The sequence below is a fragment of the Pseudomonas sp. NPDC077451 genome, assembly GCF_044543345.1.
Classification (GTDB): domain Bacteria; phylum Pseudomonadota; class Gammaproteobacteria; order Pseudomonadales; family Pseudomonadaceae; genus Stutzerimonas.
Map to the genome: position 1 here is coordinate 1 of NZ_JBITVX010000020.1, position 54,123 is coordinate 54,123.

General features: G+C 60.5%; 58 protein-coding genes and 4 pseudogenes. 33 read left to right on the forward strand and 29 right to left on the reverse strand.

Annotated features, from left to right (window positions below):
- The 3 genes and pseudogenes from ACIGHL_RS20730 to ACIGHL_RS20740 all read right to left on the reverse strand — a co-directional run.
- Positions 1-252, reverse strand: a pseudogene (locus ACIGHL_RS20730) (hypothetical protein); the annotation flags it as partial.
- Between the two features lie 63 nt (positions 253-315).
- Entirely contained in the window at positions 316-606 is a 291-nt protein-coding gene (locus tag ACIGHL_RS20735) for a hypothetical protein (protein WP_128121598.1), read from the reverse strand.
- 26 nt (positions 607-632) lie between these two features.
- A complete protein-coding gene (locus ACIGHL_RS20740) occupies positions 633-1,040 on the reverse strand; it encodes a DUF6957 family protein (RefSeq protein WP_128121597.1) in 408 nt (135 codons plus the stop codon).
- Between the two features lie 834 nt (positions 1,041-1,874).
- Here ACIGHL_RS20740 and ACIGHL_RS20745 point away from each other — a divergent pair.
- From ACIGHL_RS20745 to ACIGHL_RS20760, 4 genes are all read left to right on the forward strand, one after another.
- On the forward strand, positions 1,875-2,135 hold the full coding sequence (locus tag ACIGHL_RS20745; protein WP_102846533.1) for a type II toxin-antitoxin system Phd/YefM family antitoxin: 261 nt from the start codon (positions 1,875-1,877) through the stop codon (positions 2,133-2,135).
- A complete protein-coding gene (locus ACIGHL_RS20750; RefSeq protein ID WP_102846534.1) occupies positions 2,132-2,521 on the forward strand; it encodes a type II toxin-antitoxin system VapC family toxin in 390 nt (129 codons plus the stop codon). Before ACIGHL_RS20745 ends, ACIGHL_RS20750 begins: the two co-directional genes overlap by 4 nt.
- A gap of 24 nt (positions 2,522-2,545) precedes the next feature.
- Complete coding sequence (locus ACIGHL_RS20755; protein ID WP_125853252.1) at positions 2,546-3,163, forward strand: HAD family hydrolase; 618 nt, start codon at positions 2,546-2,548, stop codon at positions 3,161-3,163.
- A gap of 738 nt (positions 3,164-3,901) precedes the next feature.
- Positions 3,902-4,270 (forward strand): HNH endonuclease, encoded by a 369-nt coding sequence (locus ACIGHL_RS20760; protein WP_128121596.1) that lies wholly within the window; start codon positions 3,902-3,904, stop codon positions 4,268-4,270.
- On the opposite strand, the pseudogene ACIGHL_RS20765 reads toward ACIGHL_RS20760, so the two are convergent.
- Positions 4,248-5,155 (reverse strand): annotated as a pseudogene (locus ACIGHL_RS20765) (phage integrase). The gene ACIGHL_RS20760 and the pseudogene ACIGHL_RS20765 overlap by 23 nt on opposite strands.
- Positions 5,155-5,724: pseudogene (locus ACIGHL_RS20770) on the reverse strand (hypothetical protein); the annotation flags it as partial. The pseudogenes ACIGHL_RS20765 and ACIGHL_RS20770, both read right to left, overlap by 1 nt.
- A gap of 584 nt (positions 5,725-6,308) precedes the next feature.
- Between ACIGHL_RS20770 and ACIGHL_RS20775 the strand changes: the two are divergent.
- The 4 genes from ACIGHL_RS20775 (at position 6,309) to ACIGHL_RS20790 (ending at position 11,217) form a co-directional block, all read left to right on the forward strand.
- Positions 6,309-7,769 carry an OmpA family protein gene (locus tag ACIGHL_RS20775; RefSeq protein ID WP_241509280.1) on the forward strand — a complete coding sequence of 487 codons (1,461 nt, stop codon included), beginning with the start codon at positions 6,309-6,311 and terminating at the stop codon, positions 7,767-7,769.
- Between the two features lie 21 nt (positions 7,770-7,790).
- The gene (locus ACIGHL_RS20780; protein WP_128121593.1) at positions 7,791-9,389 is read left to right on the forward strand and encodes a hypothetical protein; all 1,599 of its coding nucleotides are present in this window, start codon (positions 7,791-7,793) and stop codon (positions 9,387-9,389) included.
- Positions 9,386-10,219 (forward strand): hypothetical protein, encoded by an 834-nt coding sequence (locus ACIGHL_RS20785; protein ID WP_128121592.1) that lies wholly within the window; start codon positions 9,386-9,388, stop codon positions 10,217-10,219. Before ACIGHL_RS20780 ends, ACIGHL_RS20785 begins: the two co-directional genes overlap by 4 nt.
- A gap of 554 nt (positions 10,220-10,773) precedes the next feature.
- Positions 10,774-11,217: a TM2 domain-containing protein gene (locus ACIGHL_RS20790; protein WP_128121591.1), complete on the forward strand. Its 444-nt coding sequence runs from the start codon at positions 10,774-10,776 to the stop codon at positions 11,215-11,217.
- Between the two features lie 210 nt (positions 11,218-11,427).
- On the opposite strand, the gene ACIGHL_RS20795 is transcribed toward ACIGHL_RS20790, so the two are convergent.
- Positions 11,428-11,703, reverse strand: a complete 276-nt coding sequence (locus ACIGHL_RS20795; protein WP_128121590.1) for a site-specific integrase — start codon at positions 11,701-11,703, stop codon at positions 11,428-11,430.
- 109 nt (positions 11,704-11,812) lie between these two features.
- On the opposite strand from ACIGHL_RS20795, the pseudogene ACIGHL_RS20800 reads away from it, so the two are divergent.
- A pseudogene (locus ACIGHL_RS20800) lies at positions 11,813-12,466 on the forward strand (Fic family protein); the annotation flags it as partial.
- A 112-nt stretch (positions 12,467-12,578) separates the two neighbouring features.
- Here ACIGHL_RS20800 and ACIGHL_RS20805 read toward each other — a convergent pair.
- From ACIGHL_RS20805 to dsbD, 6 genes are all read right to left on the reverse strand, one after another.
- Entirely contained in the window at positions 12,579-13,349 is a 771-nt protein-coding gene (locus ACIGHL_RS20805) for a hypothetical protein (RefSeq protein WP_128121589.1), read from the reverse strand.
- A 364-nt stretch (positions 13,350-13,713) separates the two neighbouring features.
- Positions 13,714-14,631, reverse strand: coding sequence for a c-type cytochrome (locus ACIGHL_RS20810; RefSeq protein WP_128121588.1), 918 nt, complete (start codon positions 14,629-14,631; stop codon positions 13,714-13,716).
- On the reverse strand, positions 14,628-15,275 hold the full coding sequence (locus tag ACIGHL_RS20815) for a c-type cytochrome (protein ID WP_128121587.1): 648 nt from the start codon (positions 15,273-15,275) through the stop codon (positions 14,628-14,630). Before ACIGHL_RS20815 ends, ACIGHL_RS20810 begins: the two co-directional genes overlap by 4 nt.
- Before the next feature lie 57 nt (positions 15,276-15,332).
- Positions 15,333-16,112, reverse strand: coding sequence for a thiol:disulfide interchange protein DsbG (gene dsbG, locus ACIGHL_RS20820; RefSeq protein WP_128121586.1), 780 nt, complete (start codon positions 16,110-16,112; stop codon positions 15,333-15,335).
- Positions 16,109-16,924: a TlpA family protein disulfide reductase gene (locus ACIGHL_RS20825; RefSeq protein WP_128121585.1), complete on the reverse strand. Its 816-nt coding sequence runs from the start codon at positions 16,922-16,924 to the stop codon at positions 16,109-16,111. The genes dsbG and ACIGHL_RS20825 overlap by 4 nt, the downstream gene beginning before the upstream one ends.
- Positions 16,924-18,669, reverse strand: coding sequence for a protein-disulfide reductase DsbD (gene dsbD / locus ACIGHL_RS20830; protein WP_181690042.1), 1,746 nt, complete (start codon positions 18,667-18,669; stop codon positions 16,924-16,926). Before dsbD ends, ACIGHL_RS20825 begins: the two co-directional genes overlap by 1 nt.
- Before the next feature lie 205 nt (positions 18,670-18,874).
- Between dsbD and ACIGHL_RS20835 the strand changes: the two genes are divergently transcribed.
- The gene (locus ACIGHL_RS20835) at positions 18,875-19,570 is read left to right on the forward strand and encodes a response regulator (protein WP_216706970.1); all 696 of its coding nucleotides are present in this window, start codon (positions 18,875-18,877) and stop codon (positions 19,568-19,570) included.
- Positions 19,567-20,949 (forward strand): ATP-binding protein, encoded by a 1,383-nt coding sequence (locus ACIGHL_RS20840; protein WP_128121584.1) that lies wholly within the window; start codon positions 19,567-19,569, stop codon positions 20,947-20,949. Before ACIGHL_RS20835 ends, ACIGHL_RS20840 begins: the two co-directional genes overlap by 4 nt.
- Before the next feature lie 89 nt (positions 20,950-21,038).
- Here ACIGHL_RS20840 and ACIGHL_RS20845 read toward each other — a convergent pair whose 3' ends face one another.
- Entirely contained in the window at positions 21,039-21,377 is a 339-nt protein-coding gene (locus tag ACIGHL_RS20845) for an ArsR/SmtB family transcription factor (protein WP_128121583.1), read from the reverse strand.
- A 179-nt stretch (positions 21,378-21,556) separates the two neighbouring features.
- Between ACIGHL_RS20845 and ACIGHL_RS20850 the strand changes: the two genes are divergently transcribed.
- Positions 21,557-21,991 carry a hypothetical protein gene (locus tag ACIGHL_RS20850; RefSeq protein WP_128121582.1) on the forward strand — a complete coding sequence of 145 codons (435 nt, stop codon included), beginning with the start codon at positions 21,557-21,559 and terminating at the stop codon, positions 21,989-21,991.
- A gap of 12 nt (positions 21,992-22,003) precedes the next feature.
- Entirely contained in the window at positions 22,004-22,753 is a 750-nt protein-coding gene (locus tag ACIGHL_RS20855; RefSeq protein WP_128121581.1) for an MBL fold metallo-hydrolase, read from the forward strand.
- A gap of 26 nt (positions 22,754-22,779) precedes the next feature.
- On the opposite strand, the gene ACIGHL_RS20860 is transcribed toward ACIGHL_RS20855, so the two are convergent.
- The gene (locus ACIGHL_RS20860) at positions 22,780-23,031 is read right to left on the reverse strand and encodes a hypothetical protein (RefSeq protein WP_128121610.1); all 252 of its coding nucleotides are present in this window, start codon (positions 23,029-23,031) and stop codon (positions 22,780-22,782) included.
- A gap of 458 nt (positions 23,032-23,489) precedes the next feature.
- Here ACIGHL_RS20860 and ACIGHL_RS20865 point away from each other — a divergent pair, with 458 nt between their 5' ends.
- Positions 23,490-23,705 carry a hypothetical protein gene (locus ACIGHL_RS20865; protein ID WP_045432156.1) on the forward strand — a complete coding sequence of 72 codons (216 nt, stop codon included), beginning with the start codon at positions 23,490-23,492 and terminating at the stop codon, positions 23,703-23,705.
- Between the two features lie 11 nt (positions 23,706-23,716).
- Here ACIGHL_RS20865 and mdtD read toward each other — a convergent pair whose 3' ends face one another.
- Entirely contained in the window at positions 23,717-25,126 is a 1,410-nt protein-coding gene (mdtD, locus tag ACIGHL_RS20870; protein ID WP_128121580.1) for a multidrug transporter subunit MdtD, read from the reverse strand.
- Between the two features lie 328 nt (positions 25,127-25,454).
- Here mdtD and ACIGHL_RS20875 point away from each other — a divergent pair, with 328 nt between their 5' ends.
- The 5 genes from ACIGHL_RS20875 (at position 25,455) to ACIGHL_RS20895 (ending at position 29,398) form a co-directional block, all read left to right on the forward strand.
- Positions 25,455-25,988 (forward strand): iron transporter, encoded by a 534-nt coding sequence (locus ACIGHL_RS20875; RefSeq protein WP_046164086.1) that lies wholly within the window; start codon positions 25,455-25,457, stop codon positions 25,986-25,988.
- A gap of 13 nt (positions 25,989-26,001) precedes the next feature.
- The gene (locus ACIGHL_RS20880; RefSeq protein ID WP_045430005.1) at positions 26,002-26,334 is read left to right on the forward strand and encodes a cupredoxin domain-containing protein; all 333 of its coding nucleotides are present in this window, start codon (positions 26,002-26,004) and stop codon (positions 26,332-26,334) included.
- Between the two features lie 21 nt (positions 26,335-26,355).
- The gene (locus ACIGHL_RS20885) at positions 26,356-27,213 is read left to right on the forward strand and encodes an FTR1 family iron permease (protein WP_128121579.1); all 858 of its coding nucleotides are present in this window, start codon (positions 26,356-26,358) and stop codon (positions 27,211-27,213) included.
- The gene (locus ACIGHL_RS20890; RefSeq protein WP_128121578.1) at positions 27,210-28,586 is read left to right on the forward strand and encodes a 4Fe-4S binding protein; all 1,377 of its coding nucleotides are present in this window, start codon (positions 27,210-27,212) and stop codon (positions 28,584-28,586) included. The genes ACIGHL_RS20885 and ACIGHL_RS20890 overlap by 4 nt, the downstream gene beginning before the upstream one ends.
- Positions 28,587-28,939: 353 nt before the next feature.
- Entirely contained in the window at positions 28,940-29,398 is a 459-nt protein-coding gene (locus ACIGHL_RS20895) for a GNAT family N-acetyltransferase (RefSeq protein ID WP_128121577.1), read from the forward strand.
- A 223-nt stretch (positions 29,399-29,621) separates the two neighbouring features.
- Here ACIGHL_RS20895 and ACIGHL_RS20900 read toward each other — a convergent pair whose 3' ends face one another.
- From ACIGHL_RS20900 to ACIGHL_RS20910, 3 genes are all read right to left on the reverse strand, one after another.
- Positions 29,622-30,317 (reverse strand): anaerobic ribonucleoside-triphosphate reductase activating protein, encoded by a 696-nt coding sequence (locus ACIGHL_RS20900; RefSeq protein WP_128121576.1) that lies wholly within the window; start codon positions 30,315-30,317, stop codon positions 29,622-29,624.
- Between the two features lie 2 nt (positions 30,318-30,319).
- Positions 30,320-30,484: an anaerobic ribonucleoside-triphosphate reductase gene (gene nrdD, locus ACIGHL_RS20905; protein ID WP_045430017.1), complete on the reverse strand. Its 165-nt coding sequence runs from the start codon at positions 30,482-30,484 to the stop codon at positions 30,320-30,322.
- A gap of 91 nt (positions 30,485-30,575) precedes the next feature.
- Positions 30,576-32,582: a ribonucleoside triphosphate reductase gene (locus ACIGHL_RS20910; protein WP_446697720.1), complete on the reverse strand. Its 2,007-nt coding sequence runs from the start codon at positions 32,580-32,582 to the stop codon at positions 30,576-30,578.
- Positions 32,583-32,819: 237 nt separating this feature from the next.
- Between ACIGHL_RS20910 and ACIGHL_RS20915 the strand changes: the two genes are divergently transcribed.
- Positions 32,820-33,497, forward strand: coding sequence for a Crp/Fnr family transcriptional regulator (locus ACIGHL_RS20915; RefSeq protein WP_045430023.1), 678 nt, complete (start codon positions 32,820-32,822; stop codon positions 33,495-33,497).
- Positions 33,498-33,594: 97 nt separating this feature from the next.
- Complete coding sequence (locus ACIGHL_RS20920; protein ID WP_045430026.1) at positions 33,595-33,990, forward strand: putative zinc-binding protein; 396 nt, start codon at positions 33,595-33,597, stop codon at positions 33,988-33,990.
- A gap of 204 nt (positions 33,991-34,194) precedes the next feature.
- Here the strand turns inward: ACIGHL_RS20920 and ubiT are convergent, their stop codons facing one another.
- The 5 genes from ubiT to norR form a co-directional block, all read right to left on the reverse strand.
- Positions 34,195-34,689 carry a ubiquinone anaerobic biosynthesis accessory factor UbiT gene (ubiT, locus tag ACIGHL_RS20925; protein ID WP_128121574.1) on the reverse strand — a complete coding sequence of 165 codons (495 nt, stop codon included), beginning with the start codon at positions 34,687-34,689 and terminating at the stop codon, positions 34,195-34,197.
- Entirely contained in the window at positions 34,683-35,573 is an 891-nt protein-coding gene (locus tag ACIGHL_RS20930) for a U32 family peptidase (protein ID WP_128121573.1), read from the reverse strand. The genes ubiT and ACIGHL_RS20930 overlap by 7 nt, the downstream gene beginning before the upstream one ends.
- Before the next feature lie 22 nt (positions 35,574-35,595).
- Complete coding sequence (gene ubiU, locus ACIGHL_RS20935; protein WP_045430034.1) at positions 35,596-36,591, reverse strand: ubiquinone anaerobic biosynthesis protein UbiU; 996 nt, start codon at positions 36,589-36,591, stop codon at positions 35,596-35,598.
- A gap of 287 nt (positions 36,592-36,878) precedes the next feature.
- Positions 36,879-37,088, reverse strand: a complete 210-nt coding sequence (locus ACIGHL_RS20940; RefSeq protein ID WP_064481542.1) for a hypothetical protein — start codon at positions 37,086-37,088, stop codon at positions 36,879-36,881.
- 106 nt (positions 37,089-37,194) lie between these two features.
- Entirely contained in the window at positions 37,195-38,724 is a 1,530-nt protein-coding gene (gene norR / locus ACIGHL_RS20945; RefSeq protein WP_046164080.1) for a nitric oxide reductase transcriptional regulator NorR, read from the reverse strand.
- Positions 38,725-38,871: 147 nt separating this feature from the next.
- Between norR and ytfE the strand changes: the two genes are divergently transcribed.
- From ytfE to ACIGHL_RS20965, 4 genes are all read left to right on the forward strand, one after another.
- Positions 38,872-39,543 carry an iron-sulfur cluster repair protein YtfE gene (gene ytfE / locus ACIGHL_RS20950; RefSeq protein WP_128121572.1) on the forward strand — a complete coding sequence of 224 codons (672 nt, stop codon included), beginning with the start codon at positions 38,872-38,874 and terminating at the stop codon, positions 39,541-39,543.
- 55 nt (positions 39,544-39,598) lie between these two features.
- Positions 39,599-40,108, forward strand: a complete 510-nt coding sequence (locus ACIGHL_RS20955) for a DnrO protein (RefSeq protein ID WP_128121571.1) — start codon at positions 39,599-39,601, stop codon at positions 40,106-40,108.
- A 209-nt stretch (positions 40,109-40,317) separates the two neighbouring features.
- Positions 40,318-41,001: a Crp/Fnr family transcriptional regulator gene (locus ACIGHL_RS20960; RefSeq protein ID WP_045430043.1), complete on the forward strand. Its 684-nt coding sequence runs from the start codon at positions 40,318-40,320 to the stop codon at positions 40,999-41,001.
- Positions 41,002-41,143: 142 nt separating this feature from the next.
- Complete coding sequence (locus ACIGHL_RS20965; protein WP_045430046.1) at positions 41,144-41,335, forward strand: hypothetical protein; 192 nt, start codon at positions 41,144-41,146, stop codon at positions 41,333-41,335.
- A gap of 725 nt (positions 41,336-42,060) precedes the next feature.
- On the opposite strand, the gene ACIGHL_RS20970 is transcribed toward ACIGHL_RS20965, so the two are convergent.
- The 6 genes from ACIGHL_RS20970 to ACIGHL_RS20995 form a co-directional block, all read right to left on the reverse strand.
- Positions 42,061-43,905, reverse strand: coding sequence for a nitric oxide reductase activation protein NorD (locus ACIGHL_RS20970; protein ID WP_128121570.1), 1,845 nt, complete (start codon positions 43,903-43,905; stop codon positions 42,061-42,063).
- Between the two features lie 81 nt (positions 43,906-43,986).
- The gene (locus ACIGHL_RS20975) at positions 43,987-45,414 is read right to left on the reverse strand and encodes a cbb3-type cytochrome c oxidase subunit I (protein ID WP_128121569.1); all 1,428 of its coding nucleotides are present in this window, start codon (positions 45,412-45,414) and stop codon (positions 43,987-43,989) included.
- Between the two features lie 3 nt (positions 45,415-45,417).
- On the reverse strand, positions 45,418-45,858 hold the full coding sequence (locus ACIGHL_RS20980; RefSeq protein ID WP_045430055.1) for a c-type cytochrome: 441 nt from the start codon (positions 45,856-45,858) through the stop codon (positions 45,418-45,420).
- 550 nt (positions 45,859-46,408) lie between these two features.
- Entirely contained in the window at positions 46,409-46,660 is a 252-nt protein-coding gene (locus ACIGHL_RS20985) for a cytochrome C oxidase subunit IV family protein (RefSeq protein ID WP_045430061.1), read from the reverse strand.
- A 10-nt stretch (positions 46,661-46,670) separates the two neighbouring features.
- Positions 46,671-47,255, reverse strand: a complete 585-nt coding sequence (locus ACIGHL_RS20990) for a cytochrome c oxidase subunit 3 (protein ID WP_216706975.1) — start codon at positions 47,253-47,255, stop codon at positions 46,671-46,673.
- Positions 47,239-48,018, reverse strand: coding sequence for a CbbQ/NirQ/NorQ/GpvN family protein (locus ACIGHL_RS20995; protein ID WP_181690046.1), 780 nt, complete (start codon positions 48,016-48,018; stop codon positions 47,239-47,241). The genes ACIGHL_RS20990 and ACIGHL_RS20995 overlap by 17 nt, the downstream gene beginning before the upstream one ends.
- Positions 48,019-48,399: 381 nt before the next feature.
- On the opposite strand from ACIGHL_RS20995, the gene ACIGHL_RS21000 reads away from it, so the two are divergent.
- The 8 genes from ACIGHL_RS21000 to ahbB (ACIGHL_RS21035) are packed head-to-tail and all read left to right on the forward strand — an operon-like array spanning position 48,400 to position 53,914.
- Entirely contained in the window at positions 48,400-50,109 is a 1,710-nt protein-coding gene (locus ACIGHL_RS21000; RefSeq protein WP_045430070.1) for a nitrite reductase, read from the forward strand.
- 52 nt (positions 50,110-50,161) lie between these two features.
- Positions 50,162-50,476, forward strand: a complete 315-nt coding sequence (locus ACIGHL_RS21005; protein WP_045430072.1) for a c-type cytochrome — start codon at positions 50,162-50,164, stop codon at positions 50,474-50,476.
- A gap of 17 nt (positions 50,477-50,493) precedes the next feature.
- Positions 50,494-50,835 (forward strand): c-type cytochrome, encoded by a 342-nt coding sequence (locus ACIGHL_RS21010; protein WP_181690041.1) that lies wholly within the window; start codon positions 50,494-50,496, stop codon positions 50,833-50,835.
- On the forward strand, positions 50,832-52,010 hold the full coding sequence (locus tag ACIGHL_RS21015; protein ID WP_046164068.1) for a cytochrome D1 domain-containing protein: 1,179 nt from the start codon (positions 50,832-50,834) through the stop codon (positions 52,008-52,010). The genes ACIGHL_RS21010 and ACIGHL_RS21015 overlap by 4 nt, the downstream gene beginning before the upstream one ends.
- 1 nt (position 52,011) lies before the next feature.
- The gene (locus tag ACIGHL_RS21020; protein WP_128121567.1) at positions 52,012-52,470 is read left to right on the forward strand and encodes an Lrp/AsnC family transcriptional regulator; all 459 of its coding nucleotides are present in this window, start codon (positions 52,012-52,014) and stop codon (positions 52,468-52,470) included.
- Positions 52,467-52,982, forward strand: a complete 516-nt coding sequence (ahbB, locus tag ACIGHL_RS21025) for a siroheme decarboxylase subunit beta (protein ID WP_045430081.1) — start codon at positions 52,467-52,469, stop codon at positions 52,980-52,982. The genes ACIGHL_RS21020 and ahbB (ACIGHL_RS21025) overlap by 4 nt, the downstream gene beginning before the upstream one ends.
- Positions 52,975-53,418: an Lrp/AsnC family transcriptional regulator gene (locus ACIGHL_RS21030; RefSeq protein WP_128121566.1), complete on the forward strand. Its 444-nt coding sequence runs from the start codon at positions 52,975-52,977 to the stop codon at positions 53,416-53,418. The genes ahbB (ACIGHL_RS21025) and ACIGHL_RS21030 overlap by 8 nt, the downstream gene beginning before the upstream one ends.
- A complete protein-coding gene (gene ahbB, locus ACIGHL_RS21035) occupies positions 53,393-53,914 on the forward strand; it encodes a siroheme decarboxylase subunit beta (RefSeq protein WP_128121565.1) in 522 nt (173 codons plus the stop codon). The genes ACIGHL_RS21030 and ahbB (ACIGHL_RS21035) overlap by 26 nt, the downstream gene beginning before the upstream one ends.
- Positions 53,915-54,123: the final 209 nt, after the last annotated feature.

Consider the following 54,123-nt stretch of genomic DNA (forward strand, 5'->3'; position numbering starts at 1 on the left):
TCCAGAAAGTGGCTTGAAATGGTGTCCACCAAAAATAGGTGCACACCATGCCGCTATCTGGAAGAAGCGGGGAGATGGGTTCGGCGGACGGTTACCGTAGAGAACCGTTCCGCTAAAGCTATCTAAAGCCCATCGAACGCCACGGGCTTTAGTATGGATGTCACCCGCTAGAACTACGACATCAGCGTCCGTAGCAGCCGGCACGTAAGAGCTCACTTCAAGATGCAAATCTGAAAGGAGATGAATATGCATAACGAGACTCGGTTGTGGACGAAAGAAATATCAAAAGCTCCGCTATTCGGCTTGGATACTCGGCTAGCTGTCGGCCCAATAGTCATCGCGAGCGATACGCCCAAACTCATGGTCGTCATCTTGCGGTGCGTCATCAAACAAGTGATGTACGCGTCGCTCCTGCCTGAAATACGACAAAGCCATGAAAAAGCAGGACTCACACAGTCGGACGCGGTAACGCTCACCATCATGACGCGCGCCGTACCCCCAACTCGCTTGTAGCGCGCCGAATTGCTCGCCGTAACCAGGTACCCGAGTAGAGGTACCACAAACGTCGCAATGCACATCGTTATCACGATTAGCTAGAACTGCCATGTCCACCCTCCGCCATACCGAGCCGCCTACCATAAGATACTGAAGACAGTAGAGAGCTCAGCGCTCTTGCGAACGCCCGGCCCAACAAGCACATATCGCGTATTGCGCGTTCTAAAAACGCACTCGTCAGCGAACTCAACAAGTTGCGTCGTCCGCACCCAGTCACCCGCTTCGAAACGGCGAGCGCTGTCATACAACACGTGGCCTGCATACACCATCACGGGCTGTTGACCGGATGCTTGTAACGTTTCTCGTATTGATTCAGGAACGATCAGATCAATCCAAACCCAATCACGCACAGCACAAAATGGCATGGCATCAAACAAAGCAGCCGCAGCACCCCGCGCGCACGCCTCCTCCAACGACATTTCGATGCCAGGCATTACATCACCCGGAGCATACAATAAATTGGATATCTTCTTTAAATCGTCCATACCCTCTTCCTTAATTTAACCGCCAACATCTCAATAGGTATAATTCAGGCGATACTTCTCTGCCCCGGCGAACCTGCTCCAAGGATGAACAATATGCGTCCAATTACTTTCGGTTCCGACTATCGTCTATTTATAGTTTGACGGTCGAATAGACGGCTTACAGCTATTAACTTAAATCGAGCTTGCGACGATCAGCATAGAATCCACATCAGTCATAACTATTATAACCACGGCACTTCCTGATCTGTTCAATGCAGGGGGTAACGACCTACTACGCTCAGCTATAGAACAATTTAACATCTCAAGACGAGAAGATAATCCAACCCTCAACACTGTACGTCAAGCACTTTTAGAAAACTAAAAGGCAACCATCGACCATCGGTATATCTGATACGTATATATTGACAAGATCTCGTTACTTACCCACCCGAACAGTACAAAACCAACTTTCAATCGGACGTAGGTCTTGGGCACGATGAATAACCTATTGGGATCGAGCCCTCTCGTCGCGGTCGATGCGATGCGATGCTGACCCAGCTGGCCCTGAGCCGCCCTTTCGGATTTTAAAATTGCTCACACGCACGGGTTGTTTCGAAAAGCGAGGCGCGCCTGTGACGCGGAAGGGAACAGGCGCGATTCCCTCGTTATCTACGGCGGCGCCACGAATTAATTTGAATTATGGCTCAGCAATAATTATGGCTTGTTCATAATTTCTGATAACCGCAACGTTACGGACAAACTGCGAGCCATAACAGCTCACAGCTGACGACGACAGTTGCCACCTCGCCCCAGCGGGAATAGACTAAGCAGCTTAGCTAACCTGAGGTGCAGTCGATGAAATCTGAAAGCGATCTCGGCACATCGCCTAAAACGGTCAACATCCACGATGCCAAAACTCACCTGTCCCAGCTCATCCTCGAGGCGAGCCAAGGCAACCCGTTCATAATCGCCAAGGCTGGCAAGCCTATGGTCCGTGTAGTCGCAGTCGATCATGAAGCCAAACCGCGATTGGGCATGCTTAGCGGTGCCTTTGCGGTACCAGACGATATCGATGCGCCTTTTCGAGACGAAATCGAAGCGATGTTTGGCGTATGAAGCTGCTGCTGGACACTCATATCCTACTCTGGGCCTGCGCGGCCCCATCATCTCTCCCACGAGAGGCTGTGGAGATGATCGAGGATCGCGCCAATGAGCTGTTCTTCAGCGCCGCTAGCATCTGGGAAATCGGCATTAAAAACGCAATGGGCAAAGCCAGCTTTCAGTTCGATCCAGGAGTGCTAAGAAGGGCTCTTCTGGACGGCGACTACACGGAACTGACCATGACCAGCCAACACGCCATTGCGGCCGCGGCCTTGCCTCTTCTTCACAGCGACCCATTTGACCGGATGCTCATCGGACAAGCAGCTACGGAAGGCTTCATCCTCGTAACCAGTGATCACGCTATAGCGAAGTACTCAGGGCCAATCAAACACGTCGGTTGATACCCTGTCGTAACGGGATGAGTAATGACCATACAGGCCGTTATTTTTGATGCTTTCGGGACACTGATGAAGATCCAAGATGGGTCGCATCCCTACCGGCAATTGATGAAGATCGGAAAGGCGCATGGTCGGCGCTCCCGTCCGGACGACGCGTCTGTCCTGATGAAATCCCCGATTACCTTGACGCAAGCCGCAGCGCATTTAGGGATTACTGCAAGCCCTGAACAATTGAGCGCTCTGGAAACTGTCCTGGCGGATGAGATTGCAGCCGTTGAGGCATATCCCGACGGACTCGAAGCAGTAAAACTGCTCCAAGAACAAGGCATTCGAATCGGTGTTTGCTCGAACCTGGCTTTCCCGTACCGGCAAGCTGTCCTGCGTTGTTACCCCACGCTAGACGCGTATGCATTTAGCTGTGACTTAGGCGTAATGAAGCCGGAACCCGCTATCTACAGTTGGGTTTGCGATCAGCTTGGGGCATCCCCAACCGCATCATGGATGGTCGGCGACTCCCAACGTTGCGACCGAGATGGGCCAACGGCAGTAGGCATCCGAGGCTTTTTTGTCGACCGAACCAGCAACAACGGTGACTGCCCTGAGCTGGTTACCTTCGCCCATAAGGTACTGGCAACCACACCTTGAGCGAACGCTGTCAGCCCCATCCTTTTTCGCGCCGCTTCGCAGCTCGCGATTGAAACCCAGAATCAGGCTCGCCCGCGATACAAGCTGACCGACGCTTTCAGTCCCTTCAAGCAAGCCCACTCCATGAACCTCGAACCGCAGTCGAGATAAGACCGAGAGTTGAGTTGATCATGATCGGGTGCCCATGGGAACACCTTCGAAACCCAAGACGCCTCGCTAGATCATTGGTAACTTCAAACCCAGGGAACGTTTGGCTTCAACGCAGCCTAAACCCAACCGACGTCGGATTGCTCTACTCGCCAATGCATGCAAAACCGCTCTCACAGATAGGTGAATGCCATGCTTGACAAGACTCGAAAGGTTCATATACTCGCGCTCACTGTGAGCAATCCAACAAATCAAGGTTTCTTGCACAATGCGCTGAAGCCTTGATTTGGCCGGGACATTGACGTTTGGGATTCAAATCCCCCCGGCCCAATTCGAAACACCTAAACCCCTGATTTTCCTAGTGAATTTCAGGGGTTTTTGCTTTCTGGAGTAACGGGTGTCGAAGAAGTGTCGACGCCACGCACAACATTGCACCGAATCCACACTTTACCGACCTGACGTCTTTGGCTATCTTCGACTCGCTGCATCCTCTACTGGAGCAGTGTTAGGCCAGTTATGCCCTTAGGCACTGGTACCGTGGTGTTTCTCTATTGATCACGCGGACTTCCTTTTTTCATATAGGAGGCCGTCGTGGCCAGTAAACCTCTCAAAAAGCACCGCAACTCTGCCTTTGATCGCCAAGATGGCAAATGCTGCTATTGCGGCTTTCAGATGTGGCGCGACTCCCCCGAAGCGTTCGCGAAAGCACACGGCATAAAAGTCGCACAGGCCCGCCATTTCCAATGCACAGCCGAACACCTCGTTGCCCGCCAAGACGGTGGAAAAGACGGGTCGCTAAACATCGCCGCAGCATGCATCCGCTGTAATCAATTGCGTCATCAGCGTAAAAAACCTCCCGAACCGATCCAGTATCAGGCACATGTACAAAAGCGTCTGGCTAAGGGTGGATGGCACAACCTGCCAGCTAAAGCAAAAATCAAACGGGGCAAGCCTCCTTAGTTACAGCTGTAACGACCAAGAGCACCGGCCCGAAGCGAATCGCATCCTGCAGATGATCCGGTGCCAAATGGGCATAGCGCATCGTCATGGCCAAGCTCGAATGGCCCAGGATCTTCTGTAGCGTGAGGATGTTCCCGCCGTTCTGGATGAAGTGACTGGCGAAGGTATGCCGGAGTGCATGAGCGGCTTGCCCTTTCGGTAGCCTGATGGTCGTCCGGGCCAGAGCACGGCGGAACGAAGTGATCGTGTGCATGAACGAACCGTGCTGCTTCCAGTGTTTCGCAAGTCGCTTCTCCAACTCTGCCGAGATCGGCACCGACCGCACCTTTCCGCTTTTCGTCCCGCTGAACGTGATGACGCCATTCCGAACACTGGTTGGCTTCAGCTTTTCCGCCTCAGACCATCGAGCACCGGTAGCCAAGCAGATCAACACGACCGGTTCGACGTGAGGGTTATCGCAGCCTGTACGGATGGAATCCAGCAGCTCCGCAATCTGGGGGGTCGTCCGCCAGGAAAGCTCACGCTCCTGGATCTTCAATGGCCTCACCAGGGCGAGCGGATTCTCATATTTGAGGCTTGCGGATCGATCCGCGAGGCGATGGGATCTCGTAACCGCTTAGCCAAAGCATCGAGTTTCTTACGCCGCCGCAAGCCGTCTCTGAGCGAATGGCCGTGCAGGTCATACCAAGACTCGATAAGCCCGGTTAGCCGTCGCGTATCAGCCGTGCTGGGCGACCACTCCCGGTTCTCGATTACCTTTGCTCGACACGTCGCCTCGAATCGTTGGGCTTCGCCCTTGGTCTTGAACGTCTTGCGGAAGCGTTTGCCCTTGATGGGTTCGACATCTACTTTCCAGCGACCGTCAGGCAGTTGTTCAATTGCCATCAGACCGCCCTACCCCACCTCACATGTCGCTCTTGAAGCAAGTTCTTGATGTGCTTGTACAGATCCCGCTCGCTCATCTCCTTGGCGGCGTAGTGATCACGAATGACCGGCCAGCAATCCCATTGCTTTAGGGTCTCGAATGCCTTCTTAGCGCCCACTCGCTCCCTTGCCAGCAGGCTTACGAAGTTTCCCAGGAACAACTCCACGTTCTTGCCCGAGAAGCCCCTAGAGGTTTTGTAGTAGCGCTTGTATTCCGTCTCATCGACTAGGGAGTCCACTGGCAGGTCGACCCGTGCGTCTTCACGCAGCAGCGTCCAAATGGGTTCGAAATAGCCAGGGCGGGCAAGTAGCTTGAATTGGCTCATGCCGTATCGCCACGGCCCTTCCAGATGGGCCGAGAAGGTGTCAAAGGAGTCCGTGTCGATGGCTTGGCCGGTCTTCACGTCCACAGAGCCGCTGGCGAATTGCTGGATAACCGAGTGGTGGTAACGCAGCTCTACGCGCCATACGTCCTGGGCTGGGTTGTAGTTCTCCGGATCGTTCGCATCGAAGGAATCACGGCGACGCCACTGTTTCTGGATCACCGTCCAAGGCCAGGGAGGCCAAGGACGGTGAAGATTTCCAAAACCCGGTATCCGGTGGATCGTAAGGCTGCTCCGCTTAAGTGAACAGCATTACAGGCGTTGCCTGGCTTTTTTTATATTGACCTTCAATGATCAACTGTCTCCAACCGAAGCTGCCCTCTAGCACAGGCAGCAACCAGCCAGAAGCGGAATAGCATCGTCCGCCGCACGCGATCAGCGCTACTCCTGCAGAGTAATAAATACTGAACTCGCATTACAGCCGCTTCGCTGTAAGCGTCGAGCAAAGCCACTTTCCAAACTCAAGCCTTTAACACTACGGCTGATTTGGTGTAAGAGCGGTCTGGCGGTGATGGCCTACGAATGCCGCCACCTTCTGGTCCACCCGTAAAAAGATGCTTAGTGGGCTGGTTCACACTAGCGGCGTGATCAATCTCTCTGTAAATTCCGCGCTCGGCATGTGCCTATAGGCCGCCAAAAAATACCGACAGGGAGCCGTCATGCACCATTCGTTTCGCCTAACCGCGCTCAGTTGCGCGTTTCTTACGATAGCCGGCTGCAGCAATCAACAAATGCAGGGGCTAAAAGATTCTGTCACCACCATCGGCAAGGACTACGGTATGCCGGTCCTGTGCGGGGTTGGGATCATTGCAGGTGGTGCGGCTGGCTACGCGTTAAAGGGCAACGATGGAGCGCTTATCGGTGCAGCAGCCGGCGGCGCAATTGGCTGCGCCCTGGGCCATGCCTGGCAGTCCCGCCTCCAAGAGCTGGACCGCATCGCCAAGGAAGAAAACCTGAAAATCACCACCGAACAGCTAACGGTGGCGTCCGGCGCGATCGTCACTGCTGTGCCAAAGGACGCGGGTCTCGTTACCCAAATCGAAGACAGCGGCATGTTTTCCAGCGACTCTGATCGACTGACCGACAGCGGCACGCGCGCCGTCACCAAGCTGGCACAGATGTACGCAAAGCCCACCGAAACTGACCCTCAAGCGGCCACCGAACAGCTGCAAACGCGTCGCCTGCTCGTGGTAGGCCATAGCGATGCTACCGGCGGCGCGGCGTACAACCAAAAGTTGTCCGAGCGCCGTGCACGCACCGTGGGCAAGGCGCTGGTTCGGGCGGGAATTCCCTCCACATCAATCTTCTATCAGGGCGCGGGGTCTTCGCGCCCGATCGCAGACAACAGCGACCCGCTTGTGCGGGGGCAAAACCGTCGCGTGGAGATCGTGGAACTGGCCAACGAGCAAGCCTTGGCAATGCGAGCGCAGGCTGAGGCAGGCAATACAAAGTACCTGCAGTACGGCACCTCCACGACTGCCAAGCCGAAAGCAAACAGCGGACAGACAGCAGAGGCATCCCAATCGAAAAGCGCACCGACGCCTGTTCAGACTACGGCCTCTAAGACGCCTGCATCTCCCGCCCTCAGCGCTGCAAAGCAGGTCGCCAAGGCTGAGCCGGCTGTCGACTTTGCAGGCAAACCAGCACAAGCCTACAACTGGACCATGGCTCAAAACATCAGGCCTAAGAGCAGTGGGTTCGAGCTGATCAGCTCAGCACGCGCCAGCGAAATGCCGATGGTTAGCTGCGAAGCCGACATGCCGCGTAACGCAGGTGCGATTCTGAGCATGGCGGATGACAAACCTTTGCAACGTCGTGCCACCCGTGACTATCTGCCGGGCTACAACAACCGCGTGTGGGCCAACACCGTTAACGGTCACCTGGTCACGGTGTCCCCCGTCTCGATTCTGAGGGAAAACGCGCAGGTAGACCGTCAGCCGATTGTGCAGGTGGTCAAGGACTATGACCAAAACAGCAGAAAGGCCCAGACGATCAAGGCCGTCGCCAATACCTACGAAGGTGAGAGCCAGGTGCTGTATCGCGTTTTCGCCAGTGATGCCAAGACACCAGTGTCCTGCATGGATCTCGTATTTAGTAAGGGCAATGCCAAGGTTACCGAAGGCGCTCTGTACTATCCCGCCGGTTCTGAAGCCTACATGGCTTCGTTCATGCCAATCCCTGCTACCAAATAATCCCAGTCACGGAAATCCTAAATGGAAGACTTTTCTCTAGCGGCACTCAAATCCCTGATCCTTGCCAATCAGTTGCTTACTACGGGCGTGCTTTCATTGTTGGTAAGCGCCGTATTTGTCTGGAAATATTGGGAGCAAGTTTCCTACTTTTTGATTCGCGTATGGCACAGCTTTCCGCTAGTCGGCACGGTGGCACGCCTGGCTCGCAAGCCGTCGTCGGTCGATAGCGACGGCTGGATCAACCATGAAGTGACACTGGCCGGCGTCTACTACCGCGAATATAAGAAGTATGTGAGGGGTCCTGAGGCTTACAACGCTTCGCTCGACTATCTTGCCAAGGCCGGTGAAGCCGGCCGCCCGCCTCGTCCGGCATGGGTATTGTTTCTGGTCATCGGTCTGGTCCTCATCGAGGCGATGGGTTTTGCCTATGTGCTCGCGGGCTGGATGAACATGGATGCCTCGACCAATGATCGTCATTTGCTGACGGCCGGCACCGCAATCCTACTAGCCGTGGCTTCGGCAATCTGTGCCGAAATCGCCGGCCATACTGTGCACCACAACACTTTGGTTGCCCGTGCGCGTCATTCGTGGCAGGTCGATGAGCCGAGCAAGCGTCCTAGCTCTCTCAAGGCTATTAACAAGCAGATCAACCTCGAAGACTCGTTCTCCGACGATAACAGCCCTGACTATCAGCAACTGCTGGCCCGCATGAAGGACGTCAATACCGACGTGTCGCGCAAGTTTCTGTCGCTGATCGTCTGCGGTGCTTTTGTTGCCAGCATGGCTGTTGGCGCCTTCGTGGTTCGCTCCGCTAGCCTGGACAGCATCGAAACCGAAATGGTCAACGGCATGCGTGCCGAGGCTTCTGCACAAAGCGCCAGCAGTTTCGGTTCACCGTTCGACCTGCCGGAAGAATCCCAGGTCATTAATGACGAAGCTGAGGACGCTACCATCACCGACAAGATGGAGGCGATCCGCCAGGCCAGCCTGACCACCTACGTCATGCTGTCACTGATCTATATCGCCATTCAGGGCATCAGCATCTGGCTGGCAAGCAAATATTATTTCGCAGGTACGCACTCGCACACGGCTTGGCGACTGACCCACAAGTACGCGACGGCCGAAGAAATGATGGACGCTATGGATCAGCACCGTACGGCCATTGCGAGTCACGCTGACGACAAGTTACGCCGCCTGCAGACGAAGCTTTCGACCCGCGACCACACCAACTCCGGAGTGCTTGGCGCTCTGGATGGCGAAAATTCGGCGCACCGGAACTTTTTGGCCTATGTCCAGTACAAGGCCGGCAAGGTCACTCAGAGAGCTGCGATACAGCCCGCTCTTGCTGCTCAGCCTGCCGCGGTCGCCATAGTGCCACCGGTTGAGACCGCAACGGCTCATGCTGTCGCCGAAACTGCGCCTGCCGCTGCGACTGAGCCTACCGCCGCGATCAAGGCCTCCGAGTTTCATGATGTCACCGGCCTGGCCGAGGAGAGCCTTGCTGTTGCCAGCCGCGCACTGAATGTCACCGAAGCTCAACTGCGTGACATACGCGAACAGCAGCAGACTCTCAAAACGCTGGGCCTGTTCCCGACTAAGACAGAGGGAACGTTGTCGTGAACGCTGCAAAGGCCCTGATCTTTTTACTGACCCTGCCTTTTACGGTGCTGGCGTCTGAGCGAAACGACCTGCAGAGCTGCTATGACCGTGGCGGGCTGACTGCGATCAAGCCGGCGGGAACCGGGCGGGAGTTGGTCGTTATCATCGACCAGACCATTCCGATGCCTGAGGATCTGCAGCGTGGCAGCTGGGCCCACGTTGACCGATTTGTTCAAGCCGGCGACCGGGTGAAGCTGTACACCTTCTCGGCCTTTCTCCCTGGAGAATATCTGCGCCTGGCCTACGCAGGCGAGCTGGACATGCCGCTCGAAGGTGAAGTGCGTGACGACGTCAACATGCGCAAACTACGCTCGCTCGACCAGTGCCTGGCGACTCAGAAAAAAGCATTTCAAGCGGGCTTCGGCAAGCAGTTCGTGAAAGGCTTGCGCGATGCCCGCCAAGACATTCCTAAAAGCGAAATCATGAACTCCCTGCGCAAGGTGGGTGAGGACATGCACCGCGAACAGGGAGTGAATGATCGAGTTGTCTACCTGATTTCGGACATGCTTGAGCATTCGGACTACACCAGCTTCTACGCCTCAAACCAGATCAAGCAGCTCAATATAACCAACGAGCTCAAACTCGCAGAGAGCAAGGGGCTGTTCGCAGATCTGCAGGGTTCGCGCGTATACGTTTCTGGTGCCGGATTGGTCACCGACTCGGTCAAGCATGCCTACCGCTCCGGCAAGACAATGGATGCGCTCGGCCAGTTCTGGTCTCAGTATCTGAATGCATCAAACGCGACGCTAGAAGGTTTCGGCACGCCAAGCCTGAGCACCGATCTTCGCTGAGGCAGCCATAGCTGTTAGGCAAGCCCGCCATCAGCGGGCTGTTTTCGGCCTACGCACTGCAGCAAGCTGCAGCTCAAAAGCGGTCGTTGGGCTTTTAATGCTGAGAACTATCAGTAAGTCACACAGCCCGAGCCATTGGCCCGCGAGCAGAAGTGCACTTGGGCACGAGCAGAATTGATCCATCGACCGTTCAATCATGCCGAATTCAATCTCGCAGATAGGGTTCTGCCGCAGTCATGCAGTGTGTTGAGCCAATATTTCGATGCGCTGTTGCAGCGAGTCGACATCCCCTGCGAGGACATAGGCCAAATGATGCGGCGGACTTGAAAAGCGAAAGCCACGGCGTACCCTGAGACGTCACCATACTCAGAAAATAGTTTTTGCCATGAACCCCTCAACAGCAATATCATATTGATATCTATGCCTACGCTTTGGGGGATTGTTCATGTGGTGTTACCCGCGAACGCTGTCTCAGTTCGTAGCTGGAGATATGCGGCTAACGCAATTATGCATTAATCATTATATTGGCTATAAATAGCAAGGAAGGAACTTCAATGAAGGGCAAGGTACTGGACTACAAAACTGAGAGTCGTAGTGGCATTATTTCCGGCGCAGACGGCTCAAGGTATGCATTCAATATCAATAACTGGAAAAGCGCTACATTGCCAAGCGCCGGAAGTGAAGTAGACTTTTCTGTTAGCGGCGATGACGCTGAGGCTATTTATCTCGTCAAAGCTTCAGGGGTCGGAAGCTCTAAAAAACTCACAGCAGCACTATTTGCGTTTTTCCTAGGAGCATTTGGCGCTCATAAGTTTTATCTAGGGTATAAAACGCAAGGCTTGATAATGTTGTTGGTCTTTGTATTCGGCTGGATTATCTTGGGAATCCCCTCTGTCATTATCGGCATAATCGCGTTCATTGAGTTCATTCTCTACGTGACTAAATCGGACGAAGAATTCGAAAACACATACGTCCTTTCCAAAAAAGCATGGTTCTAACTCACTTAGAAGCCCACTGAAACGGACTGTGTGCAAACCTAGCAGGCCGGCGCTTAGCTGAAGGCAATGCCCGTATCCATCGATACGGGCATTGTCGTTTATGGGTTACATCCAAGGAGAAGGGCGTGAGCAGAATGCTCTTATCGCCTATGGGGTATCAACAGCGTAGTCCTCTGAAACGATCAAACCAATAGGCGAAAACATACCACCTCAGCTGTCAGCGACCCCAGACCTACGCTCTAACTCTCGCTTGTCACGGAAAGCCAGAGCGACCGCATGAATCCGCGCAGGCACTGTATCTCTCACGCTGGAGAGATCAGCATCGCTAGCGGGCTTGACCTGAACCACTTCTGCATATCCAAGTCTTTTATCGCCGTAGCGGCTAATCGAATCGGTAGCCTGGTGCCCCATGATGTATGCCATCTCGATCGCAGACATACCTAAGGCTTTCAGATTTGCTCCGAACTGGTGACGAAGCGTGTACATGCTTGGCACCTTCCTCCTACCGAATAACTCAGTGGCGACTTGGTGAAGCGCAACGCGTATCGAATCCATACTGCGGTACTGACACCTAAAAGCAGCGAGAGCGTTCCTCATGAATCGTGAAGACTCACCGAAGTATGACCTCATGAAGGTAGCGCTGGCTCACCATAGGTTTGGGTGGATACACCCATTCGGTAATGGCAACGGCCGCGTGGTCAGGCTTCTGACCTACGCGCTCCTGATGAAGTATGGCTTCAACGTCAGCACAGGCGGCCGCGTGCTAAACCCCACAGCCGTGTTCTGCAACGACCGTGAGCGTTATTACGCAATGCTTGCCACCGCCGATAAAGGAACAAAGGAAGGGCTGGAGGAGTGGTGCACATACGTGCGGGAAGGCATTCGTGATGAACTGGAGAAGGTAGACCGCCCCACAAACTATGCCTACCTGACCAAATGCATACTCGCCCCTGCCGTGGCTTTCGCACGGGAACGAGAGTGGATCACGGAGACGGAAGAGACCGTGCTATCGGCCGCAATAAAATTGAAGGTAGTGAAGTCTGCAGATGTAGCAGCCGCACTGCCTCAGCAGTCGAGCAATCAACGGACGTACCTTATCAAAAAGCTAGTAGATCAAGGGATGCTCCTGCCGCTCAATCCAGGGGCGAGGCAGTACACGATCGGCTTTTCAAACAACTATCTAATTCGGGGGGTGATCAAGTCCCTCAGGGAGCAAGGCTTCATACCTGAGCCGCTGGAAAAACCTTGAGCATCGATGGTGCTGAGTCTGGGCTGCTTGCCTGGCTATCGTGTGTTCCGTCATGCATGGCAAGCGGTGGCTTTGGGCAAGCCGCCGCTTGCATGGCGGGTGGTAGCGCCGGTCAGCCTTGGTTCGGTTTGGTCATGTTCTTAAGAACGTCGGCCAGGGTCGCCACGTTGTCATGGATGACGATATGGAATCGGTCAGATTCCAGATAGGCACGCCAGTCAGCATCCGACATGACCAATAGTTGGTCGATGTCGTTGGACATCTTCGTCAGCCGCTCCCGCGATTCCTTGAACCGGTTCGGGTCGGTCGTCCAACCGTAGTCGCTGCCCGCATTCTCCATCGCGTTGAGCAGATCGCCGGTCGTTTCGCGCAGGTCGCGTAATTGCTCCAGAACGTTGCTGCCGATCAGTACCTGGATGCCCTTGGTCTGCCAATTCTCGGCGAGGATATTGGAGACCTGCTCCAGATGGGCGCCGAGGTCCTTGATCTGCTTGGTCACGGTCACGCTGTAATCTGGACCGCCCATCCAGTCGATCCACTCCTGGTCCGTGGCCTCGGCCTTTTCGTCCAGCACGGCTTCCATCTGCTCCAACTGTTCCTCGATCTGATTGAGCCGCTGTTCCTGCTGCTCCCAATTGCCAAGTCCCAGGCCCTCCTCGGCGCCAAGGAGCGCGCCAATGAAGTCGGCACTGGTCTCGCGCACATCGTCCACTGCGTCCACGACGTTATGGCCTACGGAGATGGACCGCATCCCCGTTCCGGCCTGTTGCCCTGCCTGAGTGGTCTGGCCGGTCTGCTGCGCGACGGCAACACCGGGCAGGCCAACGGCCAGGGTTGCGGCGAGTATTGCTGCCGATAGGGATGCCGATTGCTTGAGTGTCATCAGTATCTCCTCCGTTCTGCTTTTCACGGGCCGCAAAATGCGGTTCGTACAGTTTTGGGGAGTGATAGCCATGACAGTTCCTCAAATCGTGCCATCTGCCTCTTTCGGATGATGACCGGTAGCCAGCAGCCGTTATCGACAGCCGCAGATCAGATGGCCGGTTGAGCACTGATGTCAGGCGGCAGTTTCTACGGTTCACAGCTGGCCGTCCGAGACGTCCGATGGCGGTTTGTTTCCCTGCTCAGCAGTCTGAAAAAGCACCGCGCTCAACCGGCGGCGAATGCATCGCCGCCGGAAAACAATCGACGCTCACGGTCTTTCGTCAGCGGGCGGCCGCTGCCCGCTGCGATACGAGCCCTATCGACTAAAGGCCCTTGCCCAGCATCGTGCCGTTGACGATTTCACCGTAGAGGTTCACGCCATCGTTGGCGTGGTACTTGTCTCGGGTCTTTTCGACCGAGCCGTCGATCAGCCGCGGATCCTGCGGCCGTTCGTGGCTGTTCATGAAGGCCGCCACGTGCCAGGCGTCTTCATCCGACAAGGTGCCGCCCTTGCCCAACGGCATGTTCTCCTTGATGAACGCGGCGGCGGTGTTTATCCGATGCATGCCTGCACCCCAGTTGAACGAGTCCGCCCCCCATAGCGGTGGGAACACATAATCGTCACCGGACTTCTGCCCTTCTCCGTTCGGCCCATGACATACGGCGCACTGGGCCGCATAGACCTGCTCGCCTTTGACCAAGTCATAGCCGCCTTCCGGCTTTGGTACTTCCGGATAGGCACGACCGGGTAGTTCCTGGCCAGTCGGGGCGCCCGTTGCCAGCCAATAGGAATAAGCCGTCAGCGCCGCGATCACCGGCCCGTCCGCTTCCGGAGCCTTACCGTTCATGCTGAATTGAAAACAGCCCTGTAGCCGCTCGGCGTAGCTGTTGACCTTGTTGTTTTTCTTCCGGTACGCCGGGTACATGGTGTAGGCCGCCCACAGCGGAGCGGAGTTGGCTTTGCGACCCTGTTCGAGGTGACAGTTCGCGCATGCGAGGCCGTTGCCCACGTATTCCGGGGCCCGGTTTTTGGTGTCGACGAAGATGGCGCGGCCTTCCTGGACCAGCTTCCCGTAAGCATTGTCGGGAAGTTCGCTTTCCTGGGGTGGCTGAAAGTAACGGCTGCTGGCCGGCTCGCCCGCCCCGGTAAGGCTTTGCGACTGGTCGTCCATCGCGATGTCATCGGCATAAGTGGGTACAGCTAGGGCGATCAACAGCAAGACGCTGGTTTGGGTGTTCATCTTGCTGCTCCTTGGTCGGTCAAGCCGGCGAAGTACGCCGAGACGGCCTTGACCTCGTCATCGGTCAGGCTACGGGCGATGTGCCCCATCAGGTCGTTGGGATCGTTCTTGCGCGTGCCTTGACGCCAGGCGTTCAGCTGCGCGGCCAGGTATTGCGCGGATTGTCCCGCCAGCGGCGGAAAGGCGTCGCCGACCCCCACTCCGCTGGGGCCGTGGCAGGCGACGCATTCAGGGATGTTGCGCGCCCAGGCCCCACGCAGGGCCAGCGTTTCACCTGGGCCTTCGGCCGCCGCAGTTCGGTCGACCCGCTCCACCTCCGGTCCTGGCTTGTCAGCAAGCATCGCGGTGACTGCGTCCGCTTCCTCGGCACTCAAGGCAGCGGCGATAGGCTGCATGATGGGGTTGGCGCGGGCTCCAGACGCGAAGTCGGCCAACTGCTTTCGCATGTAACCCGCCGAGAGACCGGCAAGCCTGGGGAAGCCAGCCGCCGCCATCCCTTCGCCCTCTGCCCCGTGACAGGTAATGCATGCCATCGCGGCAGGGTTGGCCCCGCCCTTCGTGTAGACAACCATTGAATCGGCGGCATGGGCGGGCAGAAAGGCTGCTAACAGCACTCCCGTCAGCGGCCAGCGAGCGATATTCATAAAGCCTCCAGATCGTTTTTTATTGTTTTGGCAGCAGGGAGTGCTGTTTGGCCCTTTTTAACGTTTCGCTGACAGCGGCCCCATGATCTTGGTCAGCGAATCGGGACGAGGCGCACCTTGCTGCTGTTGCAGACGTCCACTGTCGTCCAGGTAGTAGATGGCCGGTGTTGCCGAGGCACCCATTTCCGCCATCAGCGTCAGGTTCGCCTCGAGCCTCTCTGTCAGCTTAGGCGATACGTCCTCAAGCGGTTCCAGTTTGCTCGCCTTTCCTGCTGTCTCGTGCCTGTTCAAGGCGGCCGCTGGATCCTCGGCTTCCAGAAGCGCAGCAGATTTACCCGCGCTGTCCGGACGTAGCATGCCGACCATGGCATGGCGAAGCTGGACGTCGCCGGACTCGACCCACGGTCGGGCCTGCTTCCAGAACATGTTGCAGTACGGGCAGTTCGGATCGGAAAACATGTAGACGACTCGCGGCGCCTCAACAGCGCCGTCCTGAATCCAGGTGCTGCTCTCGAGCCGTTGCCACATTTCCTTGCTGAGGGGTTCGTAAACCAACCTTTCAAGGGGCGCACGCGTCAGGTCTTCGCCGGTGGCATCGAGCAAGCTGCCGATCAGAACGTGGTCACCGTCGGGCGTCAGGTACAACGCGATGCCCTGTCCGTTGTAGCGTGCTGCGTAGCCCTTCAATCCGCCCGGCGCCTCGAAGCTGCCGACCACTTCGGCGCCGCGAGCCTCAACGGCCTGGACCGCAGGAGGCAGGGCCTGTGCCAGCGCCACGGGTGCTGGCAGCAAGGCCAGCGTTGAACAGAGAAAAGAGATCGGTCGTAGGTGATTCATGGCTGATGGGTTACCTCTAGTTGTTCAAGGGCGCGTGCCAGACTGGCGCGAGACAGCTCACCGAGGTGGCTGCCGACCTGGCGTCCGTCGGCGTCGTAGAAAAGCGTTGTCGGTAGCGCCGAAGAGCCTATGTGCTGGCCGAGACGGCCGCCGGTGTCGAGCAGCACGTTATCCAAACCGAGCCCTTCGGCGCTGAGGAAGTCCGCGATGACCCGCTCGCCTTCGCCCTGGTTGACGAACAGAAAGGTCACGTCGCGCTGGTTGCGCTGTGCTTCGGCCAGCACCGGCATCTCTCGCCGGCAGGGCGGGCACCAGGTGGCCCACAGATTGACGACGAGCGGTTTACCGACGAAATCCTGCAAGGCAACTGGTTTGCCCTGGCTGTCGCGCAGCCCCATCTCGGGAAGACGCGTGCCCTGCTCGAACGCATGCAATGCAAAGGTCCCGAACCCCCAACTCAGCACACCTACAGCGACCGCAGCCCCCAGCGGCTTGCGCAAACTGCCCTCCCGCCAGGCTAGCCAGACGCCAAGCAGCACAGCCACCAGCACGCCCGGCCAGGCAATGAACCCGCCGTCACGAATATCGATCACACGCCAGGGCTCATCACGGAAATGCTCGGCATAGACCAGCACGAATGACAGCCGCGCGACGAGCAGCGCCACCAGTAGCAGCCTGAACAACTGCTGTTCGGGGTTGCGCTCGCTGCGCCGCCCAACCCACCAGCCGGTCAGCATCGCCAAGAACAGGCTCACCAGTAGCAATACATGGGGAACGGCCAGGGCCAACGGCCCCACGTTCATCGTCATCATCAGCCTTGCTCCATCGTTTCGTTCCATGTGCTAAGGAATTGGCCGGCGTCGACTTCGCCGGTTATGCGGTGCGAACGGCGCTCCGCCCCGTCCGGGCCAATCAGCAGCAGCGTCGGCGGCCCCATGACCTGATAGCGGCCCAGCAGTTCGCGGGTGGCGGAATTGGTTTGCGTCACATCCGGTCGCAGTATGCGTACGCCCTTGAGCGCAGCTTGCACCTGCGCGCTGCCAAACACTTCCTTCTCCATGACCTTGCACGACACACACCAGTCCGCGTAGTAGTCGATCAGTACCCATTGCCCGGCAGCTTTGGCGGCAGCGAGTTCACGATCAAGAACAGCCGGATCGGCGAAACCGACGAAACCCTGCGGGCCCTCCACCTCAGTTGCCGAAGCGACGTTGCTGGTGAATACGGCAAGCGGCCGGTGCGGATCCTGCGCGCCACCCGCCGCACCCAGCACCAGCGCCACTCCCCATACGCCGGATAACACAGCAACGGAGCTGAGCAACGCCTGATGCTGCTTGAGCTGACGCGACAGCTGAAGGAGTCCGTTGGCAATCAGCAGCCAAAACGCGCCCCACACACCCACCCACCAGGAGTCCGTCAACAACGGGCGGAGCACATAGAGGGCCGCGACCAGAAATATGAAACCGAATGTGGTTTTGACGCGATCCATCCAGGGCCCCGGTTTCGGCAGGAAGCGATTGCCGACCGTCACCAGCAATACCAATGGCGTTCCGATGCCCAGGCCAAGGGCAAACAGCACCAGCCCTCCGTTGACGGCACTGCCGCTCTGGGCGATATACAGCAATGCCGCGGCCAGAGGAGCGGTCATGCAGGGCCCGACCAGCAAGCCGGACAACACCCCGAGCGCGCTGGCCCCAGCCAGGCTGCCGCCCTGGCGCTTGCTTCCGGCCTGTTCTAGCCGATCACGCAGACCGGCTGGCAACTGCAGCTCGAAGAAACCGAACATCGGCAGGGAAAGCAGAACGAACAGCCCGGCAAAACTGGCGATCAGCCAGGGCTGCATCAGCCACCCCTGCAGATTCGCACCGAGAAACGCAGCCACGACACCCAGCGCTGCGTAGACCAACGCCATGCTGACCACATAGGAAGCGGCGAGCAGCATGCCGCGGCGAGGGCTGGATCGGCTGCCGACCACAATACCGGCAAGGATTGGCAGCATCGGCAACGAGCACGGCGCAAAGGCGAGCAGCAAGCCGAGCCCAAAGAAGATCAACAGGCTCCAGCCAAGCGGCTGTTGCGCCAGCCTGCTCGCCAGTGCCTGATCATCGGCCTGAACAGGCTCAGATGTCCCTGCATCAGGCCCCTTCAAATCGATCGTGCGAGTCTGCGGCGGATAGCACAGACCGGCATCGGCGCAGCCTTGCCATCCCAGTTCTAGCGTGGCGAGGCCTGCCTCGGCGATGGTGACCTCCAGGCTGTTGCGATAGACCTGCGAATCACCAAAATACTCGTCGTGGTAGGGCTCCCCAGGCGGCAACTGCGGTTCGCCACCCGCTGCCAAGCCACCAAACCGCAGCCGCTCCTGATACAGGTAGTAACCGGGCGCGATGTCCCAGCGCAGCACGACACCGCCGCTGGCCGGGCGCTCCACATGTAGGCTGAACGCTTGGTCTACCGGTAAGAACGTCTCCTGCTTCTGACCAAGCGCAAACGGCGCGGCGCTCGCCAGCTGCACAAGCCAGAGGCAGCAGGCCAGAGAGAAAAGAACCGCTCGCATGAACTACACACCCCCGTCACCAGATTCAACGCGAGCATGGCGACTGGGGATTAAGGGGCCGTTAACGAATTGGCTTGGCGCTGACCAATGAACGACGAAGAAAGCCAACAAGCGACGCTTCGCGAGAAACTCAGCGTACCCTTTGATAACGCTCCGTTAATCGAGAAGCGCGATACTGGCCGGTGCATTCAAGACGAGCTCCCCCATGCAGGTACTGCTGACAGAAGACAATGCACTTATCGCGAGTGGCATCGTTGCCGGGCTCCAAGCCCAGGGCTTCGGCGTGGCCCGTGCCGCAACCGCCGCTCAGGCCGACGCGCTGCTGCGCACTGCCCGCTTCGATCTGATGATTCTCGACCTGGGGCTGCCCGACGAGGATGGCCTGCACTTCCTCCAGCGACTGCGGCGTCGCGGGCTAGAACTGCCCGTGCTCGTTCTGACGGCCCGGGATGCGGTGGCCGAGCGTGTCTCTGGGCTCCAGGCGGGCGCCGACGACTACCTAGTCAAACCCTTCGATCTGCGCGAACTGGCAGCCCGTCTGCATGCCTTGCTGCGCCGGGCCGCCGGACGAACGACGCACCTGATCGAACACGGCCCGCTGAGCTATGACCCGGCCGCCTGCGCGGCTTCCATGGCAGGCGAACCTGTTGACCTGTCCCGGCGCGAACAGGCGCTGCTGCAAGCGCTATTGCAGAACCCTGGCCGGGTGCTTTCGGCCGAACAACTCAAAGACGCGGTGTATGGACTGGACGACGAGGTCGAAAGCAACGCGCTCAACGTCCACATCCATCATCTGCGTCGCAAGCTGGGTAATGGCATCGTCGAAACCGTCAGGGGCCTCGGCTATCGACTGGGACCCGCCGGACAGACAACCGAGCCCGCCAGAGCTCCCGACTCATGAGTTTGCGCCTGCGTCTGACCCTGACCCTCGGCGCCGCTTTTGTGCTGCTCTGGTCGGTGGCAGCCACCTGGATGCTGTTCGATGTGCGTAACCAGCTGATGCTGTCACTCGATCAGCGTCTGGCAGCATCGGCTCGGATGGTCGCAGGCCTGCTGGTGCAACTGCCGCAGCCGCAGCTGGATGAAGGCGGCATCACTCGCCTGAGCGCAGAGCAGCTCGGCATCGAGAACGGATTGGCCTGCCAGGTCAGCTCGCTGCGCGGTGAGGTCCTGGCGCGCAGCCATGCGGCGCCGGACAGCGTGCTTGATGCCCAGCGCACCGGTTTTCATGACCAACTGATCGGCGACACCGCCTGGCGCAGCTTTACCATGATCCGCGACGGGATGCGCATCACCACGGCTGATCGACTGGATGAACGCGCGACGCTCAAGCGCTCGGTGCTACTGGCTGCGGCACTGCCGGTACTGGTCGCCCTCCTCGGCAGTCTGGTCGTGCTCTGGATTGGCCTTGGCAAAGGCCTGTCGCCACTCAGGCGAATCCGCACCGCCCTGGCGCAGCGCAGCGTTGACTCGGTCGAACCGTTGCACGTCGAACGGCTGCCACCGGAGCTGGTGCCGTTGGTGGAAACGCAGAACCAGCTATTTGCACGGATTGCGCAAACGCTCGAACGCGAAAGGCGGCTGACCGATGATGCCGCCCACGAGCTGCGCAGCCCGCTGACCGCCATCAAGACTCATCTGCAGGTCGCGGCCATGACCGAGGGCGACACCGCCAGACGAGCATTGGCCCTGGCGGAGATCGGCACTGACCGCTTGCACCGAACGCTGGAGCAATTGCTGATGCTGGCACGCGTGGAGGGGCTTGTTTCCTTCGATGACGGCCTTCGATGTACGGCCGCCGAGGTGGCGCAACAGGCGATCGCTGACGCCTGCCAGCAGCCGGGACCCTGCATCGATTTAAACGTGGCGGCAGACGTGCCACTGCGTGCGCTGGCCATGCCGCCCGCCCTGGCCATCGCGGCGCTGCGCAATCTGCTGGACAACGCACGCCGGCATACGCGCCCAGAGTCCCACGTTCAACTGTCACTGGAGCAGCTCGCTGAAGACAAGGTCTGCTTTAGGGTGGCCGATCACGGGCCAGCCATTGCCGCACAACAAGTCGAGCGATTTACCGAACGGTTCTGGCGTAACAGCGAGGGTGACGGCAGCGGGCTCGGGCTCTCCATCGTCAAGGCCATTGCCGAACGCTGCGGATGCGAGCTGAGGTTCACCGTCCATGGCGATGGACTCAGGGTCGAGCTGATCGCCGGTCTGCAGGAAATCCCTCTAGACGGGACTGCGCGGCTGAATGACCGTCCAGCTCAACCGCCGATGGAGTAACGTTTGCGCCGCTATCCGGTGGTCTACTGCTGCCAGCGGAGGGCGGTCGCGTCTCTCAGCGCGCACCGGGCCAAACGCCAGCCCGATGCTCAGCTCACGTGCTCCGCGGCTTGAGGCGCCTGACAGTAGAGCTTGTACAACACCTGCATGACTTCCATCGCCTCTGGGCTCGCGATGCCGTAGTAGACCTGTTTGCCTTCACGACGGGTGCTGACCATGCCGTTGTGCCGCAGCACGGTCAGTTGTTGAGAAAGGGTCGGCTGAGTGATACCGGTCAGAGTCGCCAGATCGCCCACGCAGTACTCGCCCTGAGTCATCTGGCACAACAGCAGCAACCGGTCCGGGTTACCCAGAACCTTGAGCAGACCACAGGCTTCCGCCGCACTGCTGCGAAGCGTTTCCATATCAATTTCTGACGCAGAGGCCATTTTTCACCGTTGATCAGGACAGATTGACGGAACATTTTACCGGTATATATCTCAGTAAAGTGTTCCTGCTCGTCGGAGCGGTTCTCATCGGAGCTCAGGGCGTCGTACAGCCTCGCCCCTGTTGGTCATTTTCTCGCCACGTCAGCCCCACCAGGCACAGCGTGCAATAGGAGACTGCCATGACATCGAACCATCAGAACATTGCCACAAGTGACCAGGCGGATCGAGTTCGCCGCTCGACATCCGCCGCCCTCAATCACGCAATTGATCAACAAACCGACGACAACATCCGGCACTTCAGCCGTCTGGATAGACACTCGATCATGCAGCGCATCGAAGCGCTGGATCGCGAGTGGGATGTTGAGCGGGCCTTGGAGGTCAACGCTTCGTCGCTCGCGCTGTCCGGCTTGTTGTTGGGGCTGACGGTGAACCGGAAATGGTTTCTGCTCCCGGGCGTTGTGCTGCCGTTTCTTCTGCAACACGGCCTCCAAGGCTGGTGCCCACCGCTCCCAATCATGCGCCGCTTGGGTATCCGCACGCGCGGCGAGATCGATCGTGAGAAGTTTGCGCTGCTGGAAATGCTGGACCAAACGCCGCAGCCCTCTCATCACTGAACGGAGATGACAATGATCTTTCGCCAGCTATTCGAGCCCATTTCCTCCACCTACACCTATTTGCTGGGCTGCGAAGAAACCGGACAAGCAGTGCTGATTGATCCGGTCATCTCCGCGATGGAGCGCGATCTGGCCGAGCTGGCGGGCCTCGGCCTGAAGCTGGCGTTTACGCTCGATACGCACATACATGCCGATCACATCACCGCGGCGCTGGAACTGAAGCGGAAAACCGGCTGCCGTATCGCAAGCCCTGCCATCGACAAGCTGGCCTGCACCGACGTGGGCATCGAGGAAGGCACCCCGTTTGAGGTCGGCAACCTGCAGCTGGTGCCGCTGCACACGCCGGGCCATACGGATGGGCACTTCGCGTACCTGATCGGCGATCGACTGTTCAGTGGCGATGCCCTTCTGATAGACGGCTGCGGCAGGACGGACTTCCAGAACGGCAGTGCGGACGATCTTTTCCACAGCGTCAGAGGCAAACTGTTCAGCTTGCCGGACGACACCCTGGTCTATCCCGGCCACGACTACCATGGCCGCCGCGTATCAACCATTGCCCAGGAAAAGCGACGCAACCCGCGGTTGGGTGAGGCCGTGAGGCTGGAGCAATTCAGGTCGATCATGGCAGAGCTGGATCTGCCATATCCGAAGTTCATCGACCACGCCGTCCCTGGCAATCGACAGTGCGTCGTGTGTCCATCAGACCTGTCGGAAAGCTACCGGCAATATTGCGAGCAGGTCGAACACAGCCCCCAGGGGTAGGCCGCAAACCGAGCGAGCAGACTGAGTCATCCACGTAGCTGGCTCAGTCGCCGCTTGAGCAACTCGACCTGCCCCGTCTCCGCTCGCAGGCCTGCAGTCAGCTCGGCCTTTTCTTGCTCCAGCCGCTGAATGATCCCGCCGAGTCCCTGTAGCAGCTCGCGGAGCACGGCGAGTTCGACCCTGTGTTGCCTGAGCTGCAGCCACTGCAGCCACGAAATGATGACCAGCACCAGAACCGCACAGAGCGAGCCTCCCGTCACCAACCAGAACGTTCCCATTGTTCCCATAGATCAAGTCCTTCTGTTGCCACCGGCACATCCAGCGATGGTTAGACATTATGTCGTCATAAACGACAGGTCGATAATGTTTACCCGTACAGGTAAACAAAGGCAGCGGGTTCCGGGCGAAGCCAATGAGGGCCCCAAGGGTGTTCTCAGCGGCGGCAAACCTGGTGCTGCATGCCAGAAGGCTAAGAGAGAGGAGACTTCAGCAATGACCTGCAAGCGAACCGCTATGTCGTAAATAACGACATATCGATGCGCGACTCGAGGGCTGGCTGAACAGAACATTGACCGGAACTGCTCGGTTCAAACAGTTCCAAAACGAGGCTAACCGTTCAGCGGGAATCTCTTTTCAGGCGATGAGCGGAAGCTACCAAATGCTCGTCAGCTGTCAGAATGACATCACGGCTGCAGAGGAGCAGCCATCTCCTGAATTGAGCACGAGCCTGCTAATCATGTCTTCCGAAAAACTCTACACCATTGTCCTGGAGCACAGCCTGGAGGTACTCCTCGAGGCCGCCACGATGGAGCAGGTCGAGGCGTTCTGGGATGCGTATGACACTCGGTATTTCGGCCTCCGTCTGGAGGAGGACAATGCCCAGCATGCGCGGGTGATTGTCACGGATGAGATCCCCGAGGACGAGGAAGAAGCCGAGCTGTGTATCGGCTGATCCCGACTCGATCAGTCAGCGTCAATGGGCCCGGCGGACATGGCCTGCTTGCTGTCCAGCTGAAAGAACAATGACGCTGCCAGCATCGACATCGCCCCGATGCACAGGAAGGTCAGGTGGAACGCGTCCAGTACGGCCGCGTCATCCGCGCCTGGCACAGTGAAGCCGCCCAGCAAGGCGCCGGCCGAGGCCACGCCCAGACTCATCGACAGTTGCACCACGACCGATAGCAGGCTGTTGCCGCTGCTGGCGTTCTGGTTGCTGAGCCCTACCAACGTCACGGTATTCATCGCGGTGAATTGCATCGAGTTAACCATGCCGATCAGGCTCAGGTGCGCGAGCAACAGTACCGTCGGAGTCTGCCCGTCGATGGTCGCCAAACTGGCGATCAGGCTGCCGAGCAGCAGGGTGTTGCCGATCAGAATGCGCCGATAGCCGAGGCGGTCGATCAGTGGCTTGGCCAATGGCTTGATGAACATCGCGCCGAGCGCCAACGGAATCATGGTCATGCCCGCTTGCGCCGGGGAATAGCCCAACGCGACCTGCAGCAGCAATGGCAGCAGAAACGGCAACGCTCCGCTGCCCAGGCGCGCAAACAGATTGCCGAAAATTCCGACTGCAAAGCTGCGGGTGTGAAACAGGGACGGGCTGAACAGCGGTTTGTCGATGTGCCCCGCCCGTAACCAGTAGGCCGCCAGGCAAGCACTGCCAATGACCACCAGCAGTAGCACCCGAGCATGGGGCATCTGCATTTCGCCGAGGCCTTCAAGGGCAATGGTGATCAGCACCATGGCGCTGCCAAATAGCACGAAGCCGAAGGTATCGAAGCGCATTCGCTCAGCGCTTTTCAGATCGGGCATGAAACGAAAGGCCGCGATGCAGCCAATCAATCCCACCGGCAGGTTGATCAAAAATATCCAGTGCCAGGATGCGTATTGGACCAACCAGCCACCGAGCGTCGGGCCAATCAATGGCCCGACCATGCCGGGCAGAGCGATGAACGTCATCACGCGAACGAATTCACTGCGCGGGTAGGCCCGCAATATCACCAGACGCCCCACCGGCAGCATCAGCGAGCCCCCTACCGCCTGCACCACACGCGACATCACCAATTGATTGAAGCTGGTGCTCATCGCGCACAACAGTGAACCGAGCGTGAACAGCACGATGGCGGAAAAGAAGATCCGCCGGGTACCAAAGCGATCCGCTACCCAGCCCGAGGCCGGAATCAACAACGCCACGGTGAGCATGTAGGCGATGACCACTCCCTGCATGCGCAGTGGGTCTTCGGCAAGGTCGCGTGCCATGGCCGGCAAGGCGGTGTTGAGGATGGTGCCATCAAGGGTTTGCATGAAGAACGCGATGGCGACCAGCCAGGGCAGTACGCGGGCGGTCCTGGCATCCAGTACAGCTTGAGTCATGAAATTCCCCGACTCCGAAAGTGCATATGGTAGGCCCCTATCGATCTCTCTCGCAGCATTTAACCGATTTCTCGGCACTACGACCGACCATAGCCGCAGCGATGAGAACGCTTTTCCAAAACACGCGATCAGGGTGTGACAACACAACGCAGAAACGGCTCAAAAGCCCCTCAAGACGCCGCCTGCCGCGTTATCAAACGCAGCGATACAGGACGATCCGGGGTATACGTTACAAAGTATTTCATTCAAAATTGACGCGAATCATTATCGTTAAGTATCACAGGTGCGAACCTTTCTGCGTCAACCATCCCATCTCTTCGGAGGCTTCATGCGCATTCCCGCTACCCTCGCCATCGCGTCGTTGCTGCTCACTCCCCTCGCCCAAGCCAAGGAATACCCCATCGGTGAACCGCAACAATGCGGCGGTATGGAGGTCGGTGCCGTTTACCTGCAGCCGGTCGAAATGGAGCCTGCCGGCATGATGCTCGACGCCGCCAAATCTGATGTGCATCTGGAAGCCGACATCGCCGCCACCGAAGGCAACCGCAACGGCTGGCAGGAAGGTAGCTTCGTGTCCTATCTCAACATTCGTTACTCGCTGAGCAAGAAAGGCTCGGACGAAAAAATCGAAGGCGACTTTCACCCGATGGTGGCCAATGACGGCCCGCACTATGGCGACAACGTCAAGCTGATGGGCCCAGGCAAGTACCAGCTGACCTTCACCGTCTCGCCGCCGGACGGCAAGCACGCCATGTTTGGCCGTCACGTTGACAAGGAAACCGGCGTCGCACCCTGGTTCGAACAGTGCACGCTGAACTACGAGTTCACCTACGCCGGCATCGGCAAGAAAGGCGGCTACTAAGCCGGAGGTCAGCATGCAACGCATCCTGCTTCCAGCCCTCGCCCTGCTCGCGGCCGGCTTTGCCGGCGGCGCTCAGGCCGGTCTGCCGACCTATGAGCTGACCATCCGCGACGGCCATTTCGAGCCGGCAACCATCGAAGTGCCGGCTCGCCAGCGCTTCAAGATCGTCGTGATCAATGCCGGCAAGGGGCCGACCGAATTCGAGAGCACACCCCTGCGGGTGGAAAAGGTGCTCTCACCCGGTGTCACCTCGTTCGTCGTGATTCATCCGCTCAAACCCGGCCGCTACCCCTTCTTCGATGAGTTCCACATGGATCTCCCGGAAGGCGAAATCATCGCTAAGTAGTCTCTTCACAGGAGAAGCGACATGGGCCAATCAATGTTCATCGTCTGGCGTGAAAGCGTCGAGGCGTTACTGGTCATCGGCATTCTGCACGCCTGGTTGAGCCAGCAGCCAGGCAACCGTCATGCGCTGCGCATGCTCTGGGGCGGCGTTGTTGCCGGTCTCGGTTTGGCTTCGTTGCTGGGCTGGGGCATTCTCAGCGCGGGCGACTGGCTGGCCGGTCCCGCTGGCGAGTGGTTCCAGTGCGCCATGCTGCTGGCTGCCGCACTGTTGATCCTGCAGATGGTCGGCTGGATGCACCACCATGGGCGCGATCTCAAACGCAATCTGGTCGACAGCGCCGCCGCGCACCTCAGCCAGGGCAGCGGCATCGGCTTGCTGGTATTGGCGATGCTCGCTGTCGCGCGTGAGGGCAGCGAAACGGTGGTGTTTCTGTATGGCATCGGCCATCAGCAGGACGGTTCGGACCTGACCGGTTTCGTCATCGGCGGTGTGCTTGGCTTTGCGCTCGCGCTGCTGAGCTACGCGGCATTGCAGGCTGGCAGCCGGCTGTTCTCCTGGAAGCGTTTCTTTCAAGTCAGCGAGGCGCTGCTGCTGTTGCTCGGCGCGGCCCTGCTAATGGCTGGCCTCGATCGCTTCAGCGGCCAGCTGATGGGCATGGACGTGCCGGAAGTGCTTTACACCGTTTTCGGTGACCCTATCTGGGACACCTCGGGCCTACTCGATGACGGCGGCACCTTGGGTAGCACGCTTGCCGGGCTGACCGGCTACCGCGCCATGCCTTCGCTGGCCGCGGTGATCGTCATGGCGATGTACTGGCTGGCCGTCTGGGCCTGGCTGCGACCGAAGCCGGAGGCTCGTCTGGAGGCTCGCACAGCATGATCGCCAACGCCTCCTGGCTGGCACGCATCGGCGACCTGCTGCGCCAGCACGCCACCACCATCCGCCTGATCCAATGGCTGGTGGTTGGCTTCTATCTGGTCCTGCTGCTGTTGCCAGCCGTGCTTTCGCTGCCGCCCTCAGAAGCGCGAATGCTCGACAACATCACGGTGTTCGCCCAGTTCCTGTTCTGGGGGCTGTGGTGGCCGTTCGTGCTGCTGTCGATGGTGCTGTTCGGCCGGCTCTGGTGCGGTGTGCTCTGTCCGGAAGGCTCGCTCAGTGAATGGATCAGCTGGCGCGGGCTGAACAAGCGTACCCCGCAGTGGATTCGCTGGAGCGGCTGGCCGACCATCGCGTTCGTGCTGACCACCGTCTATGGCCAGCTGATCAGCGTTTATGACTATGGCCGCGCCGCCGCGCTGATCCTTGGCGGCTCGACGGTGGCCGCGATGATCGTTGGCTTCCTCTATGGTCGTGGTAAGCGCGTCTGGTGCCGGCACCTGTGCCCGGTGAGCGGCGTGTTCGGCCTGCTCGCCCGGCTGGCGCCGATGCACTACAAAGTCGACGAGGAGCTGTGGCAGGCCAACCAGGGACCGAAGCTGGCCACGCCCAACTGCGCCCCGCTGATCGACATCCGCCGCATGCAAGGCAACAGCGAGTGCCACGCCTGTGGTCGTTGCAGTGGCCAGCGTGGCGCCGTCGCCCTCGCCGCTCGCTCGCCGAATCAGGAAATCCTCATTGTCGGCAACCAGCCGCAACAAGGTCATTGGGACAGCACGCTGCTGCTGTTTGGCATGATCGGGCTGGCCATGGGCGCCTTTCAGTGGACGGTCAGCCCCTGGTTCATCACCCTCAAGCAGAGCGCAGCCGAGTGGCTGGTCGATCGCGACATCTTTTGGCCGCTGGAGGCCAACGCGCCGTGGTGGCTGCTGACGCATTATCCGCAGAACAACGATGCGTTCACCTGGCTCGACGGTGCGGCGATTCTCACCTACATCGGCGCTAGCTCACTGCTGATCGGCGGTGCGCTGTGGCTGCTGTTGCAAGGTGCGGTGAGGCTGATGAGCCGCGGCGACAACGTGTTTCATCACCTGGCGCTGACACTGACGCCGCTGGGCGGCGCCGGACTTTTTCTCGGTCTTTCAGCCACCACCATCAAACTGCTGCGCTACGAGGGTTTCATCCTTGCCTGGGCGCAGCCGACCCGCGCGCTGCTGCTGGCCGGTGCCGTCGGCTGGAGTCTCTACCTGGCCTGGCGCGTGATCAGCCGCCACGGCGCCAATGGATTGCGGCGGATGGCGGCATACGGTTGCCTGGGGCTGGCGACCGCTGTGGTTGGTTACGGCTGGTATCTGCAATTCTGGGGTTGGAGCTGATTCGTACAGTCAGAACGGTGGGCTGAAGCCCACCCTACCTGGCTGAATCACTCGTGCCGGTGGATAGGCTGCGGCGGAACCTCGTCGGCCCACTCTACTGTTAGGTATTCGACCGTAGGGTGGGCTTCAGCCCACCGCCACGTCGCTGGACCAGCGCACAGGTTAACGGGTGTCGCTACTGCGCCAAGGCTGACTCTGATCTCGCGCTTCGCGAGCAAGCCCGCTTCTGCAGGAGCGCGCCAGCACCGAAATAGTCGGAGGGCGCCGACTGCCCCGAAGAGGAATCATCGACAGCGTTTGGGCGCGCAATACCTTTAGTATTCGCTGCAGGTTTTTCTCAGCGAGCCGGCGTTATGTCTATCAACTGGATCTGCAAACACCACACCGAACTCAGCCCGCAGCAGCTCTACGCAATTCTGCGCCTGCGCGCTGAGGTTTTCGTGGTCGAGCAACAATGCGTGTACCTGGATGTGGACGGCCAGGACCTGCTGGGCGATACCTGCCACCTGATGGCCTGGCTAGAGGAGCAATTGGTCGCCTACCTGCGCCTGCTCGACCCGATTAAGCAAGGCGGCGAGGTAATCATCGGCCGCGTCGTTACTGCGCCTTCGGCTCGCGGCCAGGGCATTGGACATAAATTAATGGTGCAGGCACTCGACCATGCCGGGGAAAAGTGGCCGGGGCGCACGATCTACTTGTCCGCCCAGGCCCACCTGCAAGGCTATTACGGCCGGTACGGTTTCGAACCGGTGGGCGCGGTGTACCTCGAGGACGGGATCCCGCACATTGGCATGCGCCGGGATCTCGGATAACCGCGCGGAACAGCCGCTCGGGGCAGCATCGTCTGGCCGCTGGATACCGACGCCGGCTCCTGCCAGAGCGATAGGCGTGAAGGCTGAAGATTATCGGCCCTTACGGCGCCGAGAGGCCGTGGATCGTTTACGCAGACGGTGGGCTGAAGCCCACCCTACCGCTATGTACCGCCCGTAGGGTGGGCTTTAGCCCACCGCACGCCGCATCGACGGCCTCCTCCCCTTACCCTCGCAGTATGAACGACGGAAACAGCCTCCCCATCCGGTCCCAGAGTTTTTGCTGATCGTAGGGTGCACGGCTATCGGCGAGGCCGTCGTCGAGCATTTTCGCCGTGCGCACGCATTGCACGGCGAAGCGCTCGACACCGAGTTTGCGCAGTCGCTGCGCCATCTCCCACAGACGTTCGGCGTCGAACAGCTGCCAATGGACCGTGGTTCGGCATTCGTGCGCGACGCCGCTCTCCAGCAGCGCTTCCAGGCTTTTCCAATTGGCAGCGCCGCTGCCTTCGACCCCGGTAATCAGCCGGCCATGTTCGGGCAACGCCTTGACGTCGAACCCCACCCAGTCCACCAGCGGCAGCACCTGGCGGAACAGTTTCGGTTTGATGCCGGCGCTGTGCAGGCCGATCCTGAAGCCTTTCTCGCGCACCTGGGCAATGGCGTCCGGCAGCGCCAGTTGCAGGGTCGGCTCGCCGCCGCTGAATACCACCGCCTCGAGCAGACCGATCCGCTGATCGAGAAAGCCGAGAATTTCCGCCCAGCTGCGCTCCTCGGCGCCGCAGGTCGGGATCAGCTCAGGGTTGTGGCAATAGCGGCAACGCCAGCCACAACCCTGGCAGAACAGAACGCAGGCCAGATGATCGGGAAAGTCGAGGGTGGTCAGGGGCACCATGCCCCCGACCCGTAGCGCGGCGCCCATGACTAACGCGCCAAACCGGCGGCCTGCTCGGTGAAATGGGTGCGTTCACGGTGCTCGGATTGTTTGCCCGGGTTGAACGCCGCGACCGGACGGTGATAGCCCATCACGCGGGTCCAGACTTCGCAGCGCTGACGTTGGGCTTCGGGGAGTTGAGTGGTTTGGGTCATGTGTCGCTCCTTCAGGGTTGGGTTTTCGACCGATGCGCCAATTGGCGCGCTGATAGATGATCGCCAGCAAGCTGGCTCCTACGGAACCAGATCAGGCGCAGCAGCTTTGCTGCTTGGCGACCAGCACCTCGTCGCACTTGGGGCAGAACTCGTGTTCACCGCTCAGGTAGCCGTGAACGGGGCAGATCGAGAACGTTGGGGTGATGGTCAGGTAAGGCAGGCGGAAGCGTCCCAGCGCGGTGCGCACCAGGTTCTTGCAGGCCTGTGTCGAGGAGATCTGCTCGGCCATGTACAGGTGCAAAACGGTGCCGCCGGTGTATTTGGTCTGCAGCTCGTCCTGCAGCATCAGGGCTTCGAACGGGTCGTCGGTGAAGCCCACCGGAAGCTGCGAAGAGTTGGTGTAGTACGGCGCTTCGGCAGAGCCCGCTTGTAGAATTTCCGGGAAGCGCTTGCGGTCTTCCTTGGCGAATCGGTAGGTGGTGCCTTCGGCGGGCGTCGCTTCGAGGTTGTAAAGGTGGCCGGTTTCCTCCTGAAAACGCACCAGCACGGCTCGAACATGGTCGAGCAGGTCGACGGCCAGACGCCGGCCGGCTTCGGTGTGCAAGCCCTCGGTATCCTCGGTGTAGTTGCGCACCATCTCGTGCAGCCCGTTCACGCCAATGGTGGAGAAGTGATTGCGCAGCGTGCCCAGGTAACGCTTGGTGTAAGGATAGAGCCCGGCATCCATGTGGTGCTGGATCACCTTGCGCTTGACCTCCAGGCTCTGCATGGCCAGTTCAAGCAGCGCATCGAGATGCTCGATCAGCCCGGGCCAGTCGCCGGAATGCAGATAACCCAGGCGTGCGCAGTTGACCGTCACCACGCCGAGCGAGCCGGTCTGCTCGGCCGAACCGAACAACCCGCCACCGCGCTTGAGCAATTCGCGCACGTCCAGCTGCAAACGGCAGCACATCGAACGCACCTGATTGGGCTGCATATCCGAATTGAGGAAGTTCTGGAAGTACGGCAGGCCGTAACGCGCGGTCATCTCGAAGAGGCGGTCGGCGTTTTCGCTGTCCCAAGGGAAATCGTGGGTGATGTTGTAGGTGGGGATCGGAAAGGTGAATACCCGGCCCAGCCCGTCGCCAGCCTGCATGACCTCGATATAGGCGCGGTTGATCAACTCCATCTCGGCCTGTAGCTCACCGTAGGCGAAAGGCATCTCCTCACCGCCGATGTAGGGAATCTGCTCGCGCAGGTCTTCGGGGCAGACCCAGTCGAACGTCAGGTTGGTAAAGGGCGTCTGCGTGCCCCAGCGCGACGGCACATTGAGGTTGTAGATGAACTCTTGGATGGCCTGACGGATTTCGGCGAATCCCAGACCGTCCTTGCGCACGAAGGGCGCCAGATAGGTATCGAAGCTGCTGAACGCCTGGGCACCGGCCCATTCGTTCTGCAGGGTGCCGAGGAAGTTGACCATCTGCCCCAGCGCGCTGGACAGGTGCTTTGGCGGTCCCGCCTCAACGCGCCCGGGTATGCCGTTGAAGCCTTCGTTGAGCAAGGTGCGCAGCGACCAGCCCGCGCAATAGCCGGCGAGCATGTCCAGGTCATGGATGTGCAGATCGCCCTCGCGATGGGCGATGCCGATGTCCGGGCTGTAGACCTCGTCTAGCCAATAATTCGCAGTGACCTTGCCCGACACGTTGAGAATCAGCCCGCCCAGCGAGTAGCCCTGGTTGGCGTTGGCGCGTACCCGCCAATCTTCGCGCGAAAGGTATTCGTTCATCGATGAGGCGACATCGACCAGTGACTTGCGATCGCGCCGCAGCCGTCCGTGGCGCTCGCGGTAGACGATGTAGGCGCGCGCCGTGTCGTAGTAACCCGCCTCCATCAACACGCGCTCGACCGCATCCTGAGCCTGCTCGACCTCCACCACCCGCTGCGGCAGGCGCACCAGGACCTGAGCAGCCAGCGCCTGGGCAGTGGCTTGTTCGAACTCACCGGTGGCCAGGCCCGCGGCCTCGATTGCAGCGCCGATCTTGTCCAGTTCGAACGCGACCAGCCTCCCATCCCGCTTGCGCAGCGAGACCGGTCGATTCACTTCTTCAAGCCCCAGCATCACGCCTCCATCACCATATGTAGTTACAAAAACTTCTTTAAACACTAGATGGTGTGAAATGTAGGCAATTGCGCCCGCAAGCGAATTGACCATCGTCAATTCACCTTGGCCGTATTTTTAAAAATGGCTCCGCGGCAACCGCGGCCGACGATCTTGTCTGCGATCAAGGAAGGTGGGCGATGCGTGCTTCTAGGATGCAACGTCGAACAATCCCGGACAGGTGCCGGTGGAGGAACCATGCTGACCGAAACATCCCTCGTTGCGGACCTCCGCCGACACCACCTGTTCAGCCGGTTGCCCGAAGCCGCGCTACAGGAAGTGTGCGCCTCGGCCAACCTCAAGCGGCTGCCCGCCGGTGCCTCGCTGTTTCATCAGGGCGACAAGGCGGAGCGGTTCTATTTTCTGTTCAGCGGTCAGGTGAAACTGCACCGCGTGGTCTGCGACGGCCAAGAAAAACTGGTCGAGGTCATCCGCGCTGGCGAGTCATTTGCCGAAGCCTTGCTGTTCACTGGCGCGCCGAACTATCCGGTCAGTGCCACGGCACTGAAGGCCAGCCTCCTCGCCAGCCTCAACGGCCCGCACTACCGGCGCATGCTCGAGCAACACCCGAGCATCTGCCTGGACATACTCGGCACCCTGAGCATTCGGCTGCATCAGCGTCTGAACGAAATCGACACCCTGACGCTGGCCAACGCCAGTCATCGCGTGGTGCGCTTTCTCTATCAGTCGCAAGAGGACGACAGCGGCGTGGTGACCCTCGATGTGCCCAAGCGTCTGATCGCCTCCAAGCTGGGCATTCAGCCGGAAACCTTTTCACGCATCCTGCACCGGCTGATCGAGTCAGGAATGATCAGCGTGCAGCGCCGGCGCATCGAGATACTCGACAGCCGGGGCCTGGCCGCTTACCAGGACTGAACTGCGACGGATTGCCCCAGCTTCTTGACGATCGTCATGGGCCACCGCTGCATTGGCCCGGATACTTTCGCGGGCCCTTTCGAATCGGGAGAACAGCATGTCCGCACCCCGCCTGCCCCTCGTCTATGCCTGCTCGGGTTGCTCCAACGTGGCGCAACTGGCCAATACCCTTGCGGTGCGCCTGGATCGTGCCGGTCTGGCCGAAATGTCGTGCATTGCCGGTGTCGGCGGCCGGGTCAGTTCGCTGGTCAATAAGGCCAACTCTGGCCGAGCGATCCTGGCTATCGACGGCTGCCCGCTGCATTGCGCACGTGCCTGCCTGGCGCAACACGGCGTTGTCGCGAACGTCCATATCACCCTCAGCAGTTACGGACTGCGCAAGCGCTACCGTGAAGATTGCTCCGAAGCCGAAGCCGATGCGCTGTTCGAGGACATGCGCAACATCATTGCCAGCGACCGAATGAAACCGCGGCACCGGCTGCACTCGGTGTAAACGTGCGGTGCGTGAGCAAAGCCGCAAAGGCGTACCTCTCGCAGCCATGGTGCACCGGCTGGTTCCGTAGGAGGCCCGCCCTCGGGGCGAAGCTTTGCTTTTGGGATGGAGCCGATTCGCTTTCGGCGCGGGCGTCACGCGGGGCGAATTGCTTAAGTGAACGGCATCGCCATTGCCGGCAGCAGCGTACATTCAAGCGCTCGCTCAAGCATTCGCCGGCTGCGCACGGCCGGCCTGCGCCACTTCCTCACCCGCGCCTTGCAGCACTTTCCACAGCCACGGCGGCAGCAGGTCCGGGTCCAGGCTGTCGATCAGGTTCTTGATTGCCAGGCCGAGTTCGGTGTCGCCTTCGATCACCAACCGGCGACGAAAGAACAGCGTATCCGGGTCTTCCTGACGACTGGCGAGCAACAGGAACTCACGCCAGTTGCCACGGATGGTGACCTGGACCGGCACCTGCTCGGCGATGCGCAACTTCTGCCGGTCGCAGCTCAGGCACCAGGCCAGCTTGAGGTCGACGACTTCCAGACGCATCCAGTGGCCTTCCAAGGCCTCGAAGGCATCCTCAGCCAATGGCTCAGCGAAGAGCTGATTCAGGCTGCGCTCCAAGGCGATACGTTGCAGCGCGAATGGGGTTCGCGCGGCCAGCGGCAACAGGTGCTCGCCGAGTTTCAATAAATGTGGACGAGGGTTCAGCATAGTCCGGCCTCCTCGGCGCGCAGCATGCCAGGCTGGCCATGCCAGTAACCGTTGCAGCCGTCGACGGCGAGCGGTGGCAGGCCACCTTTGCGCACCGCATCAAATGCCTGAACGACCTCGATCATGCCCGATGCGCGCGGGCTCAGCCGCAGCAGCTCGGCACCGCTCTCGACCAGCGCCGGATAGTCCGCCAACAGATTGCTGACTGAGGCCGACAAGGTCTGGATGCCATTGATGGTGAACAGCGCCTCGCCTTCCTGGCTCAACAGCGGGATGCCTTCTGGGTAGTTCTGACAGCAGAATTGGCAATCGTCCTTCGGCCGATTTTCCGCGCGAGCGGTGAAACAACGCGCCGAGTACGCCAGCGGAAGGTGGCCGTAGGCGAAGACCTCGATTTCCGGCACGGCGACACCGAGCTGAGACAGCTGCGCACGCGCGTCGCGGATCATCGCCCCGGAAATCTCCACTGGCGGCACCCAGCGCTGCATGCCGCTGTTGACCAGTTCGGCCAGTGCATGGCCGTTGTAGAGGTTGAGCGCCGGGCCGCCCACGAAAGGCACGCCCTTCTCGGACAGGTACTGCACCGCACCCATGTCATTGGCTTCGACCATCAGCTCGCCGTTCTCACAGAGCCGACGCAGGCTGGACAGCTCCGAAGCCGCCTCGACCAACGCGAGGCCGGACAGCACCAGCTGCGCCGCTGATTGCTGTTTCAGCTCACGCGCCAGACCCATCCAGTCGTCCAGTCCCATGTCGCGGCGCTTGGAGCAGACGGTTTCCCCGAGATAGATCACATCGAGCGGCATGTCCGCCATGTCGGCATAGAAGTCCAGCGTCTGCTGGCGATCCCAATAGAACAGCACGGGGCCTAAGCTGAGTTTCATAACTGCTCCTTGCTGAAGAGATTCACTGCCACGCCCGGTGGTAAGCGCCGAGGGTCGTTTGCGAGCCCTCCGACAAGCCATCGAGCACTGCGCGCCAGCCTGGCTGCACGGCATAACGCTGCGGCGCCTGCAGATAGGCGTCCAGCGCCGAGCGCCAGACGCGGGTGACCTGCTCGACATAAGCGGGACTGCGCTGCCGCCCCTCGATCTTCATTGCCGTGACACCGATGTTGGCCAGCTCAGGAATCAGGTCCAAGGTATTCAGGCTGGTGGGCTCTTCCAGTGCGTGGAAGCGTTCGCCATTGACCATGAAGCGGCCCTTGCACAGCGTCGGATAGCCGGCTGACTCGCCTTCGGCATAACGGTCGATGAGCACGTTATTCAGCCGTGAGGTCAGCCCCTCCGGCTCCTCGCTCCAGCGCACCGCCTTGGCTGGCGAGCAGACGCCACAGAGGTTCGGTGATTCGCCGGTGAGATAGGAAGACAGGTGGCAACGGCCCTCGGCCATGATGCACAGGCTGCCGAAGGCAAACACTTCGATCGGCACCGGACTGCTGGCGGCGACCTGCTTGACCTGCTTGAGCGACAGCACCCGCGGCAGCACCGCGCGCTTGATGTTGTAGCGCTGCTGATAGAAGTCCAGCGCGGCGGCATTGGTCGCCGAGCCCTGCACCGACAGATGCAGGTTGAGCTGCGGGTGGCGTTTGGCGGCATAGCCGAGCACGCCCGGATCGGCGGCGATCAGTGCGTCCACGCCCAGGTCAGCGGCCTGGTCCACCGCTCGCTGCCAACGGGACCAGCCTTGTGGCTGGGCATATGTATTGACGGCAATGTAGAGCTGGCGGCGCTTCTCGCGGATCAGCTGCAGCCCCTTGTCGAGCTGCTTCGCATCCATGTTGAGGCCGGCGAAATGGCGGGCATTGGTGTCGTCACGAAAACCGACGTAGATGGCGTCGGCACCCTGCTGAACGGCAGCCTTGAGCGCGGGCAGGCTACCTGCTGGACAGACCAAGTGCATGGCAACTCCTAGACATGCGGAATCATGCGCACCCTGCCAACGGCAACGGTGCCCGTCCGGGCCGGACGGAAAGTCGGCAGTCTAGGTAGGCCTCCGACGAGAGGCATTGATAAGCGTCAAGGGGACGAAGCTGGCAGGGCAACGAAGCCAAGAGAACAAAACCAGCCGCAGAAACAAGACCAAGCTGGGCCCTTCGAGCCCAGGCTCGCAAGCAAGCTCGCTCATATAGGGCGCTGGCCTGGCAATCAGGACGGCACAATCATTGCGATGCCCGACTTGATGCTGCGTTATATCCCTTCGTCGCCCTGATATTCCTCAGTCGCGCGAACAACGGCGTCCCGCCAGTTTCCGGACTCCTCGGCGAGCAGACGCATCGCTTTGAGGCTCGACTCGAACGCCTGCTGATAATGCTGCGGATTGTTCTCGCTGGCTGCGCGGTCGGCGTGCGCCTGGGCCTCGGTCAGCAGCTGGTTGAACTGGTCATGGTCCAAAGCCATGGAAATCTCCTCGTCGTGATGGTGAAAGCTTAGACCGCCGTTCGACAAAGACGACTCACGCCGACTGGCGGAACAGGACCCAGCTGTATCCCGTCCCAGCGCGCGTTCATTTCAACTTCAGGCGCCGCGCCAGCTTGTGCAGGTTGCTTGAGTCGACATCCAGTAATCGCGCCGCCTGCGCCCAGTTTTCACCGCAGGCCTCCAGCGCCCGGATGATTGCCTGGCGCTGGGCGCCATCGACGGTTTCGCGCAACGAGACGATCTCAGCCTCCGTTGCCAGGGGTTCGACCTCAGCAGCCGGGGCGAAGGCGCCGACGTGTTCGCTGTCCAGATCCAGCAGTTCCGGCTCGAGCGTGAGGATTTCGCTGCGCGAGGCGCCACGGCTGAGCAACCGCAGCGCCGCTCGGCTGATCACATGCTCAAGCTCGCGGACGTTGCCCGGCCAGGCGTAGCCGAGCAATGCCCGCTCGGCGGCCGGCGACAGCCGCATGCTGCGCAAGCCCAGCCGGGCGCGGTTCAGCTCGAGAAAGTAGCCGGCCAGAATCAGGACATCGTTGCCACGCTCGCGTAAGGGCGGAATCGGCGCCGGATAGACCGAAAGCCGGTGATAGAGATCCGCACGGAAATGCCCGTCTCGTACGCTTTCGCGCAGGTTGCGGTTGGTCGCCGCGATGATGCGTACGTCCACCTGACGCGGCTTGTCGGCCCCGAGGCGCTGGATCTCCCCGTTCTGCAAGGTGCGCAGCAGCTTGGCCTGCACCACCAGCGGCAACTCGCCCACCTCGTCCAGCAGCAGCGTGCCGCCATTGGCCGCATCGAAACGTCCAGGACGGTCCGTGGTAGCGCCCGAAAAGGCCCCCTTGACGTGCCCGAACAGCTCGCTCTCGGCCAGCGATTCGGGCAACGCGGCGCAATTGACCAGCACCAGCGGCTTGTTGCGGCGCCGCGAATGTCGATGCAGCCAGCGCGCGAACAACTCCTTGCCCACGCCGGTTTCGCCCAGCAGCAGCACTGGCAGTTCCGAATCGGCAACCACTTCCAGCTCACGCAACAGCTCGCGGATCACAACGCTTTGCCCGAGAATTTCGCCGTCGCCCGGCACCGGGGTGGTTTCCAGCACGTCGCTACGCGCCAGCCGCAGGCCGCGATTTTCGTGTTCCAACCGGGTGATGCGGATGGCTGCCTCGATCACCAGCGTGTAACGCTGCAGATCACGCCGCGCCTCGTCATCGAAGGTGCCGGCATGCAGCGCATCGAGGGTCAGCGCGCCCCACAGCTTGCCCTCCACGAACAGGCTCACGCCCATGCAATCGTGCACTGGCAGGGGCTCGCCGACATGCGCATCGAGCAGCCCGTCGTAGGGGTCTGACAACCGGCTGTCAGGCTCGAACCAAGTGGGTTCACGCTGCGAGAGGATGGCGGCCAGCCGCGGATGCTGAGCCACCACGAAGCGCCGGCCAAGGGCCTCCTGCACCAGCCCCACCGCAGCCAGCGGGCGCAGGGTGTCCTCGTCGAGACGTAGCAGCACCACCGCACCACAGCGAAACCGCTGATGCAGCGTGTGCACCAGGCGTTGCAGGCGAACCGCATTGGGCAGTTCGGTGACAAGGTCAGCCAGCAGTGCTTCTTCCATCATGGTGATTACTACCCCTATGGTTTTTTAAACCCTATACCGCCCAGGTACATTTCACCACCATTAATATTTATATCTTATAAATCAATAACTTGATGATGGCATAGCGCTTGCGTTGTTCTGAGTACTTCCACCCTTGGAAACGCCACCATGACGACTGCGCTTACCGAGCAAACCCTGGGCAGCCTGGCTTGCCTGATCCCTGGCGCCACCCGCGTGTTTCGCCATTACAAGCTGGACTTCTGTTGCGGTGGCGACACCCCGCTGCGCGACGCTGCCCTGCAGCGCAACCTTGACGCCCAGACGATCGCGGACGAGTTGGCGGCACTGGAAAGCGAGTCCACGACCGAGCCCGACTGGCGCAATGTGCCTGTCGGATCGCTGATCGACTACCTGCTTGAACGCTTTCACGAACGTCATCGTGAACAGTTCCCGGAGCTGATCCGCTTGGCCACCCGTGTCGAGCAGGTGCATGGCAACAAGGCGGACTGCCCGACCGGGCTTGCCGAACATCTGTGGTGCATGCAGCAGGAACTGGAAAGCCACATGCTCAAGGAGGAGCAGATCCTCTTTCCGATGCTGCGCCGCGACATGCAATTGCCGCAAACCCAAGGCCCGATCGCAGTGATGCGCTACGAGCATGACCAGCACGGCGCCGCCCTTCAGCGCCTGGCCGAACTCACCGATGACATCACCCCACCGGCAAACGCCTGCAATACCTGGCGCGCGCTGTATCGCGGGCTCGAAGAGCTGCGCGGCGACCTGATGCAGCACATTCATCTGGAGAACAACATCCTGTTCGCCCAGGCGTCTGCGCACTGAGGCGACAACAACGCTACGGGCCAGACGGCCCGCCCCTGCAGTACCGGAGGTGCATATGAAAGCAGTCATCCAACCCTTGGCGTGGGGCCTTGCAATGGCGTCGATGCTGGCGCTGGCCAGTGGCGTGGCGCTCGACGTGGTGGTCGATACCGCGCAGGCAACGGTTACTCACGACGGGCACGGCGCGCACGCTGCGCCACCCGCTGGCGGTGAGCAGCAGTGGGCAACCGATGCCGCCCTGCGTGAAGGCATGACGCGCCTCCGCCAGGCCGCCGAGGCCGCGCTGCCAGACGATCCGGCGCAACCGATGGGCGAGCGCCAGGCCTTGGCATTGCAGAAGGAGGTCGAGGACAGCGTTTCCTACCTGATCGCCAACTGCGAGTTGTCCGCACAGGCCGACGCGGCGTTGCACGGGTTACTCGCCGACCTGCTCGGCGGTGCCAAGGCATTGGCCGTACCCGCCGAGCGAGCCGACGGCGTCCAACGGATCCACGTCGCGCTTGAGCGCTATCCAAACCTGTTCGCCCCGCCGCACTGGAACGAAACTGTTATATCGGGTCAGTGAAACCAGATGCGCAAGAGGATCCTGTCTCAGCCCTCGTGCTAATCCGGCCTGCATCAATACTTGCGCCATGGCATCTAGGCTAGGCTTTGTAACGACTCTTCATTGCGCTCTGGCCCCTGCCTTGGTCAGCCAATTTGCGCGCAGCTATCGTTCCGCTCCGTCAACCTTGATTGCGGACGGCTAATTATTAGAAATAAGGATGCCTTTGCATGGTGCTTCACCGCGTACATAACCAGATCCTTCGCAGCCACCACCTGTTCGAACCACTCAATGACGAGCAGATGGACGAGCTGATGAGCGCGAGCCAGCTGCTCAACCTGGACAAAGGCGACAACCTCTTTCACCAGGGCGAACCGGCGCACTCGTTCTATTTCGTGATTTCCGGCGCAGTGAAGATCTACCGCCTGACCCCGGACGGGCAGGAAAAAGTCTTCGAGGTGATCGGCAATCGCCAGACCTTTGCCGAAGCGATGATGCTGATGGACACGCCCAACTACGTCGCCTCGGCCCAGGCCGTGTGCCCGACGCAGGTCTACCGCTTTTCCAACACGGCATATATGCGCCTACTGGAAGCGAACCAGAAGCTTTCCTTTGCTCTGCTCGGCAAACTGAGCGTGCGCTTGCACCAGCGCATCAATGAGATCGAGACCCTCTCGCTGAAGAACGCCACTCACCGCGTGGTGCGCTATTTGATGACGCAGCTGGCGCGTCTGAAGGATGAAGGCAACAGCTTCGAGCTGCCCATGGCCAAGCAACTGATTGCGGGTCACCTGTCGATCCAGCCGGAAACGTTTTCACGGATCATCAGACGCTTGATCGACGAGCAAATCATCACTCAGGAAGGTCGGCAAATCACCATCCTTGATCGCCAGCGCCTCGAATCCTTCGAGTGACGGGCAAGCGGATCAACAATCCTTGCAGCCCCTCGCAGCGAACCGTGCGGCAGCTACAAGCTTTTGCAACGGGTTGATGCCCGTCAATCATGAACAGCGGCCGTACGTGGCAATCTGGAACTGACCTAGAGAGGACGCTGCCATGCCCAGATGCCTGTATTGCCAGCAACCCAACCCGCCGCAGGAAGCCGAGTGCAGCAACTGCGGCATGCCCCTCCCCGCCCTGGCTGATACCGCTGGGGAACGACGGCAAAGCAGATTTTTCTGGTTTTGCATCGGTCTTGCCATCTTCTGCGCAGTGATGATCGTCTGGTTGCCGCGCAACCTGTTCTAGACGGGTCGTAGGGTGGATCACGCTTCACCGATCCACCGGGTGGCGATCCACCGCGGTGGAGATCCACTGAGCGAATGGATAGCGGCATCAAGCTTGGCGGGCAACAAACAGCCGCTCGATAGATGCCTTGGTGGGCTGAAGCCCACCCTACAAAACCGCCGGTGTGCTCCGACCGCATTGCTGGGCCATCCAGCAGAGTGGGCCTGCGTCCATCAAAGCAACGTCCTTCCCCAACTGGCAAGCCTGAATACGGCGCACCATAAGTCCGTAGGGTGGGCTTCAGCCCACCCTACAAAACCGCCGGTGTGCTCCGACCGCATTGCTGGGCCATCCGGCAGAGTGGGCGTCCGTCCATCAAAGCAACGTCCTTCCCAACTGGCAAGCCTGAATACGGCGCACCGTAAGTCCGTAGGGTGGGCTTCAGCCCACCGATGAATACCTCAGAGTCAAGCGAAGCAACTGCGCTAAAAAACATAGCCTCGGAACACTGCGTCAATGTCGCGGCATGAACGGGCCATGTCCGCAGGTGAATGGCGAGGCATCAAGCGGCGCAAAGGCTGGTGGGCTGAAACGGAACGCCGCCCGTCCCACACTACCGTTGCCACGCAATCTGCCCTGGCGGTTGGTAGGGTGGATCACGCTTCACCGATCCACGGGGTGGCGATCCACCGGGTGGCGATCCACCGAACCGGGTAAAGGTGGATGAAACAAAAGCAACATCCGCCCTACGGCTGGGTCAGTTGCTTGTACAACTGCGGCAGGCGGAACGGCAGTTGTTGTGGCTCCTTGATCAAGGTGAAGCCGTTGGCGCCGAACATGTAGGGCAGGTAATCGGCCGCCTCCTGGTCGATGGTGATGCAGAACGGCAACAACCCCTGACGCCGTGCTTCCATGACTGCCTGGCGGGTATCTTCGACGCCATAACGGCCTTCGTAGAGATCCAGGTCATTGGGCTTGCCGTCGGTGACCAGCAGCAGGAGCTTGCGCCGCTGCTTGCACTTGCCCAGCAGTTCGGTCGCCTGGCGAATGGCCGCGCCCATACGTGTGTAGTAACCGGGCTTCAGCGCCTGGATCCGGCCACGGGTGTCGTCGCCATAACGCTGCTTGAAGCTCTTGAGCTCCTGCATGCGCACCTGCTGGCGACGCAGCGAGGAAAAGCCATACAGCGCGAAATCGTCGCCCACGGCCGACAGTGCTTCGCCGAACAGCAGCAGGCTGTCGGTGATCACGTCGATCACCTTGTGCTCGTCGTCCAGGTGCGCGTCGGTGGACATGGACAGGTCTGCCAGCAACAGACACGCCAGGTCCCGACGATTCTGCCGCTGCTCCATGAACAGCCCGCGCTCGGCGCACTGGCCGTGCTGGCGCTCGACGTGAAAGTCGAGCCAGGCCTGCATGTCCAACTCCGAGCCCTGCGGCTGCCCGCGCAGCCATTGGCGATCATTACGCAGGTGTTCGAACTGCCGACGCAGCTTGCGCGCCAGCGGGCCCAGTCGCAGCGGCAGACCCATGGGTTCGGAGCCCCGGGGCAACATCATCTGCAGGCTGACGAAATCGGCCTGCATGCGCTGCTTGCGATAGTCCCATTCCGGTAGCTTGATGCCTTCGCCCAGCGGAATGTCATCCACGTCCGCAGGCGGCAGGTCCAGGTGCAGCTTGAGGCCGCCGCCCTTGCGCATCCGCTGACGCGACATGGCGATTTCATCGAGGTCTTCGGCGACGCGCGAGGCGTCTTCGTTTTCGCTGTCATCGCCCTGGCGATCCAGCTCGACATGCTCGGACCAGCTGAACAGATTTTCCAGGCGGAACAGCATCAGGCCGCCCTTGCTGGTGCTGTCCTCGACACGCTTGGCACGCTTGCGCATGCCCTTCTGCTCGGTCGGCGGCGCCTGCAGGTTGTTGTCCTGATCTTCTTCGGCGAGTTCGGTGGCCTGCGGCACGCCGAGATTTTCCGCGGGGTACAGCCACATGGGCAGCGGCCAGGGGGCCACTTCGCTGCGCGGGAATTGCTGAACACTGCCCGGCTCACGCAGGGCCTGGCAGATGGCACGCTCCAGCGCACCCTCGGCGCGGGGCAGCGTGTCCGGATCTGGCCGGAGCTGTAGATGCGCTTCGACGAGTCGCTCGTAGCGTGGCTGCATCGCCGGGAAACGCTCGAGGATGGCTTGGGTCCAGCGCTGGTTGTCACGCGCCCAGTGGCGCATCTCGCCCGCCTGCGCCGCGAGCAGCGCCAGCCAGCGATACAAATCCTGATTGAGTGAAACTTCCGGGTAAACCGCGAGGTTCTGCGGCAGGCGCAGGTTGTTCGCATCGCACCAGGCCACCGGCAATTGCTTGCAGGTGCCAGCGACTTGTTGAAGCAGGTTGCGACGCAGCATCAGATCGCGCGCGTTGGCCGCCTCGACACCGATGCCACTGGCACCCCCCATGGCACGAAACAGCACCGACAGGCTGCGCTGCATGCTTTCCAGCGAGACGTTGGCGTCGGGGAAGTCCGGGCTGGCGCGGCGGGTGATGAAGCGATGCCAGACACTGCCGACCCACTCTTCAACTTCGATGGTAAAGGCCATGGCGATTGATCCTTAGCGCGGTTTGAAAACAACAACGGCCCGCTGGGTCAGCCGGGCCGTCGATTACATCGGTGTCTTGCCTCAGGCCGCAACGACGGCCGCAGGTACATCCGCGGTGACCCGCCCACGCTGCCTGAAGCTGCAGAGGTAGAGCACCAGCCCGATGAGGAAGAACACCCCAGCGACCAGCCGCAACCAGAAGAACACAGCCAGTTGGTCAGCGGTATTCATGAAGGACATCGCTGCCCCGTCAGCCGGAATCCGCTGCAACCAGACCTGCACCACGCCAGCGGCGGTGAGGAACAGGGTGATCGCGACCATCGACAGCGTCATCAACCAGAAGCCCCAGATCTCGATGCGCTGAGCCCGTGCATCCGGCGCCTCACCCAGGCCACGCAGACGCGGCATGGCGTAGCTGATCATGGTCATCACGATCATGGCGTAGGCACCGTAGAACGCCAGGTGGCCATGCGCTGCAGTCAACTGCGAACCGTGGGTGTAGTAGTTCACCGGAGCCAGGGTATGGAGGAAGCCCCACACGCCAGCACCCAGGAACGCAGTCACGGTAGTGCCGATGGCCCAGAGCGATGCGGCCTTGTTCGGGTGCTGACGGCGACGACGGTTCACCATGTTCAGCGAGAACAACACCATGGCGAAGAACGGCAGCGGTTCCAGGGCAGAGAAGATCGAACCCAGCCACAACCAGACCTCAGGCGCACCAATCCAGAAGAAGTGGTGACCGGTACCGATGATGCCGGTGATCAGAGCCATGGCGATGATCACGTAGAGCCACTTCTCGATCACTTCGCGGTCGACACCAGTGATCTTGATCAGGACGAATGCCAGCATCGAACCCATGATCAGTTCCCACACGCCTTCAACCCACAGGTGCACCACGAACCACCAGTAGTACTTGTCGCGCGCCAGGTTTTCCGGGTTGTAGAAGGAGAACAGGAAGAACACTGCAAGCCCGATCAGGCCGGTCATCATGACCATGCTGATGGCGGTCTTGCGGCCCTTGAGCAGGGTCATCCCGACGTTGTAGAGGAAGCCCAGAGCGACCACGACAATGCCGATCTTGGTGATCGTCGGTTGCTCGAGGAACTCCCGGCCCATGGTCGGCAGCAGCTCGTTGTGCGTCAGCTCGGCAAGACCGGCGTAGGGCACGAACAGGTAACCGAGAATGGTCAGCACGCCGGCTGCTGCGAACACCCAGAACAGGATGATCGCCAGTTTCGGGCTGTGCAGTTCGCGGTCGGCTTCCTCAGGGATGAGGTAGTAGGCCGTGCCCATGAAGCCGAACAACAGCCAGACGATGAGCAGGTTGGTGTGAACCATGCGTGCCACGTTGAAGGGCAGCAGTGGAAACAGGAAGTCACCGACGACGTACTGCAGGCCCATGATCAGGCCGAACACAATCTGCCCGACGAAGAGCATCAGCGCAAATACGAAGTAGGGTTTAGCGACGGCCTGCGATTGGAACTTGAGATGCGGATTCATAACGCTCATCTCTCAGCCCTCCTTGTTTGGCGGCCAGTTATTGGTATCGATCTTCGATGTCCACTTGAGGAATTCGGCCATATCGTCGACTTCCTGCTCGCTCAGATTGAACTGAGGCATCGATCTGCGTCCGGGTACGCCCAGCGGCTGAGCCTTCATCCAGGCCTGCAGGAAGGGCTTGAAAGCCGCATCCTCACCGCGTCGAACGAAGACGTTGCCCAGTTCCGGCGCAAAGTAGGCGCCTTCACCAAGCAGGCTGTGGCAGCCGATGCAGTTGTTGTTTTCCCAGACCGCTTTGCCTCGCACCACTGCTTCGGTCAGTTCCGACTCATTGGATCGCTCTGGAAAGGTCTGCTCTGTGTGATAGGTCAGGCCCAGAAATACCAGGAAGAAGAACACGCTTCCCCCGAAGTAGATGTTTCTGGCCATTCCCTTGGTAAAGGTCTCGGACATGGTCGCCTCCTCATGTTGGCGTGGCCAGTTTAAGAAGGGAGCTATCGAAACCTGCTTGATAGCAATCAAGAAAAACCTGAACACGGTACTGGGTCTTTCCCTACCCACGCGAGAGCCGGTTTTGCAGGCGCAAGCGACGCGGCAAAGCCGTATAGGGTGGGCTTCAGGAGCAAACGGTGGGCTGAAGCCCACCCTACGGTTCTATGGACCCAGGGCACCAGGAAGCGCCCATAGGCGCGCGCAGGTGGGTCGGTTGCGGCCCCGAAATACAAAGCGGGCGCCAGCAAGCTCGCTCCTAGGAAGAACGGAGCAAGGCCGCGCAAGGCTCGTGCACGGGTTCAGCCGCAACTGCGCGTAAGCAAAGCCCGCCGGCCTGGCTACAAATTGTCGGCGCACGGCTGTCCGGTGTAGGAGCCAGCTTGCTGGCGATCCGGGCACGCTAGCTACTCCATCAACACAAAGAGAATCCCCACCACGCAATCCTTGGGCGCGGTCGGGGGCGCCTAGCCTTGTCCGCGAAGCCCGCTTGCTGGCGATCGTAGTTCGTCACCTACACCATCATTGCGAACAGAATCCCGCACGCCATCGCCAGGGGCCAGCCGAACAACAGCAGGCGCCACATGACCGGCGCATGGCGCAGCTCCATGAAGCCTTCGGTGATCACCCAGGCCTTGATCAGCGCGACGGCCAGCACGGCGCAGGCAAGCAGCAGCGTCGAGCCGGCGTTGCCGAGCAGTACGGTGGCCGTAGACAGGACGGCCAGCGCCAGCCAACACCCGATCAGCACCTTTGAAGCGGACATCACGGTCTCCTCAGTTGATGACGTAGACCAGCGGGAACAGCAACACCCAGACCATATCGACCATATGCCAATAGAGCACCCCGGATTCCAGCCCCGCGCAGTCCGCCGCTGGGTAGAGGCCGCGCTGGCAGCGCATGGCCATCCAGCCGAGGATCACCATCCCCAACAGCACATGGAGAAAATGAAAGCCGGTAAGAATCCAGTACAGGGTGAAGAAGGTGTTGTGCTCGAGCCCCAGCCCCATCGATGACAGATGACCGTACTCGTTGAGCTTGAGCACGACGTAAACGCAGGAGGTCGCCAACGCAGCGACCAGCAGTAGCGCCCCCCGCCCAGGCCGTGTTGCCCGCACCTGCTCCACGGCCAGCGCCGCGAACAGGCCGGACGTCAGCAGGCTGAGGGTCAGTGCGAGCCCCATGGAGCTGTCCAGCGCTGCGCGGCTGTGCCTGAACAGCTCTGGGTTAAGCACCTGGGTCACGGCGAAGGCCAGGATCAGGATGGCGAAGACGGTCAACTCGGCGAGGATAAAGAACCACATCGCCAAATCGCCCGGCAGGCGCCGGGAGAGGCTGGTGCGGTCAACCGAAATGGACATCGACCACATCCATCAGCGCCGCGACGGTTTGCGGATCGTCCGACAGCGGCTCGGCCAGGCAAGCCATGCAGGCCTCGCGCGGGCTCATGCCGGAGCGAATCATCCGCGCGGTGAAAATCAGCAGGCGGGTCGAGGCGACTTCTTCCAGGTCATGCTGTTCGAGCCGGCGCAGGGCCTGCCCCAGCTTGACCACCTGCGCCGCCAGTTCGGCGTCTACCTGCGCCTCGTTGGCAACGATACGCTGCTCATCGGCCGCTGGCGGATAGTCGAAACGCATGGCGACGAAACGCTGCCGGGTGCTCGGCTTCATACCCTTGAGCAGATTCTGGTAACCCGGGTTGTAGCTCACCACCAGCATGAAGCCCGGTGGTGCTTTCAAGGCTTCGCCAGTGCGCTCGATGAACAGCTCGCGCCGATCGTCCGCCAGCGGATGCAGCACCACGGCGGTGTCCTGCCGGGCTTCGACCACCTCGTCCAGGTAGCAGATACCACCTTCGCGCACGGCGCGGGTCAGCGGGCCGTCCTGCCACCAGGTGCCCTGGGCACCGATCAGATGACGGCCAACCAGATCGGCGGCGGAGAGGTCGTCATGGCAGGCCACGGTATACAGCGGCAGGTCCAGCCGGTGCGCCATGTGCTGCACGAAGCGGGTCTTGCCGCAGCCGGTTGGGCCCTTGATCAGCACCGGCATGCCATGCTTCCAGGCCTGCTCGAAGAGCACCTCTTCGTTGCCCAGCGACTGGTAGAACGGAGCACCGCTCATGCCGACAAGGTTCTCGGGCGCGTTCATTGGCAATACCTCACTGCAGCGGTTGGATTTGACTAGCACCACGCTAATCGTCACCCCGCCGCCCCTCAAGCCGTCCGCCAGCGAAGCTTGATTACGGTCAAGCCCGACTCGAAATGAGCCGATGCGCGTGCGTCACCATCGGCGTTTGACGTGCGCTTTTTCCCTTTTCCCGCCTGATTTATCCGCCCCCGCGACACGACGTCACGCCTGGCGTATCCCGGATCGACTCTTGATTGCCATCAAGCGCTTTCGCACAGAGCCGGCCATAGGATGCAAGCGCATACAGCAAGACCCGGGAACTGCCACATCGCCGTCACTAGCAGGAACCGCACGAAGCGGTCAGAGGAGATCACTATGAGCAAACCCATACTGGCGGGCTTCATCGCCGGCTTTTCAATGCTCGGCCTGGCAGTTGCCCAGGCTGCGATGAATCCAGAAAACGCCGATGCCGCCTACAAGGGCCAAGCCTCCGCTATCGATCCGGCCAGCGCCCAGGTGGTCCATTCGCCCGGTGCACCCGACCTGAACGCCGCCGAATTCGAGCAGGCCAAAGAGATCTATTTCCAGCGCTGCGCCGGCTGCCACGGTGTGCTGCGCAAGGGTGCAACCGGCAAGGCACTGACGCCGGACATTACCCAGGAACGCGGACAGGCCTATCTCGAGGCGCTGATCACTTACGGCTCGCCCGCCGGTATGCCCAACTGGGGCACCTCCAACGCGCTGAGCAAAGACGAAATCACGCTGATGGCCAAGTACATTCAGCACACCCCGCCAACCCCGCCCGAGTGGGGGATGGCCGAGATGAAGAATTCCTGGAAGGTGCTGGTCAAACCGGAAGACCGACCAAAGAAGCAAATGAACAAGCTGGATCTGCCCAACCTGTTCTCCGTCACCCTGCGTGACGACGGCAAAATCGCGCTGATCGATGGCAAGAGCAAGGAAATCATCAAGACCATCGACACCGGCTACGCGGTGCACATCTCGCGCATGTCCGCCTCCGGCCGTTATCTGCTGGTGATCGGTCGCGACGCCAAGATCGACATGATCGACCTCTGGGCCAAAGAGCCGCTGAAGGTCGCCGAGATCAAGGTCGGCATCGAAGCCCGCTCGGTGGAAACCTCCAAGTTCAAGGGTTACGAAGACAAGTACGTGATCGCCGGCGACTACTGGCCGCCGCAATACACCATCATGGATGGCGAAACCCTGGAGCCGCTGCAGATCGTCTCGACTCGGGGCATGACCGTGGGCACCCAGGAATACCATCCCGAACCTCGCGTGGCGGCAATCATCGCCTCCCACGAGCATCCGGAGTTCATCGTCAACGTCAAGGAAACCGGCAAGGTGCTGCTGGTCAACTACGAGGACATCGACAACCTGACCACCACCATGATCGGCACCGCGCCGTTCCTGCATGACGGCGGCTGGGACGTCAGCCACCGCTACTTCATGACGGCAGCGAACAACTCCAACAAAGTCGCAGTGATCGACTCGAAAGAGCGCAAGATGGCTGCGTTGGTCGATGTGGGTAAAATCCCGCATCCGGGTCGCGGCGCTAACTTCGTGCATCCAAAGTTCGGTCCGGTCTGGGCGACCAGCCACCTGGGCGACGAGACCATCTCGCTGATCGGCACCGATCCGGACAAGCATCCCGATCAGGCCTGGAAAGTAGTCGAGACGCTCAAGGGCCAGGGCGGCGGTTCGCTGTTCATCAAGACCCATCCGAAGTCCAACCACATCTACCTGGACACCACCTTCAACCCGGACGCCAAGATCAGCCAATCGGCAGCGGTGTTTAACATCGACGATCTGGGCGCAGGCTTTACCGTGTTGCCAATCGCCGAATGGGCCGGAGTGACAGACGGTGCCAAGCGCGTCGTGCAACCGGAGTACAACGAAGCGGGCGACGAGGTCTGGTTCTCCGTCTGGAGTGGCCAGGACGAGCAATCGGCTATCGTCGTGGTCGATGACAAGACGTTAAAGCTGAAAAAGGTGATCAAGGACAAAAGGTTGATTACCCCAACCGGTAAATTTAACGTCCATAACACTCAGCACGACGTGTACTGAGTAAAACCGGGGGGGACGCCAAGATCCCCCCCTAGCCTTGAGGAAGTAACTCATGAAAAAAGTTCTCATCCCACTGCTCGCCCTCGGCGGCGCGATGGTCCTGCAGCCTGCCGTGGCTCAGGACGGTGAAGCGCTGTTCAAGAGCAAGCCCTGCGCGGCCTGCCACAGCATCGACGCCAAGATGGTCGGCCCGGCCCTGAAGGAAGTCGCCGCCAAGTACGCCGGCCAGGAAGGCGCTGCCGATCTGCTCGCCGGGCACATCAAGAACGGCACCCAGGGTAACTGGGGTCCGATCCCGATGCCGCCAAACCCAGTCACCGAAGAAGAAGCCAAAACCCTCGCCGAGTGGGTTCTGAGCCTCAAGTAACAGCCAAGGAGGACATCATGTTTAAGTCCCGACACGCAGTATTCGGTTTGGGGCTCAGCCTGGTGTCCCTTCTTCCCCTTTCCACTGCCCTGGCCGATACGCCCACCGCTGCCCGCCAGGCACAGCTCGAACACCTGCTGGTGCAGGACTGCGGCTCCTGCCACGGTCTGCGCATGACCGGCGGCCTCGGCCCCGCACTGACCCTCGACGCCATCGCCGGCAAACCCCGTGAAAGCCTGATCGCCACCGTGACCCACGGTCGGCCCGGCACCGCCATGCCCGGCTGGAACGCGCTGCTCAATGAGCAGGACATCGCCTGGCTGGTCGATTTACTCCTCGAAGGATACCCAACGCCATGATCCGTCCGTCTTTGCTGCTCGCCATTGCCAGCCTGTTGCTCGGTGCCTGCGCCGAGCAACCGCTCCGCGGCACCGGCGATCTGGGTGTGGTGGTGGAGCGCGCCAGCGGTAGTCTGCAAATCGTCGAAACCAGTGGTCAGACGCGCCTGGCCCGTATCGAGGGGCTGGGTGACCTGTCCCACGCCTCGGTAGTGTTTTCCCGCGACGAACGCTTCGCCTATGTGTTCGGTCGTGACGGCGGCCTGACCAAGGTCGACCTGCTGCGCCAGCGCATCGACAAGCGCATCATTCAAGGCGGCAACAGCATCGGCGGCGCCATCAGCCAGGACGGCAAGCTGATTGCCGTCGGCAACTACGAGCCCGGCGGCGTCAAGGTCTTCGATGCCGACACGTTGGAGCTGGTGGCCGACATCCCCGCCACGCCGCTGGCCGACGGCAGCCGCAACTCGCGCGTGGTTGGCGTCATCGACGCGCCCGGGCGGCGCTTCATCTACAGCCTGTTCGACACCCATGAAACCTGGCTGCTGGACTTCAGCCAGGGCAACACTCCGCAAATCACCCGCTTCGAGAACGTCGGTAAACAACCCTACGACGCCCTCCTGACCCCGGACGGTCGTTACTACATCGCCGGCCTGTTCGGCGAGGACGGCATGGCCAAGATCGACCTCTGGCACACCGCCCGCGGTGTCGAGCGGATCATCGACGGCTACGGCCGCGGCGAGGCAGCGCTGCCGGTCTACAAGATGCCGCACCTCGAGGGCTGGACGGTCGCCGGTAACCAGACCTTCGTTCCGGCCATCGGTCATCACCAGGTGCTGGTTATGGATTCACAGAGCTGGAAGCAGACCGACGCCATCGATGTCGCCGGCCAGCCCGTGTTCGTCATGGCTCGCCCGGACGCCCGTCAGATCTGGGTCAATTTTGCCCACCCGGACAACGGCAAGGTGCAGGTGATCGACAGCGAAACCCACGAGATCATCGCCCAGCTGGAACCCGGACCGGCCGTGCTGCACATGGAATTCACCGCCCGTGGCGACCAGCTCTGGCTGTCGGTACGTGACGGCAACGAGGTGCAGGTCTGGGACCCCTATACGCTGAAGCTCCTCAAGCGCCTGCCCGCCGACAGCCCGAGCGGTATTTTCTTCAGCAGCCGCGCACACGAAACGGGGTTGTGACATGCAGATCGACTCCCTCAGCCGCCGTCTGATCGACCGTTTTCAACACGGCATGCCGCTGTGCGCCGAACCCTATCGCGCCATGGCCGATGCCCTTGAGTGCAGCGAAGACGAGGTACTGGCCTGCCTCGAACAGCTGGAAAGCAGCGGCGGCCTGTCGCGCATCGGCCCGGTGTTCGAACACAGCCGCGCCGGCGCCAGCACCCTGGTCGCCCTCGCCGTACCCGAAGCGCAGCTGGAAGAGATCGCCGAACAGATCAACCGTTATCCCGAGGTCAACCACAACTACCTGCGCGAGCATCATTACAACCTCTGGTTCGTGCTCACCGGCCCGGACCGCGCCCGCATCGATGCGCTGTTGCTACAGATCGAAGCCGAGACCGGCCTGGTCCCGCTGGACCTGCCAATGCAAGCGGCCTACCGCATCGACCTCGGCTTTCCCATCGGAGACGCGCCATGACATCACTCCTGAACGACCTCCAGGCATTGCAGTTGCGTCGCCTGCTTGAAGCCGGCCTGCCACTGGCCGCACGTCCCTATCAGGTGCTGGCCGAGCGCGTGGGTGCCAGCGAAGAGGCGGTGCTGGAACAGGTCCGGCGCTGGAGTGATAGCGGCTTGTTCCGGCGCATGGGGCTGGTCATCAAACATCGTGCGCTGGGCTTTCGCGCCAATGCCATGCTGGTGATGGATATTCCGGATGAGTGCGTCGACGAGGTCGGCCGCAAACTCGGCCAAGCGGCGGGTGTGAACCTCTGCTACCAACGGCCGAGGCGCTTACCGGACTGGCCGTACAACCTGTTCTGCATGGTTCACGGTCGTGAGCGCGAACAGGTCTGTCGACTGATCGAACAGATGCTCGCCGAGAACGGGCTGCATGACGTTCCGCACCAGCTGCTGTTCAGCACCCGCGCGTTCAAGCAGTGCGGCGGGCGTTACGCACCGCCGGCGAGCCAGGTGGCCGCCCATGGATGACCTTGACCGGCGCCTGATCAATCGCCTGCAACTCGGCGTGCCGCTGGTCCGCCATCCCTGGCAGGCGCTGGCCGAGGAACTGGATGCCGACGCCGCGCAGCTGCGCGAACGCGTTCAGGCGCTGCTCGACGACGGCACCCTGACCCGCTTCGGCCCGATGTTCGACATCGAACGCCTCGGCGGCGCCTTTACCCTTGCCGCACTTTCGGTACCCGAAGCGCGCTTCGACCGTGTCGCCGAGCAACTGGCGGCCATGCCCGCGGTGGCGCACAACTACCGCCGCGAACACACCTGGAACATGTGGTTTGTGCTCGGCTGCGCGACACCCGAAGGCATCGCCCAGACGATCGCCTGCATCGAAGCCGAGACGGGCCTACCGGTGCTCAACCTGCCCAAGGAGGAGACCTACCATGTCGGCCTGCACTTCCCGGTCTGAACCGTCAGACGCACACGAATCGATGGAACTGGCGAAACGCCTGGTCGAACTCACCGAAGCGGGCCTGCCCCTGGTGGATGATCCCTGGGCCTGGCTGGCTGAACGGCTGGGGACCAGCATCGAAGTCACCCTCGAACTGCTGCAACGGCTGCAGACAGAGGGCGCCATCCGCCGCATCGCCGCCGTGCCCAACCATTACCGCCTGGGCTATCGACACAACGGCATGACCGTCTGGGACGTGGACGACGCAGAGATCACCCGCCTCGGTCCGTTGATCGGTTCGCAGGCCTTCGTCAGCCATTGCTACCGTCGCCCGCGCCAGCCGGGCTGGCACTACAACCTGTTCGCCATGGTCCATGGCCGCAGCGCCGAGGAAATCGAGGCCTACCGTGCCGAGATTCGGCAGCTGCTCGGCAGCGCCTGCCGGGCCGAGGAAATGCTGGTCAGCAGTCGCATCCTGAAAAAGACCGGGCTGCGTGTGAGCAGTCGTCGCTAAAAACCCGTAGGGGTCTGGCCTTGGTCACACATGCAAGGCCTGCTCATGAATGGCGCTAGACGATCGAAACCCGCCCAGGTCTCGAGCGCACCGTTCGGCGCAATGTTGGATGGCCCATTTGGCTCGGCTTGTTCCGTGCCCTGGCAATGAATTCATCGGCGGGCTGAAGAGTACTGCCGAAGTGCCGTTCGTAGGGTGGGCTTCAGCCC

What these genes read in the sequence shown, in the direction of transcription:
- ACIGHL_RS20735 (WP_128121598.1), bottom strand. Translation starts at nt 606, where the DNA reads ATGGCAGTTCTAGCTAATCGTGATAACGATGTGCATTGCGACGTTTGT.
- ACIGHL_RS20740 (WP_128121597.1), bottom strand. Translation starts at nt 1,040, where the DNA reads ATGGACGATTTAAAGAAGATATCCAATTTATTGTATGCTCCGGGTGAT.
- ACIGHL_RS20745 (WP_102846533.1), top strand. Translation starts at nt 1,875, where the DNA reads ATGAAATCTGAAAGCGATCTCGGCACATCGCCTAAAACGGTCAACATC.
- ACIGHL_RS20750 (WP_102846534.1), top strand. Translation starts at nt 2,132, where the DNA reads ATGAAGCTGCTGCTGGACACTCATATCCTACTCTGGGCCTGCGCGGCC.
- ACIGHL_RS20755 (WP_125853252.1), top strand. Translation starts at nt 2,546, where the DNA reads ATGACCATACAGGCCGTTATTTTTGATGCTTTCGGGACACTGATGAAG.
- ACIGHL_RS20775 (WP_241509280.1), top strand. Translation starts at nt 6,309, where the DNA reads ATGCAGGGGCTAAAAGATTCTGTCACCACCATCGGCAAGGACTACGGT.
- ACIGHL_RS20780 (WP_128121593.1), top strand. Translation starts at nt 7,791, where the DNA reads ATGGAAGACTTTTCTCTAGCGGCACTCAAATCCCTGATCCTTGCCAAT.
- ACIGHL_RS20790 (WP_128121591.1), top strand. Translation starts at nt 10,774, where the DNA reads ATGAAGGGCAAGGTACTGGACTACAAAACTGAGAGTCGTAGTGGCATT.
- ACIGHL_RS20795 (WP_128121590.1), bottom strand. Translation starts at nt 11,703, where the DNA reads ATGTACACGCTTCGTCACCAGTTCGGAGCAAATCTGAAAGCCTTAGGT.
- ACIGHL_RS20805 (WP_128121589.1), bottom strand. Translation starts at nt 13,349, where the DNA reads ATGACACTCAAGCAATCGGCATCCCTATCGGCAGCAATACTCGCCGCA.
- ACIGHL_RS20810 (WP_128121588.1), bottom strand. Translation starts at nt 14,631, where the DNA reads ATGAACACCCAAACCAGCGTCTTGCTGTTGATCGCCCTAGCTGTACCC.
- ACIGHL_RS20815 (WP_128121587.1), bottom strand. Translation starts at nt 15,275, where the DNA reads ATGAATATCGCTCGCTGGCCGCTGACGGGAGTGCTGTTAGCAGCCTTT.
- dsbG (WP_128121586.1), bottom strand. Translation starts at nt 16,112, where the DNA reads ATGAATCACCTACGACCGATCTCTTTTCTCTGTTCAACGCTGGCCTTG.
- ACIGHL_RS20825 (WP_128121585.1), bottom strand. Translation starts at nt 16,924, where the DNA reads ATGATGACGATGAACGTGGGGCCGTTGGCCCTGGCCGTTCCCCATGTA.
- dsbD (WP_181690042.1), bottom strand. Translation starts at nt 18,669, where the DNA reads ATGCGAGCGGTTCTTTTCTCTCTGGCCTGCTGCCTCTGGCTTGTGCAG.
- ACIGHL_RS20835 (WP_216706970.1), top strand. Translation starts at nt 18,875, where the DNA reads ATGCAGGTACTGCTGACAGAAGACAATGCACTTATCGCGAGTGGCATC.
- ACIGHL_RS20840 (WP_128121584.1), top strand. Translation starts at nt 19,567, where the DNA reads ATGAGTTTGCGCCTGCGTCTGACCCTGACCCTCGGCGCCGCTTTTGTG.
- ACIGHL_RS20845 (WP_128121583.1), bottom strand. Translation starts at nt 21,377, where the DNA reads ATGGCCTCTGCGTCAGAAATTGATATGGAAACGCTTCGCAGCAGTGCG.
- ACIGHL_RS20850 (WP_128121582.1), top strand. Translation starts at nt 21,557, where the DNA reads ATGACATCGAACCATCAGAACATTGCCACAAGTGACCAGGCGGATCGA.
- ACIGHL_RS20855 (WP_128121581.1), top strand. Translation starts at nt 22,004, where the DNA reads ATGATCTTTCGCCAGCTATTCGAGCCCATTTCCTCCACCTACACCTAT.
- ACIGHL_RS20860 (WP_128121610.1), bottom strand. Translation starts at nt 23,031, where the DNA reads ATGGGAACGTTCTGGTTGGTGACGGGAGGCTCGCTCTGTGCGGTTCTG.
- ACIGHL_RS20865 (WP_045432156.1), top strand. Translation starts at nt 23,490, where the DNA reads ATGTCTTCCGAAAAACTCTACACCATTGTCCTGGAGCACAGCCTGGAG.
- mdtD (WP_128121580.1), bottom strand. Translation starts at nt 25,126, where the DNA reads ATGACTCAAGCTGTACTGGATGCCAGGACCGCCCGCGTACTGCCCTGG.
- ACIGHL_RS20875 (WP_046164086.1), top strand. Translation starts at nt 25,455, where the DNA reads ATGCGCATTCCCGCTACCCTCGCCATCGCGTCGTTGCTGCTCACTCCC.
- ACIGHL_RS20880 (WP_045430005.1), top strand. Translation starts at nt 26,002, where the DNA reads ATGCAACGCATCCTGCTTCCAGCCCTCGCCCTGCTCGCGGCCGGCTTT.
- ACIGHL_RS20885 (WP_128121579.1), top strand. Translation starts at nt 26,356, where the DNA reads ATGGGCCAATCAATGTTCATCGTCTGGCGTGAAAGCGTCGAGGCGTTA.
- ACIGHL_RS20890 (WP_128121578.1), top strand. Translation starts at nt 27,210, where the DNA reads ATGATCGCCAACGCCTCCTGGCTGGCACGCATCGGCGACCTGCTGCGC.
- ACIGHL_RS20895 (WP_128121577.1), top strand. Translation starts at nt 28,940, where the DNA reads ATGTCTATCAACTGGATCTGCAAACACCACACCGAACTCAGCCCGCAG.
- ACIGHL_RS20900 (WP_128121576.1), bottom strand. Translation starts at nt 30,317, where the DNA reads ATGGGCGCCGCGCTACGGGTCGGGGGCATGGTGCCCCTGACCACCCTC.
- nrdD (WP_045430017.1), bottom strand. Translation starts at nt 30,484, where the DNA reads ATGACCCAAACCACTCAACTCCCCGAAGCCCAACGTCAGCGCTGCGAA.
- ACIGHL_RS20910 (WP_446697720.1), bottom strand. Translation starts at nt 32,582, where the DNA reads ATGCTGGGGCTTGAAGAAGTGAATCGACCGGTCTCGCTGCGCAAGCGG.
- ACIGHL_RS20915 (WP_045430023.1), top strand. Translation starts at nt 32,820, where the DNA reads ATGCTGACCGAAACATCCCTCGTTGCGGACCTCCGCCGACACCACCTG.
- ACIGHL_RS20920 (WP_045430026.1), top strand. Translation starts at nt 33,595, where the DNA reads ATGTCCGCACCCCGCCTGCCCCTCGTCTATGCCTGCTCGGGTTGCTCC.
- ubiT (WP_128121574.1), bottom strand. Translation starts at nt 34,689, where the DNA reads ATGCTGAACCCTCGTCCACATTTATTGAAACTCGGCGAGCACCTGTTG.
- ACIGHL_RS20930 (WP_128121573.1), bottom strand. Translation starts at nt 35,573, where the DNA reads ATGAAACTCAGCTTAGGCCCCGTGCTGTTCTATTGGGATCGCCAGCAG.
- ubiU (WP_045430034.1), bottom strand. Translation starts at nt 36,591, where the DNA reads ATGCACTTGGTCTGTCCAGCAGGTAGCCTGCCCGCGCTCAAGGCTGCC.
- ACIGHL_RS20940 (WP_064481542.1), bottom strand. Translation starts at nt 37,088, where the DNA reads ATGGCTTTGGACCATGACCAGTTCAACCAGCTGCTGACCGAGGCCCAG.
- norR (WP_046164080.1), bottom strand. Translation starts at nt 38,724, where the DNA reads ATGATGGAAGAAGCACTGCTGGCTGACCTTGTCACCGAACTGCCCAAT.
- ytfE (WP_128121572.1), top strand. Translation starts at nt 38,872, where the DNA reads ATGACGACTGCGCTTACCGAGCAAACCCTGGGCAGCCTGGCTTGCCTG.
- ACIGHL_RS20955 (WP_128121571.1), top strand. Translation starts at nt 39,599, where the DNA reads ATGAAAGCAGTCATCCAACCCTTGGCGTGGGGCCTTGCAATGGCGTCG.
- ACIGHL_RS20960 (WP_045430043.1), top strand. Translation starts at nt 40,318, where the DNA reads ATGGTGCTTCACCGCGTACATAACCAGATCCTTCGCAGCCACCACCTG.
- ACIGHL_RS20965 (WP_045430046.1), top strand. Translation starts at nt 41,144, where the DNA reads ATGCCCAGATGCCTGTATTGCCAGCAACCCAACCCGCCGCAGGAAGCC.
- ACIGHL_RS20970 (WP_128121570.1), bottom strand. Translation starts at nt 43,905, where the DNA reads ATGGCCTTTACCATCGAAGTTGAAGAGTGGGTCGGCAGTGTCTGGCAT.
- ACIGHL_RS20975 (WP_128121569.1), bottom strand. Translation starts at nt 45,414, where the DNA reads ATGAGCGTTATGAATCCGCATCTCAAGTTCCAATCGCAGGCCGTCGCT.
- ACIGHL_RS20980 (WP_045430055.1), bottom strand. Translation starts at nt 45,858, where the DNA reads ATGTCCGAGACCTTTACCAAGGGAATGGCCAGAAACATCTACTTCGGG.
- ACIGHL_RS20985 (WP_045430061.1), bottom strand. Translation starts at nt 46,660, where the DNA reads ATGTCCGCTTCAAAGGTGCTGATCGGGTGTTGGCTGGCGCTGGCCGTC.
- ACIGHL_RS20990 (WP_216706975.1), bottom strand. Translation starts at nt 47,255, where the DNA reads ATGTCCATTTCGGTTGACCGCACCAGCCTCTCCCGGCGCCTGCCGGGC.
- ACIGHL_RS20995 (WP_181690046.1), bottom strand. Translation starts at nt 48,018, where the DNA reads ATGAGCGGTGCTCCGTTCTACCAGTCGCTGGGCAACGAAGAGGTGCTC.
- ACIGHL_RS21000 (WP_045430070.1), top strand. Translation starts at nt 48,400, where the DNA reads ATGAGCAAACCCATACTGGCGGGCTTCATCGCCGGCTTTTCAATGCTC.
- ACIGHL_RS21005 (WP_045430072.1), top strand. Translation starts at nt 50,162, where the DNA reads ATGAAAAAAGTTCTCATCCCACTGCTCGCCCTCGGCGGCGCGATGGTC.
- ACIGHL_RS21010 (WP_181690041.1), top strand. Translation starts at nt 50,494, where the DNA reads ATGTTTAAGTCCCGACACGCAGTATTCGGTTTGGGGCTCAGCCTGGTG.
- ACIGHL_RS21015 (WP_046164068.1), top strand. Translation starts at nt 50,832, where the DNA reads ATGATCCGTCCGTCTTTGCTGCTCGCCATTGCCAGCCTGTTGCTCGGT.
- ACIGHL_RS21020 (WP_128121567.1), top strand. Translation starts at nt 52,012, where the DNA reads ATGCAGATCGACTCCCTCAGCCGCCGTCTGATCGACCGTTTTCAACAC.
- ahbB (WP_045430081.1), top strand. Translation starts at nt 52,467, where the DNA reads ATGACATCACTCCTGAACGACCTCCAGGCATTGCAGTTGCGTCGCCTG.
- ACIGHL_RS21030 (WP_128121566.1), top strand. Translation starts at nt 52,975, where the DNA reads ATGGATGACCTTGACCGGCGCCTGATCAATCGCCTGCAACTCGGCGTG.
- ahbB (WP_128121565.1), top strand. Translation starts at nt 53,393, where the DNA reads ATGTCGGCCTGCACTTCCCGGTCTGAACCGTCAGACGCACACGAATCG.